Source organism: Cellulosimicrobium sp. NPDC057862 (assembly GCF_042797035.1).
GTDB lineage: Bacteria > Actinomycetota > Actinomycetes > Actinomycetales > Cellulomonadaceae > Cellulosimicrobium.
This window is the reverse complement of sequence record NZ_JBHVMH010000017.1, coordinates 1-57671: the sequence shown is the minus strand read 5'-3', so window position 1 is coordinate 57671 and position 57671 is coordinate 1. Positions and strand designations below refer to the sequence as shown.

Sequence of the window (57671 nt, the reverse complement as noted above, 5' to 3'; positions counted from 1 at the left end):
TCGGTCGGCTGGCAGATCGACGCGTACCACTTCGAGCTGCCGATCCTCGCGGCGCCCATGGACTCGGTGATGAGCCCGGCCACGGCCGTCGCGCTCGGCAACCACGGCGGCCTCGGCGTGCTCGACCTCGAGGGCCTCTGGACCCGCTACGACGACCCGACCGCCCTCCTCGAGGAGATCGCGACGCTCGAGCCGCTCGAGGCGACGCGGCGCATGCAGGAGATCTACGCCGAGCCGATCAAGCCCGACCTCATCACGCAGCGCCTCAAGGAGATCCGCGCTGCGGGCGTCACGGTCGCCGGCGCCCTGTCGCCGCAGCGCACCCAGGAGCACTACCAGACCGTCGTCGACGCGGGCGTCGACCTCTTCGTCATCCGCGGCACGACCGTCTCCGCCGAGCACGTCTCGGGCGTCGCCGAGCCGCTGAACCTCAAGCGGTTCATCTACGAGCTCGACGTCCCGGTCGTCGTCGGCGGCGCGTCCACGTACACCGCCGCGCTGCACCTCATGCGCACGGGCGCCGCGGGCGTCCTCGTGGGCTTCGGCGGCGGCGCCGCGCACACGACGCGCGTCTCGCTCGGCATCCACGCGCCCATGGCGACGGCGGTCGCGGACGTCGCGGCCGCACGCCGTGACTACCTCGACGAGTCGGGCGGCCGCTACGTCCACGTCATCGCGGACGGCGGCGTCGGCCGCTCGGGCGACCTCGTCAAGGCCGTCGCCTGCGGCGCGGACGCCGTGATGATCGGCGCGGCGCTCGCGCGCGCCGAGGAGGCGCCGGGCAGGGGCTGGCACTGGGGCTCGGAGGCCCACCACGCGCAGCTCCCGCGCGGCGAGCGCGTGCGCGTCGGCACGGCCGGCACGCTGGAGGAGATCCTCTTCGGCCCGGGCCGCCAGGCGGACGGGACGCTCAACCTCGTCGGTGCGCTGCGGCGCGCGATGGCGACGACCGGCTACTCCGACCTCAAGGAGTTCCAGCGCGTCGAGGTCGTCGTCTCGCCGTACCAGCCCCGCTGAGCCGCGCCGTGACGGGACGGGTCGCGGACGGACCCCGGCTGACCCGCGCGGGCGAGGGCGCGCCTGTCCCGCTACCTGGCGCGGTGCCGGACGAGGTGCCCGACGACGGCCGTGCCGGGACGGGCGCCGACGTCGTGTTCGCGGAGGCCGTGGACGACGACGTCGAGGCCGTCGTCGCGCTGTGGCGCACGTGCGGGCTCACCCGGCCGTGGAACGACCCGTACCGCGACCTCGCGGACGCGCGGCTGGGGGAGACCTCGACGGTGCTCGTGGGCCGGGCGACGCGCGACCTCCCGGGCGCCGCGTCCGACGACGGCGAGGCCGGCGGCGCGGTCTGCGCGGGCGAGGTCGTCGCGTCGGCGATGGCCGGCGTCGACGGGCACCGCGGCTGGCTCTACTACGTGGCCGTCGACCCGCGCCTCCAGGGCCACGGCACGGGGCGCGCCACCGTCGTCGCGGCGGAGGCGTGGCTCGCCGCGCAGGGCGCGCGGGCGGTGCGCCTCATGGTGCGCTCGACCAACGACGCCGTCCGTGGCTTCTACGAGCGCCTCGGCTACACCGACCAGGAGTGCGTCGTGCTCGGCCGGCCGCTCGGCGCGCCGGACGCGAGCGACGCCGGGCGATGACGCCCGGCCCCGCCTGGGCTCCTGACGGCGACGACCTGGCCGCCCTGGAGGCCGAGCATCGCGCGCGGGTCCGGGCGCTCGACCCGCTCGTCGCGGTCCCGGACCTGGGCGCGGCCCCGGAGGACGAGCGCCTGCTCGCCGTCCGGCTCCCCGACGGGTCGAGGGCGGCGGGCCTCGTCACGGTCGGCGACGTCGGCGCCGACTCCGCGGCCGCGCTGCTCCGCCCGCTGCGCGAGCACCGGCTGCGTGCCCGGGCGGCGGGTCCGGACGTCCCGGGCGCGGTGGCGGCGCTCCTCTCGGCATGGTCCGAGCGCGTCGCGCAGGACCCGGGCACCCCGCCCGACGGCGACGGCGTGCCCCAGGTGGGACCCGCCCCGCGCGACCACGGGAGGGTGCTCCTCTGGCCGAGCCGCGACGTCGGGGCGGTCGCGGCCCTCGCCGCGCACGGCATGCGCCCGACCGTGCACCTCGCCGCCCGCCGTGGCACGGCCCCCGGCGCCGCAGGACGTGGTCCGGCGGGCGTCGTCGTCCGCGACGCGACGCCCGACGACGTCCCGGTGCTCGTGGAGCACCAGCTCGCGGAGCTCGCGTACGACGAGCTCGTGGGCGCCGCCCGGGTGCGCCCGGGTGCCCGTGCGCTCCTCGCGACGCAGGTCGCGGGCGCGGTGGCGAACCCGGCCACGACGTTCCTCGTCGCGACGGCGGCCCGGGCGGACGAGCGCGGGGACGCTCCCGGAGGCCGGGCCGAGGAGGTCCTGGGCGTCGTCGCGGTCGAGCCGCCGGAACGGTCCGGGGCGGTCGCCGGGACGGTCACGACCCGACCGGTCGCCTACCTCGTGCTGCTGCACGTGACAGGCGCCGCGCGCGGCGCCGGGGTCGGCAGCACGCTCGTCGACGCGGCGCTCGCGCGCGTCCGGGAACGCGTCGGGGCGGACGCGGTCGTGCTCCTGCACCACGGCGTCCTCAACCCGCTCTCGGCACCCTTCTGGGCGCGGCAGGGGTTCCGCCCCGTGCTCACGACCTGGGAGCTCCCCGTCTCGGGCCCTGTCGGTCCGACGACGTAGCCTGTCCCCATGACGAGCTCATCCGGCACCCCCGGCACCGGACCCGGCGAGGGCGCCGCGCTGGACGGCCCGATCGACCCCGAGAACCCTGCGGCGACCTACGTGCTCGAGCCGGACGTCGTCGCACCGCTCGCGCAGCGCGTCGTCACCAGCAACGAGGCGGGCATGCACCGCTCGGTCCTGCCGTTCACGGGCGCGCCGCTCGCCGCCTTCCCCGTCTCCTCCGTGGACGACGTGGCGCGCGCGGTCGAGCGGGCACGCGCGGCGCAGCCGGCGTGGGCGGCGCTCCCCGTCCGGGAGCGCGCGGCCGTGCTGCGCCGGTTCGGCGAGCTCGTGCTCGCGCGGCAGTCCGACGGCCTCGACCTCATCCAGATGGAGTCCGGCAAGTCGCGCCGCAGCGCGTTCGAGGAGGTCGCGGACGTCGCGATCCTCACGCGCCACTACGCCCAGCGCGGGCCCCGCTACCTCGCCGACCGCCGCGCGCCGGGCATGCTGCCGGTGCTGACGGGCACGCGCGTGCACCGCCGCCCGGTGGGGGTCGTCGGCGTGATCGCGCCCTGGAACTACCCGCTGACGCTCGCGTTCGCGGAGGCCGTGCCCGCGCTCGTGGCGGGGAACGCCGTCGTGCTCAAGCCGGACCCGCAGACGACGCTCAGCGCGCTGTGGGGCGCCGAGCTGCTCGAGGAGGCGGGGCTGCCCGCCGACCTGTTCCTCGTCGTCGCGGGAGGCGGCGACGTCGGCGCGGCGGTGACCGACCACGTGGACCACATCGCGTTCACCGGCTCGACGGCGACGGGGCGCAAGGTCGCCGCGCGCGCGGGGGAGCGGCTCATCGGGGCGACCCTGGAGCTCGGCGGCAAGAACCCCCTCTACGTCGCGGCCGACGCCGACGTGCGCGCGGCGGCGCGCGGCGCGGTCCGCGCGTGCTTCTCCAACTCGGGGCAGCTCTGCGTCTCGATCGAGCGGATCGTGCTGCACGAGGACATCGCCGACGCCTTCCTCGACGAGTTCGTGCCGCTCGTCCGCGAGATGCGCCTCGGGGCCGGGCTCGACTACTCCGCCGACATGGGGTCGCTCACGTCGCGGGCGCAGCTCGACCGCGTCGTCGCGCACGTCGAGGACGCCATCGCGCGCGGCGCGCGTGTCCTCGCGGGCGGCGTGCACCGCGCGGACATCGGCCCGTGGTTCTACGCGCCCACGGTGCTGGACGACGTGCCCGACGACGCGGCGTGCGCTCGCGAGGAGACGTTCGGTCCGGTCGTGTCCGTGCGCCGGGTCGCGAGCGACGACGAGGCCGTGCGGATCATGAACGACTCGGAGTTCGGGCTCAACGCGAGCGTGTGGACGCGCGACGTCGCGCGGGGCCGCCGGATCGCTGCGCGCGTGGAGGCGGGCACGGTCAACGTCAACGACGGGTACTCAGCCGCGTGGGGCTCGGTCGGCGCGCCGATGGGCGGGTTCAAGGCGTCCGGTCTGGGGCGTCGGCACGGCCGCGAGGGGATCGAGGCGCTCACGGAGGCGCAGACGATCTCCGTGCAGCGCGGCGCCAACCAGGGCCTCACGCTCGACACGCTCTACGGGATCGGCGGCGAGCTCCCCAGCAAGGTGCTCACGACCGCGCTCGACGTCATGCGCCGCCTGCGCCTGCCCTGACCGCACCGCCCGTGCCCGGCGCGGTGCGGTGAGTCCTCAGCGGCGCACGGCGTCGAGCACGGCCTTCGTCGCCGCGGGGACCTCGCGCACGCGGTAGAGCACGGCCTTCCACGGCTCCACGCTCGCCGCGCTGACCCCGATCCCGACGGCGTCGAGGCCCGCGACGCGGCACGAGAAGAGGGTGCGCGGCAGGTGGTATTCCTGCGTGACGACCACTGCCGTGCCGACGCCGAACTCGGACACCGCGCGCGTGCACGTCGCGTGCGTGTCGAAACCCTCGCGGTCGAGCAGGATCGCGTCGTCCGGCACGCCCCGGTCGAGCAGCCACGCGCGCATGGACCCGGGCTCGTCGTAGTCGTCGTGCGCGTCGCCGCTCACGAGGACGACGGGCGCGACGCCCCGGCCGTAGAGCTCCGCGGCCGCGTCGAGCCGGCGCCGCAGGTACGTGGACGGCGACCCGTCCGGTCGCAGCCCCGCCCCCGGCACGACGATCGCGTCGCTCGGCGGCACGTCCGCCGGGTCGGCGACGTGAGCGCGCCCGACGCCCTGCACGACGACGAACGGCGCCAGCACGAGCACGGCCAGCCCGGCGGCGACCCAGACCGCGGTCCGGCGACGCCGCGACCACCGAGGCCGGACCCGGGGGGACGGGCTGCCGGAAGCGGGCGCCGACCCCGACGACCTCGACGACGACGTCGCTGACGACGTCGATGACGATGACGATGACGAGGGAGATGCGGCGGTCGGGTCGTCGGTCACGGCCCGACCCTAGCGCCGACCACGCGCTCCTGACCCGTCGACCATGGGGTTGTGGCTCGTCCGGCGTCTGGGACGGGCGACAACCCCATGGTCGACGGGGCGGGGTCAGGCGGGGGAGCCGAGGGCGGCGAGCTCGGCGGTGAGGTTCGCGCGGGCGCGGTCCTCCCAGAGCGTCGCGCCCTGCGGGGTGCGGAACAGCGTGCCGCCCGCGAGCAGGCCTCGCAGGACGGCGGCGCGACCGGTGCGGAAGGCGTCGCCGGGCACGTGCGCGTACTCGGCGCGCACCTGCCGCGCGTACCGCGCGTACCGGTCCGGCGCGGAGCCGAGGATCGCGAGGTCGGCGTCGGACACGAGCGCGCCCGGCCCGTCGCCCGCCGCGGGCGAATGGTCCGTCGTCACGAGCACGAGCCGGACGACCTCCGCCACGGCCGCGGCGTCGAGGTGGCCCGCGAGCCGGGCGACCGCGAGGTCGGCGGACCGTTCCTCGTCGCGGCCCGCCTCGCCGTCGTGCACGGCGTCGTGGAACCACAGCGCGAGCTGGGTCGCTGCGGCGCTCCCCGGTCCGTCTCCCGAGCCGCCGCGCGTCGGCCCGTGCGACGCCGCAGCGCCGTCCGCGCGCCCGGGCGCCGCGACGTCGACGGGAACCCCGGGCGGGCGCCCCTCCAGGAGCGCGAGCGAGTCGAGCGCGTGCACCAGGTGCTCCGGACCGTGGTAGACGCGATGCGGCTCGTGCCAGCGCTCGACCAGGTCGACGCCGACGTCGCGGGCCCCGGGCAGGAGTGCGTCCCACCGGGCGAGGAGCGCGTCGGCCTTCGCCGCGCGCCGCGCCCGGCCGGGCACGCGCAACCCCGACGCCCCGAGCCGTCGCGCGAGCTCGCGCCCGTCGACGGGCACCGCGCCGGCCGCGACCGCGACGTCGTACCGCTCGGCGGCGACGTCGTAGTGGTCGAGGTCGAAGGCGCGACGGCTCACGCCGATCGAGGTCGCGAACGCGTGCAGCTCCGCGAGCGACGTGTCGGACACGAGATGGCTGAACAGCGTCCCGTGCGCGGGCCACGCGGGCGGGTCGATGAGAACGGTCACCGCCCGAGCATCCCACCGACCGGCGAGCGGGCGCGTGCGTCGGCTCGCCGGTCGCGCGGAGGATGCTCAGCCCGCGCGCGAGGCGGCCTCGACGACCTCGACGGACTGGCGCGCGATCGCGAGCTCCTCCATCGTCGGGACCACCATGACGAGCGTGCTCGTCCAGTCCGGCGAGATGACGCGCGGCTCGCCGGAGTCGACGGCGTTGCGGTCCGGGTCGACGGCGAGGCCGAGGGGTTCGAGGCCCTCGACGACCGCGGCGCGGACCTCGGCGTCGTGCTCGCCGACGCCCGCGGTGAAGGCGACGACGTCGACGCGGCCCAGGACCGCCGCGTAGGCGCCGATGTACTTGCGCAGCCGGTGGATGTAGACGTCGAACGCCAGCCGGGCGCCCTCGTGGCCCTCGTCCATGAGCCGGTGCAGCTCCCGGAAGTCGTTGACCCCGGAGAGGCCCTTGACCCCGGACCGCTTGTTGAACAGGTCGTCGATCTCGTCGATGGTCATCCCGGCGTTGCGCGCGAGGTGGAACACCACGGCCGCGTCGATGTCGCCCGTGCGGGTGCCCATGACGAGGCCCTCGAGCGGGGTGAGGCCCATCGACGTCTCGACCGGGACCCCGCCCTTCACGGCCGAGGCCGAGGCGCCGTTCCCGAGGTGCAGCACGATCGTGTTGAGCCCCTCGATCCGCCGGCCGAGGACGCGCGCGACCTTGCCCGAGACGTACTGGTGGCTCGTCCCGTGGGCGCCGTAGCGCCGGACCGCGTACTGCTGCGCGACCTCGGCGTCCAGGGCGTACGTGGCGACGTGCTGGGGGAGGCGCTGGAAGAAGGCGGTGTCGAACACGGCCACGTGCGGGACGTCCCCGAGCAGCGACCGGGCGACTTCGATGCCCTTGACGTTCGCGGGGTTGTGCAGGGGCGCGAGCGGGGAGAGCGACCGTATCCGCTCCAGGACGCCGTCGTCGACGAGGACGGGGTCGGCGAACAACGAACCGCCCTGGACGACGCGGTGGCCGACCGCGTAGACGTCCGCCTCGGCGAGCCTCGGGCCGACCTCGTCGAAGAGGCTCAGCGCGATGCGCAGGGCGACGCCGTGGTCGGCGACCGGCTCCTCGCGCGTCGTCGTGTTCCCCGCGAACCGGTGCTTGATGATCCCGGAGTCCTCGCCGATGCGCTCGATCGTGCCCGCGGCGATGGCCTCGCCGCCGACCGGGTTGACGAGCTGGTACTTGAGCGAGGACGACCCCGAGTTCATGACGAGCACGGACCCGTGCGCCCCGTAGGCGCTGTAGGGGTTGGGGCGCTCGCCCTCGGGCAGGATCGTCATGAGGTGGCTCCCTGGGAGGCGTGGCCGGTGTCGGCGGGCGTGAGGTCGGCGGCGCCGGCCGGGGCCTGCGCCTGGATCGCGGTGATGGCGACGGTGTTGACGATGTCCTGCACGAGCGCGCCGCGCGACAGGTCGTTCACCGGCTTGTTGAGACCCTGGAGCACGGGGCCGACCGCGACGGCGCCCGCGGAGCGCTGCACGGCCTTGTAGGTGTTGTTGCCCGTGTTGAGGTCCGGGAAGATGAACACCGTCGCGCGACCTGCCACGTCCGAGCCCGGCATCTTCGACGCCGCGACGGACGCGTCCACGGCGGCGTCGTACTGGATCGGGCCCTCGACGAACAGGTCGGGGCGGCGCTCACGGACGAGCGCCGTGCCCCGGCGCACCTTGTCCACGTCGGCACCCGAGCCGGACTCGCCCGTCGAGTAGGAGAGCATCGCGACCCGCTGGTCGACGCCGAACTGCTGCGCCGTCGCCGCCGAGGAGATCGCGATGTCCGCGAGCTGCTCCGCCGTCGGGTCGGGGATGACCGCGCAGTCGCCGTACACGAGCACCCGGTCGTCGAGGCACATGAGGAACACCGACGACACCACGGACACGCCCGGCTGCGTCTTGATGATCTCGAACGACGGCTTGATGGTGTGCGCCGTCGTGTGCTTCGCGCCCGAGACCATGCCGTCCGCGAGGCCGAGGTGGACCATCAGCGTGCCGAAGTACGACACGTCCTGGACGCGCTCGCGCGCCTCTTCGAGCGTCATGCCCTTGTGCGCGCGCAGCCGCTGGTACTCCGCGGCGAACCGCTCGACGAGCTCCGGGTCGTGCGGGCTGACGACGTGCGCCGCGTCGATGTCGAGGCCGAGCTCGGCCGCGCGGGCGCGGACCTTCTGCTCCTCGCCGAGGATCGTCAGCTCCGCGACCTGGCGGCCGAGCAGCGTGGACGCGGCGCGCAGGATGCGGTCGTCGTCGCCCTCGGGAAGCACGACGTGCTTGCGGTCCGCACGGGCGCGCGAGAGCAGCTCGTACTCGAACATGAGCGGCGTGACGACCTCGGGCCGGGGCACGTCCAGTCCCGCGAGGAGCGCCGCGCCGTCGACGCTCTGCTCGAACAGCGCGAGCGCCGTGTCGACCTTGCGCTGCGACTCCTTGGTCACTCGGCCCCGGGCGCTCGCGGCGGCGCTCGCCGAGCGGAACGTCCCGAGGTCGGTGCGGATGATCGGCAGGCTCGGGTCCAGGTCGGCCACGAGGCGCGCGGTCGACTCGGGCGGGAAGAACCCGCCGTTGAGGATGACGCCGGCGAGCGACGGGAAGCCCGACGCCGAGTGCGCGGCGAGCAGCCCGATGAGGATGTCGACGCGGTCGCCGGGCGTGATGACGACCGCGCCGTCGGTCAACCGGTCGAGCAGGTGCTCGAACGACATGGCACCCACGAGCAGGTCCGTCGCCTCGCGAGCGAGGAGCTCCTCCTCGCCGAACGCGAGCGTCCCGCCGACGGCCTCCATGAGGATGCGCACCGTCGGGGCGTCGAGGAACGGGTCCTCGGGCACCGCCCAGCCGGGCAGGTTCGCGCCGGGCTCCGCCGTCGTGCCCGACGGCGCCCCCGCCCCCGCGAGCGGCTCGCCGTCCGGGCCGAGCGCTCCGAGCAGCGCGCGCACCGCGTCGAGGTCGTCCGGCTGCACGCGGTTCGCGACGACGCCGATGGGCTGCGCGTGCTGGGAGCGCAGCTCGGCGACGCTCACCTCGATGAGGTTGCCCACGGCGTCGGGCGTACGGCCCTTGCCGGAGACGACGAGGAGGACCGGTGCGCCGAGGTTCGCGGCGACGCGCGCGTTGAACGACAGCTCGGTCGGCCCCGCGACGTCGGTGTAGTCCGTCCCGACGACCACGACGAAGTCGCACTGGCGCGCGACCTCGTGGTAGCGCGCCACGATCTGCGACAGCGCGCCCTCGGGGTCGGCGTGGACGTCCTCGTACGTGACGCCGATCGCCTGCTCGGCGGTGACGTCCACGCCGTCGTGCGCGAGCAGGAGCTCGAGCACGTAGTCCTGCACGTCCGGGCCGGCGGCCCGGGTGACCGGCCGGAAGACCCCGACCCGCTGGACCTTGCGGACCAGCAGGTCGAGGACCCCCAGCGCGATCGTGGACTTGCCCGTCTCGCCCTCGGGCGAGGTGATGTAGATGCTGCGAGCGGTGTCGCTCACTCGTTGTCTCCTCCGGTGTCCTGCACGGCGCGCGCGCCGTCGTACTGCGGGCCGCCCTCGCCCGTCGCGGTGTCGCCCGCGTCCGGCCACACCCAGTCACGGACCTCGGGGATGTCCTCCCCGTGCGCGCGGGTGTACTGCCGGGCCGTCAGGCGTGCGTCGACCATCTCCTGGCGCAGGCCCGCGTAGGTCGAGCGCAGGGACGGCACGCGGTCGATGACGTCGATGACGAGGTGGAAGCGGTCGATGTCGTTGAGCATGGCCATGTCGAACGGGGTGGTGGTGGTGCCCTCCTCCTTGTAGCCGCGCACGTGGATGTTCGCGTGGTTGGTGCGGCGGTACGTGAGGCGGTGGATGAGCCACGGGTAGCCGTGGTAGTTGAAGATGACGGGCTTGTCCGACGTGAAGAGCGTGTCGAAGTCCTTGTCCGACAGCCCGTGCGGGTGCTCGTTCTCGTCCTGGAGCCGCATGAGGTCCACGACGTTGACGACCCGGACCTTGAGGTCGGGGATGCGGCGACGCAGGATGTCCGCCGCGGCGAGCACCTCGAGCGTCGGGACGTCCCCGGCGGCCCCGAGCACGACGTCCGGGTCCTCGCCCTCGACCTCGGTGCCGGCCCACTCCCAGATGCCGAGCCCGCGCGTGCAGTGCGCGATCGCCTGCTCCATGGACAGGAACTGCGGCGCCGGCTGCTTGCCCGCCACGACGACGTTCACGTACTGGCGCGAGCGCAGGCAGTGGTCGTAGGTCGAGAGCAGCGTGTTGGCGTCCGGCGGCAGGTACACGCGGACGATCTCGGCCTTCTTGTTCACGACGTGGTCGATGAAGCCCGGGTCCTGGTGGCTGAAGCCGTTGTGGTCCTGGCGCCACACGTGGCTCGACAGCAGGTAGTTGAGGCTCGCGACCGGTCGGCGCCACGGGATGTGGTTGGTGACCTTCAGCCACTTCGCGTGCTGGTTGAACATCGAGTCGACGATGTGGATGAAGGCCTCGTAGCTCGTGAACAGGCCGTGGCGCCCCGTGAGCAGGTAGCCCTCGAGCCAGCCCTGGCACTGGTGCTCCGAGAGCATCTCCATGACCCGGCCCGCGCGGGCGAGGTGCTCGTCGACGTCGGGGCCGAAGAAGTCGGCGTTCCACTGCTTGTCCGTGACCTCGTAGACCGCCTGGAGCCGGTTCGACGCGGTCTCGTCGGGACCGAAGATCCGGAAGTTGTCCGGGTTCAGCCGCACGACGTCGGTGAGCCACTGCCCGAGGACGCGCGTCGACTCGGCGACGTTGCCGCCCGGGCCCGAGACGTCGACCGCGTAGTCGCGGAAGTCCGGGAGCCGCAGGTCCTTGAGGAGGAGCCCGCCGTTGGCGTGCGGGTTGTCGCTCATGCGCAGCGTGCCCTCGGGGGCGAGCGCGGCGATGTCCTCGCGCAGGCGGCCGTCCTCGTCGAACAGCTCGTCGGCCCGGTACGACTCGAGCCAGCCCTTCAGCACGTCGAGGTGCTCCGGGGTGTCCCGCGCGCTCGCGAGCGGCACCTGGTGCGCGCGCCACGAGTCCTCGGTCTTCTTGCCGTCGATGACGGGCGGGCACGTCCAGCCCTTGGGCGTGCGGAAGACGATCATGGGCCACGCGGGCCGCTCGTCGTTCCCTGCCGCGGCGTCGGCCTTGATCTGCGCGATGTGGTTGAGCACCTCGTCGAGGAGCTTCGCGAAGCGCTGGTGCACCTCGAAGTGGTCCTCGCCGTCGAACCCGCCGGTGAAGAAGTAGGGCGTGTGGCCGTAGCCGATCATGAGGTCGCGCAGCTCGTCGTCGCTGATGCGCGCGAGCACCGTGGGGTTGGCGATCTTGTACCCGTTGAGGTGCAGGATCGGCAGCACGACGCCGTCGTTGCGCGCGTTGACGAACTTGTTCGAGTGCCAGCTCGTCGCGAGCGGGCCCGTCTCCGCCTCGCCGTCGCCGACGACCGCCGCGACCAGCAGGTCGGGGTTGTCGAACGCCGCGCCGTACGCGTGGGAGAGCGCGTAGCCGAGCTCGCCGCCCTCGTGGATCGACCCGGGGGTCTCCGGCGCGACGTGGCTCGGGATGCCGCCCGGGAAGGAGAACTGGCGGAACAGGCGGCGCAGGCCCTCGGTGTCCTGCGTGATGTCCGTGTACGTCTCGGAGTACGTGCCCTCGAGGTAGGCGTTCGCGACGAGCCCGGGGCCGCCGTGACCGGGACCCGCGACGTAGATCGTCGACTGGCGCCGCTCGGCGATCGCGCGGTTGAGGTGCGCGTAGAGGAAGTTCAGGCCGGGGGTCGTGCCCCAGTGGCCCAGCAGGCGCGGCTTGACGTCGTCGCGCACCAGCGGGGTGCGCAGCAGCGGGTTGGCCAGGAGGTAGATCTGGCCGACGGACAGGTAGTTCGCCGCACGCCACCACGCGTCGACGCGACGCAGGGTGTCGTCGTCGAGCGGTGCGACCTCGGCGGGTCGCCAGGCGGTGGACTCGGTGGCGGTGGTCGTGCTCATCTCACGCTCCTGCAGGGGGAAGGGTTCGTGAACGACTACGGCTTCATACAACCGCATCGACCGAGGCCCTGCACGGTCCGTGACGGCCCCGGGCGGTGTGACGTCCGCCCGGGACCGCAGAAAAGGTCCTAGGTCCCGGGACTCAGGTCCGGCGGCGTGCCCGGGTGCCCTGGAGCAGGAGCCCCGCACCGAGCGCGACGGCGAGCAGCGCCGCGGCGCTCGCCGCGACGAGGTCCACGCCGGTCGTCGCGAGGCCGGGCCCGGACGTACCGGGCTGCTGCGGACCGGGGCCGGGCCCCGGGCCCGGGGTGGGGACGACCGTGGTCGTCGCGGTCGCCTCGGACGGGCCGTCGCCGTCGTCGACGCAGGCCGCGCAGGGCTCGACCGTCGCGGTGTTGGTGACCGTGCCCCCCGCCGGGGGTGCGGTGCCCGTCACGACGACGGTCGCCGTCCCGCCCGCGGGGACGGTCGCCGTGGTGGACACGTCGTTCCCGGTGCCCGAGGGCGCGTCGCACGCCGACCCGTCCGAGACGCTGCACGTCCACGAGACGCTCGTGACGGCGTCGGGCACGGCGTCCTGGACGATCGTGCCGGGCGCCGCGGCCGGGCCGTCGTTGGTCACGACGACCTCCCACCGGAGCGACTCGCCCCCGGTCACCTGCGCGGGGCCGGTCTTCGTGACGGACAGCGCGACCGGGACGACGCACGGGGTCGTGACCTCGGCGACGTCGTTCGACGGGTCCGGGTCCCCGGACGTCGAGGTCACGCGGGCGCGCTGCACGACGTCACCCGCCGAGCAGGCCGCGGGGTCGGGTCCCACGGTGCCCGTGATCGTGAACGACGCTCCCGCGCCGGGGGCGAGGGGGCCGACCGGGCACACGAGGGTCGTGCCCTCCAGCGTGCAGCCGTCGGCGACGACGCTCGCCGGGTCGAGGGCGGGCGGGAGGGCGTCCGCGACGATGACGCCGCGAGCGCTCCCCGGACCCTCGTTCGTCACGTCGACGACGTACTCGACGGGCTCTCCGAGCACGAGCGGCGCCGGGCTGGTGAGCTCCTTCGTGACCGCGAGGTCGGCGGCGGGAAGGACGGTGACGTCCACCGACGAGGTGTTGTCGGTGAGGTCCTCGCGGTCGGGCGGGGCGACCACCTCGGCCGTGTTCGTCAGGACCGTCTCGGCATCGACGAACGGCGCGGTCCCGGTCACGGTGAGGACCGCCGACGCCGTGGGCGTCGCGCCGGTGAGCCGCGGCAGGTCGACGGTCGTGTCGATCGCGTTGCCCGACCCCGAGGCCGTGCCGCAGGCCGCGCCGCCCGTCGCCGTGCACGTCCACGTGACGTCGGTGAGCTCGGCCGGGACGGTGTCGACCACGCGGGCGCCGACCACGTCGTTGACGTACCCGTTCGTCACCTCGAGCTGGTAGGACACCCGGCCGCCGGACTCGACGACCGGCGTGGTCGTCGTCTTCTCGACGGTGAGGACGGTCGGGACCACGACGCGCAGGTTCCGGATCTCGTGGTAGTTCGTCGCGCCACCGGTGGACGCGCCGAAGCCGAGCTTGAACGTGGCCGGGAGCGCGGGCTGCCCCGCGGCGCCGCCGAGGTCGAACTGGCTGATGAGCGGCTCGAGCGGGGTGCCGGGTCCGCTGTCGCTCCAGACGGACAGGAGGTCGGTGCTCGGCGCCGGGGTGACGACCGCGCGGACGGTGCGGACGAACGCGCGGCTCGGGTCGCCGCCGCCCGGCGGCACGGTCTCGACGGTCCCACCGGGGCCGGGGACTCCCGTGAGGTAGCCCCACGGGGTGTCCGCGGCGTAGGAGCCGCGCACGGACACGAACCCGGGCTGCGGGCCGGGGCCGCCGACGCCGGCCGAGAAGTTGCCGAACTCGTCGAACCCGACGCCCGCGTACCCGCCCTGGAGGAACGTGTACCCGAGCGACCCGCCGTCCCCGCCGACCGCGGCGGGGAACGACCCGTCCATGAGGAAGAACGAGAACCCGTCGCCGCGGTTGCCGCCGAGCTCCTGGCCGCCCCACGTCGCGTACTCGAACTCGACCACCACGCCGAGGTCCGTCGGGAACGCGCTGTCGAGCACGTAGCCGCCGAACCCCCCGTTGGTCTGGTCGAGGTCGGTGAGCCGGAGCCACCCGTCGCCCTCGCCCGTCAGCGTCGCCTCGCCGAACGGGACCCAGGCCGGGTCGTTCGGCGTCGTGTCCCCGAAGGGCTCCTCGATCGGGAAGTCCGCCGCGGCGGCGGGCGCAGCGACCGCGCCCGCCGCGAGCACGAGGACGGCGGTCGCGGCGAACCGCAGGCGGTGGCGTCGGGCGCGGTGCGTCACAGATGCTCCTCTCGTGCGCCGGCCCCGTCGCCGACGTGTCGTCCCCGTCTCGTCCCCGGGCCTCCCCATCGGACCACACCGGTGTGAGGTTCGCCCGGTACGACGCCCGCGATGCGGGTTCTCGCGCGAGGCCCGGCTACCGTGGGGGCGTGCCCGAGCCCACCGCCCCGCGTTCGTTCTGGGCGGTCGCCCGCCAGCCCCGCGTGGTCGGCCTGCTCGTGCTCTTCCTCCTGGCCGCGGCGGTGTGCGCACGGCTCGGCGTCTGGCAGCTCGACCGCGCGCAGCAGCGCGCCGAGCTCGCCGCGCAGCAGGAGGCCGCGGAGCTCGAGGCCGCGGGACCCGAGGGCGTGGGGGTGCTGCTCCCGCCGCAGTCTTCCTTCCCGGGCGAGCTCGTCGGCCGGCAGGCGTGGGTCGAGGGGGAGTACGACCCCGAGGGCCAGCTCCTCGTGGAGAACCGTGCCCTCGACGGCCGGGTGGGCTACCTGGTCCTCACGCCGCTGCACGTGACCGACGACGGGACGCAGGGCGCGTCGTGGGCCGACCTCTCCGGCGCGCCCGTGCTGCCCGTGGTCCGCGGCTGGGTCGAGACGCCCGAGGAGAGCGCCGCGCTCGACCCGCCGGACGGCGTCGTGCGGCTCACCGGGTACCTGCAGGCCTCGGAGGCCGCGGGCCAGGGCGGGAGCGCACCCGGACTCACGGACGCGATCTCGACCGGGGCGCTCGTCAACGAGTGGGGCGGACCGATGTACTCGGGCTACCTCGTGCTGCTGTCGTCCGACCCGGAGCAGCCGTCGGCGGCCGAGGGCGGTCCGTCGCAGCTCCCGCGCCCGACGATCGAGGGTGGGACGGGCCTGAACCTGCAGAACCTCTTCTACGCGCTGCAGTGGTGGGTGTTCGGCGGCTTCGCCGTGCTGCTCTGGATCCGGCTCGTCCGCGACGAGGCGACGGGCGGCAAGCGCCGAAGCCGGAGCGACGACGCCGGCATCGCCGGCCTCCCCGGCCCCACCGAGATCGACCCGTCCGGCTCGACGTCGACCTCCTGAAGGTCGATCTCGGACGTACGGGTCGATGTCGCACCGGGCCTCGACCCGCCGACTCCGCCCCGCGCGGGAGTCGTCACCGACGAAGAGCCCGCTCGATGCGACGTGCGATCGTCGCCGGGTCGGCCAGGTCCGCCCACACCACACGCAGCACGACCCATCCCGCCTCCACGAGCGCGTCGTGCCGCGCCTTCTCCTGCACCAGTCGTGACCGAGGGTCCACGAAGTCGCCGCCCGAGTACTTGACCGCGCCGTCGAACTCGACCGCGACCCGGTGCTCCGGCCATCCGAGGTCCACCCACAGGATCCCGCGCCACGTCGGGACCTCGAGCCCGGGCACGGGAGCGGGCAGCCCGGCCTCGTGCAGGATCCAGCGCACGACAGACTCGCCCGGAGACTCCGCGCGCGCGTCCGCGAGCCCGACGACGGCCCGTGCGCCCCGGACACCGCGCCCTCCCGCCGCCTCCGCCAGCAGGACGGCGAGCACCGCCGGGTCGGCGCCCGCACGCAGGGCCGAGTCGGCGACGACCAGGCCCTGCGCGCCCGGCAGGGAGCGGGCGCAGTCCACGACCGTGCGCTCCAGCGTCGTGACCGGGAGCCCCCCGACGAGGGTGCGGTCACGGACCGGGAGCGGGGTCCAGTGTCGGCGGAGCGCCGGCTCGCGGGTCTGCGCCGCCTTGGGTGGGCGGAGCTGGGTGACGTGGACGACGTCGGCCAGCCGCCAGGTCCAGCAGCCGTGCAGCAGCGCGGCGCTCGTGTGGCTGAACCAGTACGTGCTCGACAACCGCTCGGCGACGGCGCTGACGCGGCGGAGCACGAGCTCGCTGCGGAGCTGGGCGGGACTCAGGTCGGCAGCGGCCGGAGGGAGGTACACGCCGCGCCGGACGCGGTCGAGCGTGCCGGCCCGGGTCCGGCGCGCGAGCTCCGTGCGTCGCTCCTCGGTGAAGCGGATCGCTGTCGGCGGGGCGGGGCGCTCGGTCCGCCGTTCGTCGCCGGGACGCCGGGGTGCCGCGTCGGGGGACGAGGCGGCCGCAGGGTGGTGCGACGGCGTGCGCGCCGGGACGGTGTCGCGGACGGGGGACTCTCGGGCCGGCGTCTCAGGGTGCACCGAGGTCGTACGGGGCAGGCCGGCCTGCGGAGTGAGGTCGCTGGGCATGGTGCCGATCGTGCTCGACGCGGACGTGGGTTGGAGCGCGCTGCCGAGGTCTGTGGACAACCGGCCCCGCGAGATCGACCCGAGCGTCTGAGATCGGCCCTCGGAGGGTCGACCTGCGGACGCGCGGGTCGATCTCGCGAGAGGTGGTCCGTCTCAGCAGATGACACGGGCCTTGCCGGGAGTATGTACGGACTGCAGTCTTATCGCGATCCGGGCAGTGTGTCCGGATCGTCCGCCGGTCGAGGTCGCCCGGCGGTCCGAGAGACACGGGGGTACTCCATGAAGAAGCGTCTTGCACCGCTGGCAGCAGCCGTCACGCTGGGCCTCGTCCTGGTCCCGGCGGCTGCCGCGAGCGCCGCGACCCGGACCACGCCGTACAACTGCGGGACCCGCGACGCGAAGGTCACCGCGAGCGCGCCGACGAACGTGACGCTCACCGTGAGCGGGACGACGCGGAGCGCCACCAACAGCGCGGGCGCGTCGGTCACCCTGTACGACTACGACGGCCAGGGCACCGCGTACGCGTCGTCGAGCAACGCCTCGGTGTCGATCCACGTCACGTGCTTCTGACCCTGACGCGGTCGTCCCGTCGGGTCGTCTGACCCCGCACGGCACCGGTGCCCGGTCGTCGCCTCCGCGACGGCCGGGCACCGGTGCGTCCGGCCACTACTCCTGCTGCCAGGAGTGCCAGAGGCGCGCGTAGTCGCCGCCCGCCGCGACGAGCTCGTCGTGCGGGCCGATCTCGCTGATGCGGCCGCCGTCGACCACCGCGACGCGGTCGGCGTCGTGGGCGGTGTGCAGGCGGTGCGCGATCGCGACGACGGTCCGGCCCGCGAGCACGGCGTCGAGCGAGCGCTCGAGGTGCCGGGCCGCGCGCGGGTCGAGGAGCGACGTCGCCTCGTCGAGCACGAGCGTGTGCGGGTCGAGGAGCACGAGCCGCGCGAGCGCGACCTGCTGCGCCTGCGCGGGCGTGAGCACGTGCCCGCCCGACCCGACGGTCGTCTCCAGCCTGTCCGGCAGCGACTCGGCCCAGCCGCGCGCGTCCACGGCGTCGAGGGCGTCGTGGAGCTCGGCCTCGCTCGCGTCGACCTTCGCGAGCCGCAGGTTGTCCGCGAGCGTGCCCACGAACACGTGGTGCTCCTGGGTGACGAGCGCGACCTCGCGGCGCAGGTCCTCGAGCGGCAGGTCGACGAGCCGCACCCCGCCGGAGCGGACCGACCCCGCCGTCGGCGGGTGGATGCCCGCGAGCATGCGCCCGAGCGTGGACTTGCCCGCGCCCGACGGGCCGACGACCGCGAGCCGCTCGCCCGGCTCGAGGTCGAGCGAGACGCCGTGCAGCACGGGGTGGCCCTCGCGGTAGGCGTACTCGACGTCGCGTGCGACGAGCCGGTCGCCGTCGGGCACGTCGCCCGTCGCGGTGCGGTCGCCGGGGACCTGCGCGACGCCGACGATGCGCGCGTAGCTCGCGGCGGCGACCTGGATCTCGTCGAGCCAGAAGATGAGGTTCCACACCGGCCCGGCGAGCTGGAACGCGTACGTCGTCACCGTGGCGACCGCGCCGAGCGTCGTCTGGCCCTGCGACAGCAGCCACGCGCCCCACACGAGCGCCGCGACCGGTGCGATCGCGATCGCGAGGTCGATGCCCGGGAACAGCACGGTGCGCAGCCCGAGCGTGTACTTCTCGGACTCGAACGCCTCCGTGAGGTCGGCGCGCACGCGGGCCTTGCGCCGCTCGGTGAGCGAGAGCGCGTCGACGGTGCGAGCGCCCTCGACGTTCTCCGTGATGGTCCCGTTGAGCGTCGCGTACGCGGCGGCCTCGCGCTGGTAGCCCGCCGACGCGCGCTTGAGGTACCAGCGCGAGACGACGACGAGCAGCGGGACGCCGACGAACAGCGCGATCGCGACGAGCGGCGCGACGACGACCGACGCCACGACCGTGAGGACGAGCGTCACGACCGCTACGAGGAGCTGCGGCACGCCGAAGCGCACCGCGTGCTGGATCCGGTCGACGTCGTTGGTCGTGCGCGCGACGAGGTCGCCCGTGCCCGCGCGCTCGACGGTCGACAAGGGGAGCGACGTCACCGTCTCGACGAGGTCCTCGCGGAGCTCGGCGAACACCGTCTCGCCGAACACCATGGACAGCCGCTGCGCGTAGCGGCGCAGCACGGCCTGCGCGACGACGGCCCCGGCGCCGACGGCGACGACGGTCGTCACGTAGGACGAGGTCGTGCCCTCGGTGACGGCGTCGACGAGGCGGCCGAGCAGCCACGGGCCGACGAGCCCGGCGACGGCGGCCAGGGTGTGGAGGACGGCGATGAGCACGAACGTGCCGCGGTGGCGGGCGAAGAGCCGCCCGGCGGCGGCGCGGACGGCAGGGCCGTCGGCGACGGGGAGCTTCACGACTCTCCTCCTTCAGGTGCGGTGCGGGCGAGGACGGGCGACTCGTCGAGCGAGCGCCCGACGACGCGCAGGTAGCGGGCCGCGTCGTCGTCCGGCGCGGCGCCGGAGGCGTGGGCGCGGTCGACGAGGTCGCGGTGCGTGCCGCGCGCGGTGACGCGACCGCTCTCGAGGAGCAGCACCTCGTCGACGTGCTCGAGCACGAGCGGCGACGCGGTGACGACGAGCGTCGTGCGCCCGCGGCGGGCGTCGGCGAGGCTCGCGGCGATCCGCGCCTCGGTGTGGGCGTCCACCGCGCTCGTCGGCTCGACGAGCACGAGGACCTCGGGCTCGGTGAGCAGGGCGCGCGCGAGCGCGACGCGCTGGCGCTGGCCGCCCGAGAGCGAGCGGCCCTTCTCGGGCAGCTCGCCCGCGAGGCCGTCGGGGACGGAGTCGAGCACGTCGTGGGCGTCGGCGGTCCGCACGGCGGCGAGCACGTCCGCCTCCGTCGCGGCGCCCCGCGGGTCGAGCTCGTCGCGCAGCACGCCCGAGAAGAGCTGGGGCGTCGCCTCGGCGACCACGACCCGGTGCCGGAGCGCGTGCTTGTCCAGGTCGGCGAGGAGCGTCCCGCCGAGCCGCACGGGCGTGGCGGCCTCCGCGGCGTCGTCGAACCGGCCCAGGCGGGTCGCGACGGCCGCCGACGCGTCGGGGTCCGCCGAGACGAGCGCGACGACGCGGCCCGGCTCGAGGACGAGGCCGCTCGTCTCGTCGACGAGGGGGCTGCCCTCGGGCGGCATGGGCGCGGTCGCCGGGGTCGCGCCCGCGGCGGGCTCGACCGCGAGGACGCGCACGATCTTGCGCGACGCGACGTGGGCGCGCGTGGCGATGTTGAGCATCTGCGTCGCGACCTGGAGCGGCCACCCGAGGAACGCTGCGTACCCGTAGAACGCGACGAGCTGCCCGGGCGTGATGTCGCCCGCCAGCGCCGCCGTCGCGCCGAGGTAGACGACGAGCACGACGAGGAGACCCGGCAGGAGCACCTGCAGGGCGTCGAGCGTGGCCTGCGTGTGCGCGACCTTCACGCCGGTCTCGCGCACCTTCTGCGACTGCCGCGCGTACCGGCCGACGAACACCCCCTCGCCACCGATGCCGCGCAGGATGCGCAGGCCGGAGACGGTGTCGGCGCCCAGCGTCGTGAGGCGGCCCTGCGCCTCGCGCTGCGCGGCCTGGCGCTGCTGCAGCGGCTTGACGAGGAGCGCGAGCACCGCCGCGACCACGGGCAGGCCCAGCACGACGACGAGCCCGAGCTGGAGCGACGTCGAGAGCATGATGACGGCCACCACGACGTACGCGCCGAGCGCGCCGAGGAACTGACCCATCATCGAGAAGAGCTGGCCGACGCGCATGGCGTCGCTCGCGACCGTCGACACGACCTCGCCCGTGGGCAGCTCCTCCGTGATCGCGTCGCCGGAGCGCGCGGTGACGTCGCCCACGAGCTGTGACGTGGTGAGCGCGGAGCGGAGCCAGTTCGCGATGTCGAACCGGTGCTGCGTCACGCCCGTGACGACGATCCCCAGGCCCAGCGCGAGCAAGAGCCCTGCCCAGCGCCACAGCTCCGGTCCGAACCCCTCCGCGAGCCCCTCGTCGAGCGCGCGGCCGAGCATGTACGGCTGGAACGCCTGGCACGCGAAGTTCGCCAGCCCGAGCAGCACCGAGGCGGTCAGGACGGTCCACTGGCGCCGGGCCAGCCAGAGCAGGTAGCGCGTCGGTCCGCGCAGGTCGGGGGTCCCCGGGTCGGGGAGAGGGAGGGGTCGCACGGTGTTCTACCCTAGGTTCGGCGTCCGACACGCGGCGACGCTTTAACCGCTGCGACCGCGTCGCACGCCACCGCGCGCGGCAGGGACCGCGGCGGCCGTCTCGCCCGGAACGAGGACCACTCCCATGACCACGCAGGACCCGGCCACGCCCACCCCGACCGACGCGCCCGCCGACGTGGCGACGCCGAGCACGGAGGCGGCGCGCACCGCGATCCGCAAGGCGCGCGGCGCGCTCGCCCGCTACCGGGTCCTCGCGATCATCACCGGTGTGATGCTCCTCATCCTGTGCGTCGAGATGCTCGTGAAGTACGGGGTCGGTCAGTTCGTCGACGTCGACGGGATCATGCGGTACGTCTCCTGGATCCCGTTCGCGCACGGCTGGATCTACGTCGTCTACCTCGTCACGGTCCTCGACCTGTGGACCAAGATGCGATGGGGCTGGGGCCGCCTCGCGACGATGGTGTTCGCGGGTGTGGTACCGGTCATGTCGTTCATCCTCGAGAAGAAGGTGCACGCCGAGGCCGAGGCCAAGCTCGCGGTCCTGGAGGAGCAGTACGCGTCATGACGACGCCCCCGCTCGCGCCCCTCGTCGCGCCCGGTCCCGAGCTGACCACCGCCGAGCTCGAGCGGTACGCGCGCCACCTCGCGCTGCCCGGCGTCGGGCCCGAGGGCCAGCGTCGCCTCGCGGCCGCGCGCGTGCTCGTCGTCGGCGCGGGCGGCCTCGGCAGCCCCGCGCTGCTCTACCTCGCCGCCGCGGGCGTCGGCACGATCGGCATCGTCGACGACGACGTCGTCGACACGTCCAACCTCCAGCGCCAGGTGATCCACGGGGGGCCCGACGTCGGGCGCCGCAAGGTCGACTCCGCGCGCGACGCCATCGCGGACGTCAACCCGCACGTGCGCGTCGTCGAGCACGCCCTGCGCCTCGACGCCGACACCGCGCTCGACGTGCTGCGCGGCTACGACGTCGTGCTCGACGGCTCCGACAACTTCCCTACGCGCTACCTCGTCTCCGACGCGGCCGAGGTCCTCGGCCTGCCCGTGGTCTGGGGCTCGATCTACCGCTTCCAGGGCCAGGTGAGCGTCTTCTGGGGCGCGCCGCGGTTCGCGGTGCCCGACGACGTCCCGATCCCGGGCGGCGCGGCTCCCGCCGGTCCCGGGGACGGCGAGGCGCGCGGTGTCACGTACCGCGACGTGTTCCCCGTGCCGCCGCCGCCCGGCGCCGCGCCCGACTGCGCGACCGGCGGGGTGTTCGGCGCGATGTGCGGGACCCTCGGCTCGGTCATGGCGACCGAGGCAATCAAGCTCGTCACCGGCGCCGGCACCACGCTGCTGGGCCGCCTCGCCGTCTACGACGCGCTCGACCTCTCGTGGCGCCAGCTCACCGTGCGCGCCGACCCGACGCGCGAGCCCGTCACCGCGCTCCTGCCGGGCGACGACGCCTACGCCGCGTTCTGCGGGCTCGCCCCGGCGGCGTCGGGCGCGAAGCCGGTCGCGGGGGAGCGCGACGTCACCGCGCACGACGCCGCGGCCCTGCTGGGCGACGACGACGCTGCGCCCTTCCTGCTCGACGTGCGCGAGGACTGGGAGGCGCGCGTGCGACCCCTCGCGGGCTCGACGCTCGTGCCGAGCGGCGCGTTCCTCGGAGGCGACCCCGCCGCGGCGCTCGCGGACCTCCCGACGGACCGGACGGTGCTCGTCCTGTGCGCGGTCGGCGCCCGCTCGGCCCGCGTCGCCGACGTCGCGCGCGCCGCGGGGATCGACGCCCGCTCCGTGGTCGGCGGGGTCCCCGCCCTGCTCGACGCCGTCGCGGCGACCTCCCCGGCCACCTAGGCCGCGCCCGGTGCCGTGAGGGCTCGCGCGCGCCGGCCCGCGTGCCGACCGGACGGTCGTCGCGCGTCCGGCTCGGCGGACGAGCCAGGGCGGCCCGTCCGGCCCGGGGACGGCCTGGTGGCCGGCGTCAGAGGGCGAGGTCGAGGCGCCCGTCCGGTGACGAGCTCGCGAGAGCGCCCTCGCGGCGGGGGATGCGACCGGCACCGGCGGCGAGGCGGCCCGACTCGACGGCAAGGCGCATCGCGTGCGCCATGCGGACAGGGTCGGCGGCGCGCGTGACGGCCGTGGCGAGCAGCACGCCGTCGCACCCGAGCTCCATCGCCTGCGCGGCGTCGGACGACGTCCCGATCCCCGCGTCGAGGATCACCGGCACGCGAGCGGCGGCCGCGATCGCCTCGATGTTGCGGGGGTTGAGGATGCCGAGCCCGGTGCCGATCGGCGCGCCGAGGGGCATGACGGTGGCGCACCCCACGTCCTCGAGCCGGCGCGCGAGGATCGGGTCGTCGTTCGTGTAGGGCAGGACGACGAACCCGTCCCGCACGAGCGTGTCGGCCGCCTCGACGAGGCCGACGGGGTCGGGCAGGAGCGTGACGTCGTCGGCGATCACCTCGAGCTTGACCCACTCGGTGCCGCACGCCTCCCGCGCGAGGTGCGCCGTGAGCACGGCCTCGCGCACGGAGAAGCACCCGGCCGTGTTGGGCAGCGCCCGGATGCCGAGGCGCGCGAGGAGCGCCCAGATCCCGGCGTCCGGGCTCGCGTCGCCGCCGGCGCGCACGGCGACGCGGCGCATCGCGACGGTCGTCAGCGCGGTGCCGGACGCGACGAGCGCGTCCTCGAGCGTGAGCAGGTTCGCCGCCCCGCCGGTCCCCATGACGAGGCGCGACCCGATGGTCGTCCCGGCGACGACGAGCGGGTCGTCGCCCTCCGTCGGTCGGTTCGCGGTCGCGGGGGAGCTGTCGGTCGTGGTCACGGGTCCTCCTCAGCCGCCCTGGACGGCGGTCACGATCTCGATGCGGTCGCCGGGCGCGACGACGGTCGTCGCCCAGGAGCCGCGCGGCACGACGGCGTCGTCCACGGCGACGGCGACGCCCTGCGGCGTCCCGTCGGCGACGTACGCCGGGACGAGCGCCGCGACGAGCTGCTCGAGGTGCACGGGCGCGTCGAGCGGGTACGGCTCGCCGTTGACGAGCGCGGTCGGAGGGTGTGGGGTCACGGGTCACCTCGGTGTCGTCGTGGCGAAGGCGGCCGACCGGCCGGCGTCGAACCCGGGGTTGTTCCCCGGATCTGACGCGAACCCGGGGACAACCCTGGGTTCGGCGAAGCGGTCGGTGCGGGTCGGGGAGAGGGCGGCGGCGGCGTCGGCGGGGAGCGCGGTGCCGGTGAGGCCGGCGACCACCGCGTCGGCGGTGAGCGGTGCGAGCAGGATGCCGTTGCGCCCGTGCCCGGTTGCGAGGTGCAGCCCGGGGACGGCGGTCGGACCGACGAGCGGCAGGTTGTCCGGGGTCGCGGGGCGCGCCCGGGGCGTGACGTCGACGAGCGCGGCCTCGTCGATCCCCGGCAGCAGGGCGCGCGCGTCGCGCAGCAGGGCGAAGACGCCGCCGGCGGTCGCGCGGCGGTCGTCGGGGTTCTCCTCGGTGGTCGCCCCGACGACCACCTCGCGGTGCCCCGTGCAGCCGTGACCCTGCCCGTCCGGGACGGGGTCGCGCGGCACGACGTACACCGGCCGCCCCTGCACGACCCCGCGCACCACGTGCTCGAGCGCGAGGTCCGGCCCGGCGTCGAGGCGCAGGGTCTGCCCCTTGACCGGCCGCGTGGGCACGACGACGCCCGGCACCTCGGCGAGCAGCGCGCCCGACTCCCAGCCCGCCGCGACGACGACCGCACCCGCCGCGTGGAGCCGGCCCGCGTCGTCGTGCACGCCCACGACGCGCCCGGCCGGGTCGAGCGCGAGCCGCGTCGCCGATGCCCGCACGACGACGGCGCGCACCTCGGGACCCCTGTTCGCCCCCGCGAGTGTCCCCGGCCCGGAGCCCGCACCGGTGCCGCCGAGCGCGCCGAGCAGCGCGGCGTGCGTCGCGCGCGGGTCGACCGCGTGGTCGGCCGGGGCCCAGGCGGCGCCCGCGACCCGCGGACCGAGGTAGGGCTCGCGCCGGCGCGCGTCGGCGACGGTGAGCTCGTGCGACGCGAGGCCGTGCGCCGCGTGGAGGGCGAGGACGCGCCGGAGCAGCGCGAGGTCGTCGGCGTCGTACGCGAGGGTGAGGGTGCCCGCGGTGCGCAGCCCGACGTCGGCCTCCGTCGCGGCACGCAGGTCGGCGGCGAACGCGGGCCACGCCGCGGCGGCCGCGAGGTGCAGTCGCAGCGCGTCGTCCTCGCCGAAGTCGGCCTCGGTGACCGGGGCGAGCATCCCGGCGGCGGCGTGCGTCGCGCCGTCGCCCGGCGTCGGGTCGAGCACCGTGACGGTCAGCCCGGCGCGCGCCGCGCGCCACGCGACGGCGAGCCCCACGATCCCGCCGCCCACGACGACGACGTCACGCGCGCCGTCGGGCACGACAGGACCGGCTCCCGGCGGGCGGGACCCCGGACGGACAGGGGTGTGCATGCGCGCTCCCTTCGCTGGCATGACCCAGATCAGGTTCGACGGTCGGCTCCGACGCCCTCTCAGCCCCGTGCGGGGCTCCCGTGCTGTCGGCCACAGTACCGCCTGCTCCGGGCACGCCGCGGCTAGGCTCCGGCAGGTGAGCCCCGAGACCTTCGCCACCCCCGCCGCTCCCGCGCCTGCGGCTCCGGACGTCGCGCGCGCCCGCCTCGCCGACGCGCGCCTCTACCTGTGTACCGACGCGCGCGAGGAGCGCGGCGACCTCGAGGACTTCCTGCGGGCGGCGCTCGCGGGCGGGGTCGACGTGGTCCAGCTCCGCGACAAGACGCTCGACGTGGCGCGCGAGCTCGAGCTCCAGGAGATCGTCGCGCGGGTCGCGACGGAGCACGGTGCGCTGTGGGCGGTCAACGACCGGGCGGATGTCGCACGACTGACCGCCGCGCCCGTGGTGCACATGGGCCAGGGCGACCTGCCCGTCCCCGCGGTGCGCTCCCTGCTCGGCGCGGCACCGGTGGTCGGCCGGTCCACGCACTCGGCCGACCAGGCGGCCGCCGCCGAGGCCGACCCGGACGTCGACTACTTCTGCGTCGGGCCGCTGTGGGCGACGCCGACCAAGCCGGGGCGTGCCGCCGTCGGGCTCGACCTGCTGCGCGCGGTCGCCGCGACGCGGCCCAGCACCCCGTGGTTCGCGATCGGCGGGATCGACGCGGAGCGGCTGGACGCCGTCCTCGACGCCGGGGCGACCCGCGTCGTCGTCGTGCGGGCGATCACGCAGGCGCCGGACCCGGAAGCCGCGGCCCGGTCGCTGCGCGGGCGGGTCGCCGAGCGAGCCGCTGAGCGTGCCACCGAGCGCACCGACGCCTGAGACGCGGGACGGGACCGCGCCGGGCGGCGACTATCCTGGACCGGTGACGTCACCCGCCACCGCTCCCGAAACCCCCACCACCGCCGAGGTCGCCGCGACCCCGCGGCCCGTGCTCGTCGTCGACTTCGGCGCCCAGTACGCGCAGCTCATCGCGCGCCGCGTGCGCGAGGCCAAGGTCTACTCCGAGATCGTGCCGCACACCTTCACGGTCGAGCAGATGCTCGCCAAGGACCCGGTGGCGATCATCCTCTCCGGCGGGCCGTCGTCGGTGTACGCGACCGGCGCCCCGTTCGTCGACCCGGCCCTGTTCGCGGCCGGCGTGCCCGTCATGGGCATCTGCTACGGCTTCCAGGCCATGGCCAAGGCGCTGGGTGGCGAGGTCGCCCAGACGGGCCTGCGCGAGTACGGCGGCACCGAGGTCGAGGTGTGCGCCGCGGGCGTGCTGCTCGACGGGACCCCCGAGAACCAGACCACGTGGATGAGCCACGGCGACGCGGTGCACCGTGCGCCCGAGGGCTTCGAGGTCCTCGCGACATCGGCCGGCTCACCCGTCGCCGCGTTCGAGGACACCACGCGCCGCCTCTACGGCGTGCAGTGGCACCCCGAGGTCAAGCACTCCGCGCACGGCCAGACCGTGCTGGAGCACTTCCTGTACGACGGCGCCGGGCTCGCCCCGGACTGGACGCCCGGCAACGTCATCGCGGACCAGGTCGCGGCGATCCGCGCCCAGGTCGGCGACGCGCGCGTCATCTGCGCGCTCTCCGGCGGCGTCGACTCCGCGGTCGCGGCGGCGCTCGTCCAGCGCGCGGTGGGCGACCAGCTCACGTGCGTGCACGTCGACCACGGGCTCATGCGCGCGGGCGAGGTGGAGCAGATCGAGCGCGACTTCGTCGCGGCGACGGGCGTCAAGCTCGTGATCCGGGACGAGAAGGAGCGGTTCCTCACCGCGCTCGCCGGGCACAGCGACCCCGAGACCAAGCGCAAGATCATCGGCCGCGAGTTCATCCGCGTGTTCGAGGACTCCGCGCGCCAGATCGTCGAGGACGCGGGCGAGCACGGTGCCGAGGTCAAGTTCCTCGTCCAGGGCACGCTGTACCCGGACGTCGTCGAGTCCGGCGGCGGCGAGGGCGCGGCGAACATCAAGAGCCACCACAACGTCGGCGGCCTGCCCGACGACCTGCAGTTCTCGCTCGTCGAGCCGCTGCGGACGCTGTTCAAGGACGAGGTCCGCGCCGTCGGCCGCGAGCTCGGCGTGCCCGAGGAGATCGTCGCGCGGCAGCCGTTCCCCGGCCCGGGCCTCGGCATCCGCATCGTCGGCGAGGTCACGGCGGACCGCCTGGAGACGCTGCGCGCCGCGGACGCGATCGCGCGCGAGGAGCTGACCAAGGCGGGTCTCGACAACGAGATCTGGCAGTGCCCGGTCGTGCTGCTCGCCGACGTGCGCTCGGTCGGCGTCCAGGGCGACGGCCGCACCTACGGCCACCCGATCGTGCTGCGCCCCGTATCGTCCGAGGACGCGATGACGGCCGACTGGACGCGCCTGCCCTACGACGTGCTGTCCGTCATCTCGACGCGCATCACCAACGAGGTCGCGGAGGTCAACCGGGTCGTCCTCGACGTGACGAGCAAGCCCCCGGGCACCATCGAGTGGGAGTGACCCGCTAGCGGGACGGACGGGCCCGACGATCCACGGCGATCGTCGCGGCCCGTTCGTATGCCGCCTCCACGTCGGCGAGCACGCGCGGCCAGCCGGCGGACGACGGCACGTCGCGGTTGTGCGCGACGATCTGGTCGAGCAGACCGTCCTCGGTCGCGAGCCGCACGAGCGCGTCGGTGAGCCCGTCGTCGTCGTCCGCGAGGAGCGCGTCGACGCCGTCCGTGAGGCGTTCCGCGACGCCCGACTGCGAGCGCGTCAGGACGGCGAGCCCGGCGGCCTGGCCCTCGAGCGCGGCGATCCCGAACGCCTCCTCGACGGCGGGCGCGGCGAACACGTCGGCGCGCGCGTAGAGCCGCTTGAGCCCCGTCGCGTCGAGGCGGCCGGGGAGCGACACGACCGACCCCAGCCCGTGCTCGGCGACGAAGCGCCGTGCGTCGGCCAGCTCGGGGCCGTCCCCCGCGAGCGTCACGTGGAGCGCGCCCTCGGGGAGGCGCGCGACGGCGTCGCGCACGACCTCGAGGAGCGGCAGCACGCGCTTGCGCGGCGCGAACCGCGTCGCCGCCACGACGTGGACGGCGGAGCCCTCCATGCGCTCGGCGCGCTCGGTGCGCGGCACGCGCCACGCGTCGAGGTCGAGGCCGTTGTGCAGCACCACGACCTCGCCGTGGTCGCCGACGATGCGGCGCAGGGGAGCCGCCGTCAGCTCGCTCACGGCCGACCACAGCACGGGCCAGCGCGACCACCGCACGACGCGGTCGAGCCCGGCAAACGCCTTCTCCGCCCCGCCCCAGACGCTGTGCACGGTGAGCACCGCGGGCAGCCCCGCCCGGACCACCGCGCGCAGCGACGCCTGCGTCGAGGGCGTGAGGACACCCATGTGGAGGTGCACGACGTCGGGCCGGTCCGCGCGCAGGATCCGCGCCACGTGGTGCGGCGCGCGCGGGTGCACGGGGTAGCCGCCCGGGAACCGCGCGGCGAGGCGGTGGACGGTGACGTCCCCGTCGTGCTCGGTCGAGACGCCGTGCGTTCCGGGGCGAGCCGGGGTCGTGCAGACCACCGAGACGTCGTGCCCGGCAGCCGCCTGCTGCTGCGCGAGGCGCGCGACCTGGGTCTCGATACCGCCGAGCAGGGGCAGGTAGCAGTCGGTCAGGTGGGTGATGCGCACGGACGGCATCCTCCCATCCCGGCGTGGGCGGACGGCGGCCGGTCCGATCGCGCACCTGTCCCGCGCCCGGACCCGGGTCGCGGCGCGGCGCCCTGAGGTGGGCGTTCGCCGCGCGGTCCGTCCTCGTCGTCGCTACCGTGGGTCCCGTATGGGTGGTTCGACCGCCCTGCGGCGGTCCCGCGCCCGCGGGTCACCGCCCGCGGAGCGGCAGCAGGTGGGTCCTGACGAAGGGGAGAACGCGCCATGTCGAGCACCGTCACCGTCACTCCGGCCAAGGGGGCGCGGGGCATCGGCCTCGTGTCGATCGTCGCCGGCATCGTCCTCCTCCTCGCGGGCATCGGCACCTGGATCGTGGTGGCGAACCAGCTCTCCGCCGAGGAGATCACCGTCTCGGACGACGCGTCGTTCCTGGCGGGCCGCCACGTCAACGGGCCGCTCACCGCGTACGCGCAGGCCGAGGTCATCAACAAGCACGCGCTCGAGGCGAGCGGCGGCCAGACGTACGCCGAGCTCGACCAGGACGACCCGACCCGCCAGACCGTCATGACGGCGTCGTTCCTGCGGGCGTCGCTGTTCACGTCCGTCGTCGCGTTCGGGGTGTGCGCCCTGGTCATGGGGCTCGGCATCCTGTTCATCCTCGTCGGCATCGCGCTGCGGCGGCTCGCGGGCGGTCCGAGCGTGGCCGTCGAGACGCCGGGGGCGTACACGTCGTCAGGCGACCTGTCGGACGCCGGGCGCCACGTCGCGCCCGCGCACGCGGAACCCTCGCCGACGGCTCCGCCCGTCCGTCCGGAGCCGGCACGCCCGGTCGAGGCGCCGGGTCGCACGTCCGCGCTCTCGACTCCCGGTGCGGAGGCCCGCGCGGCCGCGACGCCGGTCGAGCCGACCGGCGCGCCGGGGACGGGCACCCCGTCCGCCCCGGGCGCGTCCCCGGCCGCGTCGCCCGACACCACGACGCCCACGACCGGCCCCACGGGCACCCCGCCCGAGCGTCGGGGTGACGAGCCCACCCCCTGATCGTCCCGGCCGTCCGTCCGGACGCCGAGGACCCGTTCCCGCCGGGTCGCACCGGGGAGAGCGTGCGGGGCGGCGTCGCTCGGACACGACGAGGGGCCGTGGCACACGTGCCACGGCCCCTCGCCGTGTCTCGGCCCGCTGCGGACCTGCTCGTCGTCGCCCCCGCGGAGGAGGACCGGACCGCTCTCAGCCTCGTCGGCGCCGGGCCCCCGAGACGATGGACCCGACCACGAGCGTGAGCCCCGCCGCGGCGAGCACGACGATCGTGGCCAGCCCGAGGTCGACCCGCGCGCCGAGCGCGGCGGCGAGGACGACGACGCCGAACGCGACGATGACGAAGCCCCACACGATCGTGGAGACGCGGGGGCCGCGCCGGGCAGGCGAGGGGGGTTCGGCGGGAGCGGCAGGCGAGGTGGGCGTCGCCGGCAGGGACGGTCCCGCGGACGGGACCGCGCCGGAGGTCGGGCCGGTCGTCGTCGGGCCACCGGGGGCGGCGAGCGGGTGCGCGGGGGCTGCTGGTCCGGGCACGTCCAGGACGGAGGTCTCGCCGCCCCGCACCCGCGCGGCGGGCAGGGGCTCCGTGGGACGCGGCTCGGACACCGACGGCGCGGCGAGCGGCTCCGTGGCCGCAGGCTCGGTGGACAGCGGCACCGTCGGGTGGGCGGCCGCCTCCGCGGCGCCGACCTGCGGGGTGTCGAACAGCTCGTCGCCGAGCGGCCGCGTGTCGTCGTCGCGGCGTGCAGAGTCGTTCATCAGTCCTCCTCGATCGTGATCTGACCGGCCCCGACCTCGACCCGCAGCACGAGCAGCGGGTCGTCGCCGGACTGGACCTCGTCGTTGTCGAACGTGACCGGCCGCGTGCTGACGCCGCCGATCTCCTGCCGGTCGCCGTCGACGTGCCACCGGGCGTTCCCCGCGAGCACCTGGACCTCCGCGCGCACCGGGACGCCGTCGGGCACGACGACGGTCGCGTCCCCGGCGCCGAGCTGGACCGGGACCTCGACGGGGGAGGCGCCGGTCGCGTCGGACAGGTCGAGCCCGGAGAGGTCGATCGTCGGGTCGCCGAACGTCACGCCGAACCCCTCCTCGGCCACGTCCGGGTCGGTCACACGGTGCGTGCCGTCCGTGACGGTGCGCACCGAGTCGTCGAGGAAGAACGTGAACGGTGCGGACCGCCACGCCGACGCGGGGAGCGCGACGACCAGCAGGAGCACCGCGAGCCATCCGAGGCCGCCGCTCGTGCGCCCACGCAGGCCGCTCACGACGATCGCGAGGCCCGCGAGGATCCCGGACAGCCCCGCCCAGGTGAGGAACACGGGCCAGGGCAGCTCGCCCTGGCGCTCGACGACCAGGAGGAACGCGCCGAGCAGGAGGCTCAGGCCGACCACGATGCCCGTCGTGGTCGCCCCTGGCCCACGCGGGCGCGGGGGCTTCGGCGGCTGGGGCGCGCGCGGAGGCCTCGGGGGCTGCTGCGCGGACGGGTTCCGTGGGCCTTGGTGCGCCCGCGGCGGAGCGGCGGTCGCGCCGAGCGGTGCGCCCGGGGCGTACGGGGGGAGTGGCGCGGTGATGCCCGGCGTGGTCGAGGCGTACGGGCTCGCCTCGGCGGACCAGGTCACCCGGTCCTGGGGCCCTGACGGCGCGGCGCCCGACGGCGTCCCGGGGGAGCCCCACGGGGCGTCGGTCGGCGCGGGGCCGCCACCGGCTGCGCCCGGACCGTAACCCGTTCCGCCAGGGCCGTAGCCAGGTCCGCCGGGACCGTAGCCAGGCCCGGCAGGACCCTTGCCCGGTCCGCCGGGGCCGTACCCGGGGGTACCGGGGCCACCGGTGCCGGGAGCCGCCGGGCCGCCCGCCCACGGGGGCGCCTGCGACGGCGCGCCCTGAGGCCCCCGCGGACCGCGCTGCGTGAGCGCGGAGACCACGACGACCGCCACGGTGACGAACGCCGCGACCCAGAACAGGCCGGTCAGCCATCCCAGGTGGAGCGCGTCCCACCACGACCACCAGCCGCCGCCCCAGGAGAACCCGACGACGACGAACGCGGCCGCGCCGAGCAGCGCGACGTCCACGTTGCCGCGGAACGCCTCCTGGAGGTGGATGCGCCCGTCGCGGCGCTCCGGGAGCAGGGCCCAGGCCGCGCCGTAGAGCACGAGCCCGGCGCCCGACAGGAAGAACGTCACGAAGAGGAGCCCGCGCACGATGAGCGGGTCGATCCCGAACCGCTCGGCGACGCCCGACGCGACACCGCCGATCCACCGGTCGTCCGACCGGTAGATGCCCACGCGGCGGACGGCGTCGAAGAACCCGTCGGTGCCGTTCGGCCGGGCCGTGCCCTGACCGGTGCCGTACGGCGGGCCTTGCGGGGGGCCCTGCGGCGGGCTCTGTCCGGGGGCGGTCGGGCCGGAGGGGCCGGAGCCCGCCGGGTCGGGACCGCTCGCCCCGGGAGGGACGGTGCCCGGCTGCGCGCCGGACGCGTCGGCGGCGGCGCCGGAGGGCCCGGGCTGGGGGCCGGGTCCGGGAAGGTCGGGAGTGCTCATGACCACCATGCTGGTCCCGGAGTGCCGCCGCCGGTATCGGGTGCCACCCTGACCCGACCCTGAACCGGCCGCCGCGCGACCCTGGTTTCCCCGTCCGGGGGCGCTCCGGGCGCCCGGGACGTGTGACGATCGGGGGGTGACGACTCCTGCCCGCCCCGGCCCGCGGCCCGGCGCGCCGAACGGCGCCCGGCCGCGTGACCTGCCGCTGCGCCGCCCCGAGCGCGGCCGGTGGGTGGCCGGCGTGTGCGCGGGGCTCGCGGCGCACCTGGGCGTGAGCGTCGGGGTCGTGCGCCTCGTGATGGCGTTCCTCGGGCTCGCGGGCGGCGCCGGCGTCGCGCTCTACGTGTTCTGGTGGCTCACGGTGCCGTCCGGCGACCCGGCCGCGGCGCGCGACGAGCTGCGCCCGGCGTCCCTGTCACGCCTCGCGCCGCGGCTCCAGGGCAGCGTGCGTCGGCTCCCCGTGCGCGACGTCGCGATCGGCGTCGTCCTGCTGGGCGGCGCCGCGCTGCTCGTGGCGCTGCGCACGGGCATCGACGTCGAGGTGTCGTGGGTGATCCCGGTCCTCATCGCGCTCGCGGGCGCGGCGCTCGCGTGGAGCCAGCTCGACGCCGTCGAGCGCGGTCGGCTGCTCACGCGGGCCGGCGGGCGCACGCCCGCCGGGGTCCTCCGCATCGCGGGCGGCGTCGTGCTCGTGCTCGTGGGCATCGTCCTCCTCGTGGGGCAGGACGCGCGACCCACCCAGATCGTCCGCGCGGCGGTCGCGGCGGTCGCCGTGCTCGGCGGCGTCGCGATCGTGCTCGCCCCGTGGTGGCTCAAGCTCGTGCGCGAGCTCGGCGACGAGCGCGCCGCGCGCGCCCGCGAGGCGGAGCGCGCCGACATCGCGGCGCACCTGCACGACTCCGTGCTCCAGACGCTCGCGCTCATCCGCGCGCGGTCGTCCGACGCCGACACCGTCGCGCGCCTCGCCCGCGCCCAGGAGCGTGAGCTGCGCGAGTGGCTCTACGACGACCGGCCCTCGCCCGGGACGTCGCTCGCCGCCGAGCTGCGCGGGCTGGTCGCCGAGGTCGAGGACGGGCGCGTGGGCCGCCGCGCCGAGCCCATCGGAGCGCCCGTCGGCGCGTCCGGCGGGACGGCCGGAGAGACCGACCCCGGGCCCGTCGTGGTGGACGTCGTCGTGGTGGGCGACTGCACCCCCACCCAGGAGACCGCGGCGCTGCTCCAGGCGACGCGGGAGGCGCTCGTCAACGCCGTCGCCCACGGCGGGCCGCCCTACTCGGTCTACCTCGAGGTGAGCGACGCGGCCGTCGAGGTCTTCGTGCGCGACCGCGGGGACGGCTTCGACATGGACGACGTCGCGCCCGACCGGTTCGGCGTGCGGGAGTCGATCCTCGGACGGGTCCAGCGTCGCGGCGGGAAGGCCGAGATCATCAGCAGGCCGGGATGGGGCACGGAGGTACGGTTGCGCGTGCCGCGCGCCGTGGCGGAGCCCGAGCCCGCCCGCCCGCCGTCGGGGACCCCGGCGAGCTCACCGTCGAACTCACCGTCGAACCAGGAGACCCCGTGACGACCATCCCCAGCACACCGGCCGCCGGCGACCCCGCGACCGGTCCTGTCCCGGTGGTGCTCGTCGACGACCATCACATGTTCCGGGCGGGCGTGCGCGCGAGCCTCGACCCCGCGCTCGTCACGGTCGTGGGGGAGGCGGACGACGTCGGGTCGGCGGTCGCGCGCGTGCACGAGCTCCGTCCCCCGGTCGTGCTGCTCGACGTGCACCTGCCCGGTGGGAACGGGGGCGGCGGCGCGGAGGTCATCCAGCGCTGCGCGGACGTGCTCGGCGACGTGCGGTTCCTCGCGTTGTCCGTGTCGGACGCCGCGGAGGACGTCGTCGCGGTCATCCGCGCCGGGGCACGCGGGTACGTGACCAAGGCGATCTCCGGCCCGGACCTGTCTGCCGCCGTCGGGCAGGTCGCGGGCGGCGACGCGGTCTTCTCCCCGCGGCTCGCGGGCTTCGTGCTCGACGCGTTCGGGACGGGCGCGGGCGACGTCGCGGTGCGCGACGACGAGCTCGACCGGCTCTCGGCCCGCGAGCAGGAGGTCATGCGCCTCATCGCGCGCGGGTACACCTATCGCGAGGTCGCGTCCGAGCTGTTCATCTCGATCAAGACGGTCGAGACCCACGTCTCCGCCGTGCTGCGCAAGCTCCAGCTCTCGTCCCGCCACGAGCTCACCCGCTGGGCGGCCCAGCGCCGCCTCCTGTAGCCCCGAAGCGTTGTGGGCATGAGATGGGCCCGGTTCTCGACCGAGAACCGGGCCCATCTCATGCCCACAGCTTCAGGGGGTGGGTGGCCAGGCGGGGGAGAGGGTGACGACGTCGCCCACGACCGTGACCGCCGGGGGGCGGACGCCCGCGTCGCGGGCGCGGTCGGCGATGGTCGCGAGGGTGCCGACGGTGGTCCGCTGGCGCGGGCCGTAGCCGTCCTCGACGACCGCGACGGGCGTCTGCGGCGAGCGGCCCTGCGCGACGAGCGCGGCCGCCGTCTCCGCGAGCCGCGAGACGCCCATGAGCAGGACGACCGTGTGGTCGCTCGCGGCGGGGACCTTGCCGACGTCCTCGTGCCCGGTGAGCACGGTGAACCCGCGCGACAGGCCGCGGTGCGTCACCGGGATGCCCGCGGCGGCGGGGACGGAGACGGCGCTCGTCACGCCCGGCACGACCTCCACCGGGATGCCGTGCTCGCGGCACGCGTCGAGCTCCTCGCCGCCGCGCCCGAACACGTACGGGTCGCCGCCCTTGAGCCGCACGACCCGCCGCCCGACGAGGGCGTGGTGCACGAGGATCCGGTTGATCTCCGCCTGCGGCACCGGGTGGTGCCCCGGCGTCTTGCCGACGTCCACGACCTCGACGTCGTCGCCGAGCTCGGCGAGCAGGCCGCGTGGCCCGAGCCGGTCGACCACGACGAGGTCCGCCTCGGCGAGGAGGCGGCGTCCCCGCACCGAGATCAGTCCGGTGTCGCCGGGGCCGCCCCCGACGAGCGCGACCGTCCCGAGCGGCCGTACGAGCGGTCCGGAGACGGCGCCGGCGAGGTGGGCGTCGTCGTCGGCTGCTGAACGCACCCGCGCCGGGCGCACGGCGCGGAGCGGGAGCTCGCCCGCCTCGAGCAGCGCGGCGACGGCGTCGCGCACGCGCTGGGCGCGCCGTGGGTCCCGGCCCGCGTTGACCGACACCGTGACCTCTGCGGTCTGGCCGAGCGAGTCGTCGCGAGCCGGACCGCCCGCAACGTCACCCGGAGCCGTGCTCGGGACGCGCGTGCGCGCCACGGCGGGCACCCACGCGGTCGCGAGGTCTGCGTCACCCGCGGCGACGCAGAAGACCCGGTCGGCCTCGGCGTCGGCCGCGACCTCGGCGTCCACGTGCGGGTCGCCGGTCGCGGTGTGGACGAGCCACGCGCCGTCGAGGTCGCCCGTGAGGTAGTCGCGCCGCACCCACGACAGCCGCGCGCCGCGGTCCCGGGGCGCGGCCGCGTGCCCGTGGGCGCCCCCCGCGTCCTCGGTCCCGTGGACCGCGAGCAGTTCCGCGAGGTCCTCGCACACGAACGGCGCGACGACCGTCACGACGGCGCCCGCGTCGAGGAGGCCGCGCGTGCGGCGGGCGGCGACGGGACCGCCGCCGACCACGACGGTCCGGCGGCCGTCGAGACGCAGGCCCAGGGGGTACGTCTCGTGCTCGGGTGCGGTCACGGTCGCCAGCCTAGATCGCGTACGAGCCGGGCCGGGACGCCGGGCGGCGGGCGGCGGCGAGCGCGTCGCCGACCATGCCGGCGGCGAGCGTGCCGCCGTCCTGGCCGTCGACGAGCAGGAACGCGCCCGTGCGCCGGGCGACGACGTACTCCTCGGCGGCGACGGGCGACGCGAGCCGCAGCGTCACGCGACCGATGTCGTTGAGGTCGAGGCGCTCGGCGGGCTCGAGCTCGGCGGTGTCGAGGTCGAGCCGCCCGACGACGTCGCGCACCACGGCCTGCACCGTGCGCGTCGTGTGCTTGAGCAGCACGCGCGCGCCGGGCAGGAGCGGGCGGTCGCTGAGCCACGCGACGGTGCCCTCGACGTCCTGCGTGACCTCGGGGGCCTCCGCGGCCGACGCGATGAGGTCGCCGCGCGCGACGTCGACGTCGTCCGCGAGGCGGATCGTCACGGACTGCGGCGCGAACGCCTCCGTGAGCTCCTCGCCGGACGCGAGCGAGTCGGCCGTGTCGATCCCGACGACGGTCGTGCGGCGACCGGACGGCAGCACCACGACCTCGTCGCCGACCGTCACGACGCCCGACGCCACCTGGCCGGCGTAGCCGCGGTAGTCGCGGTAGCGCTCGTCGGCCGCGGCCTGCGGGCGGATGACGACCTGGACGGGGAAGCGGAACGCCTCGGTCTCCGGGTCGTCGCCCGTCGGGAGCTCCTCGAGCAGCTCGAGCAGGCTCGGGCCGTCGTACCAGGGCGTGTTGGCGCTCGCCCGGTCCACCACGTTGTCGCCCACCAGCGCGGACACGGGGAGCGTGTGCACGTCGCCGACGCCGAGCGACGTCGCGGCCGCGCGGATGTCCGCCGCGAGCTCCTCGTACCGGGCCTCGCTGTAGTCGACGAGGTCGATCTTGTTGACCGCGACGACCACGTGCGGCACGCGCAGGAGGCTCGCGACCGCGAGGTGGCGGCGTGTCTGCTCGAGCAGCCCCTTGCGCGCGTCGATGAGCAGCACGACGACGTCCGCGGTCGACGCGCCCGTGACGGTGTTGCGCGTGTACTGCACGTGCCCGGGGCAGTCGGCGAGGATGAACGACCGGCGCGCCGTGGCGAAGTACCGGTACGCCACGTCGATCGTGATGCCCTGCTCGCGCTCGGCGCGCAGCCCGTCGGTGAGCAGCGCGAGGTCGGCCGACTCGAGGCCGCGGTCGCGCGAGACGCGCTCGACGGCGTCGAGCTGGTCGGCGAGCACGGACTTCGAGTCGAAGAGCAGGCGGCCCACGAGCGTGGACTTGCCGTCGTCGACGGAACCCGCCGTCGCGAGGCGCAGCAGCGTCCCGCGGCGCGCGTCGTCGAGCGGCAGCGCCGCGTCGTCGGCGATGGCGCCGGTGCTGGTCTGGGTGCCCATCAGAAGTACCCCTCCTTCTTGCGGTCCTCCATGGCGGCCTCGGAGAGGCGGTCGTCGGCGCGGGTCGCGCCGCGCTCGGTGATGCGCGTCGCGGCGACCTCCGCGATGACGTCCTCGACGCCCGTCGCGTCCGAGCGCACGGCGCCGGTGCACGACATGTCGCCGACGGTCCGGTAGCGCACGGTCTCCGTCCGCAGGGACGCGGTCTCGGCGTCCGTGCGGGGCTCCGAGTACGGCCCGACGGCGAGCAGCATCCCGTCGCGGTCGAACACCTCGCGCTCGTGCGCGTAGTAGAGCTCGGGGAGCTCGATCCGCTCGCGCGCGATGTAGCGCCAGACGTCGAGCTCGGTCCAGTTCGACAACGGGAACACGCGCACGTGCTCGCCCGGCCGGTGGCGCCCGTTGTAAAGGTTCCACAGCTCCGGGCGCTGGTTGCGCGGGTCCCACTGGCCGAACTCGTCGCGCAGCGAGAACACGCGCTCCTTGGCGCGCGCCTTCTCCTCGTCGCGACGGCCGCCGCCGAACACGGCGTCGAACCGGTGGCCCGAGATCGCGTCGAGCAGCGGCTGCGTCTGGAGGGGGTTGCGCGTCCCGTCGGCGCGCTCGCGCAGGCGTCCGTCGTCGAGGTAGTCCTGCACGCTCGCGACCTCGAGGCGCAGGCCGAGGCGCTGCGCGGTCGCGTCGCGGTAGGCGAGCACCTCGGGGAAGTTGTGGCCGGTGTCCACGTGGAGCACGGGGAACGGCACCGGGCCGGGCGCGAACGCCTTGACCGCGAGGTGCAGCATCACCACCGAGTCCTTGCCGCCGCTGAACAGCAGCACGGGCCGCTCGAACTCGGCGACGACCTCGCGGATGATGTGGATGCCCTCGCTCTCGAGCGCGTCGAGCTGCGCGAGGCGGCGCCCGCCGGGCAGCGCCGTGGCGGGGACCGGCGCAGCCTCTACGGAGGCGCCGGCGGGAGCACCGGCGGGGGAGCCCGGTGCGTCGGTCGTCAGGTCGATGGTCGTCATGCCCGTCCTCATACGTGGAGTCCGCACTCTGTCTTGTCGAGCCCCGCCCAGCGGCCGGCCCTCGGGTCCTCGCCCGGCGCGACGCGCCGGGTGCACGGCTGGCAGCCGATCGACGGGTAGCCGTCGTTCAGCAGGGGGTTGAGGATCACCTGGTGCCGCGCGGCGTACGCGAGCAGGTCGTCCAACGACCAGGCCGCGAGCGGGTTGATCTTCACGAGCCCGTTCTTCTCGTCGAACGTCACGAGCGGGGTGCTCGTCCGGGTCGGCGCCTCGTCGCGGCGCACGCCCGTGACCCACACCTCGTAGCCCGCGAGCGTGCGGTGCAGCGGCTCGACCTTGCGCATCTGGCAGCACAGCGCCGGGTCTCGCCCGAACAGGTCCTTGCCGTGCGCCGCGTCCTGCTGGGCGACCGTGAGCTCGGGACGGACGTCGACGATCGTCACGTCCATCTGCTGCTCGACGGCGTCGCGCGTCCCGACCGTCTCGGCGAAGTGGTAGCCCGTGTCGAGGAACAGGACGTCGACCCAGGGGACCTGCGCCGCCACGACGTGGGGGAGCACGGCGTCGGCCATGGAGCACGCGACCGCGACGGACGTCCCGAACTCGCGTGCCGCCCAGGCGATGACCTCCTCGGCCGTCGCCTCCGGACGCGTGGCACCCTCGACGCCGGGCGTGCCCGCGCCGTGCAGCAGCTCCGCGCCCCGCCGCGCGATCTCGCGCAGCTCGTCGATCGACCGCTTGGGCCGGCCGTTGCGCTCGCGCTCCGCGTGGTGCGCCGCCTTCGCGCTCTCGCGCTGCTCGGCCTTCGCCCTCGCCGCGGCGCGCAGCGCGGCCAGCGGGTCGGCGGTGCCCGACGGCGGGGCGCCGGCGGTGGTGGTCGTCGCGCCCTGGTCCTCGCTCACTGGAGCGCCTCCTCGTCGGCTCGGTGCGCCCACTCGGCGAAGGTCTCGGTCCCGTCCTTGTCGGCCTCGTACCGCCGCACGACCCGCTCGACGTAGTCGGGCAGGTCGGTCGCGGTGACCTTGAGCCCGCGGACGGTGCGGCCCATCCCGGCGACCTCGCGGTCGTCCGACGCCAGCCCGCCGCCCAGGTGGACCTGGAAGCCCGGGACCTGCTCGCCGTCGTCGTCCATCACGAGCTGGCCCTTGAGGCCGATGTCCGCCGTCTGGATGCGCGCGCACGAGTTGGGGCAGCCGTTGACGTGCAGCGAGAGCGGCTTCATGTGCGACAGGTCGCCGAGCCGCTTCTCGAGCTCGTCGATCGTGGCGCTGGCGGTGTCCTTGGTGTCGACGATGGCGAGCTTGCAGTACTCGATGCCGGTGCACGCGATGGTGCTGCGGCGGAACGGGCTCGGGGCGGCGTCGAGCCCGTTGGCCTTGAGCGTCGAGACGACGTGCTCGACGTGCTCGTCCGGGACGTCGAGCACGAGCAGCTTCTGGTGCGGCGTGAGGCGCACGCGGTGGGACCCGACGGACTCGGCCAGGTCGGCGACGTTCGCGAGGATCGTCCCGGACACGCGCCCCACGTAGGGTGCCGCGCCGATGTAGTTGAGACCGTCCTTCTGCTTGTGCACGCCCACGTGGTCGCCGGGCACCGGCGGCTTGGGGGCGGGCGGGCCGTCGGGCAGCGCGTACCCGAGGTACTCGGTCTCGAGGACCTCGCGGAACTTCTCCGGTCCCCAGTCGGCGAGCAGGAACTTCAGCCGCGCCTTGTTGCGCAGGCGGCGGTAGCCGTAGTCGCGGAAGATCTGCACGACGCCGTGCCAGACGTCGGGCACCTGCTCCTCGGCGACGAACGCCCCGAGGCGCTCGCCGAGGCGCGGGTTCGCGGACAGACCGCCGCCGACCCACAGGTCGAACCCGATGCCGAGCTCGGGGTGGCGGAGCGCGACGAACGCGACGTCGTTGATCTCGTGCACGACGTCCTGGCTCGGGTGACCCGTGAGCGCGGTCTTGAACTTGCGGGGGAGGTTCGCCAGCTCCGGGACGCCGATGTACTTCTCGGTGATCCCCGCGACGGCCGGGCCGATGTCGATGAGCTCGTCGGCGGCGATCCCCGCGACCGGGCTGCCGAGCACGACGCGCGGGACGTCGCCGCACGCCTCCGTGGTCTGGAGGCCGACGGCCTCCAGGCGGCGCCAGATCTCCGGGACGTTCTCGACCTCGACCCAGTGGAGCTGGATGTTCTGGCGGTCGGTGATGTCGGCGCTGTCGCGGCCGAAGTCCTTCGAGATGTCCGCGATGACGCGGAGCTGCTCGGTCGTCAGGGCGCCGCCGTCGATGCGGACCCGGAGCATGAAGTACCGGTCCTCGAGCTCGTGCGGCTCGAGCGTGGCCGTCTTGCCGCCGTCGATCCCGGGCTTGCGCTGGGTGTACAGACCCCACCAGCGGAACCGCCCGTGCAGGTCGTCGCCGGTGATGGAGTCGAAGCCCTCCCGCGCGTAGATCGTCTCGATCCGCTCGCGGACGGACAGCCCGCCGTCCTCCTGCTTCCACTTCTCGTTGCCGTTGAGCGGCTCGGTGCCGTCGACCTTCCACTGCCCGTTCGGCCGGGCGGCGCGCGCCGGGCGGGCGGGCCGCTCACCGGTGCGGGCCGGGCGCTCAGGTCGGGCCGGGGTGGCGTCCGGCACCGTCGTGACCTGCGTCATCGGGGTTCCTCGTGTCCTCGTGCGGGGGCGGGGACGCGCGACGGCGAGCGCTCAGCGAGGGTGCGAGTGGCTGAGGACCGACGGCGCGCGCCGGTTCTCAGGGGTTCTCGGGGAGAGAGGCGAGCCAGGGCTCGCGCTGAGTCGGGCGCGGTTCAGCGACAACAGCTGAGACACGTGTGCGCGCACGCCGGCATCCCGTGACGCGAGGTCACGAGGAGGGTGCGGGCTGCCGTGGTCATGCCCTGAACGATAGCGGGGGTCCAGCGGCGTGGACAGCCCCGGTCCGCATGGTGGGAAACCGGAAATACTAGACCGTTCTAGTCTGGTTTGTCGAGCCCGTGGCGCTCGCCGTGGCCCGGGCGGTGCGCACCGCGCGCGACCCGGACGCATCTCACTTTGTGCAAACTTTCACGACAGGGTCGTCAGCAAATAGGATGGCGCCATGGAGTTCCTCTACAACGTCTTCGTCGCGCTGCACTTCATCGGGTGGGCCATCGTCCTCGGCGGCTACCTCGCGTCCCTGCGCTCGCCGGGCCTGTACAAGGGCGTCTTCCACGGCGCGCTCACCGCGCTCGTCGCGGGGGTCGCCATGGTGGGCATCGGCGAGGCGTCGGTCTGGAAGGACTGGGCCAGCGGCGGCCCGGACATGGCCAAGATCGGCGTCAAGCTGGTCATCGCCCTCGTCATCGCCGTGCTCGCGTTCGTCGCCAAGCGCCAGGGGGCCAAGGCGGCCGACGGCGCCGTCGCGCCGGGCGTGAAGCACGCCATCGGTGGCCTGACCCTCGTGAACATCCTCGTCGCGGTCTTCTGGAACTGACCGCAGCGACCCGGCGGGGCTCGTCGACGGATCGTCCGTCGGCGGGCCTTCGTCGTCCCCGAGGCGTTGACCTTCGAATAGGTGCATGGTCCACTAGTCGCATGGTCCTTCGATATCTCGTCCTCGGGCTCCTCACCGTCCGGCCCATGACCGGCTACGACCTCAAGCGCGCGTTCGACTCCTCCGTGCGCCACTTCTGGGCGGCCGACCGCTCGCAGCTCTACCGCACGCTCGCCGCGATCGTCGACGCCGGGCTCGCGGAGGTCGAGGTCGTGCCCCAGGAGAGCTACCCCGACCGGAAGGTCCACACGATCACCGACGCCGGCCGCGCGGCGCTGCGCGACTGGCTCGCCTCGCCGCTGGAGCCGGAGGACTCCCGCGAGCCCTTCCTCGGCCGCGTCTTCTTCGCGGACCAGCTCGACGACGACGGGGTCGCGACGCTCCTCGCGTCCCGTCGCGCGCTGGCGGAGGAGACGATCGCCGCGCTCGCCGCGGAGGAGGAGCGGGTCGCGGCGGTCCTCGCGGACGGCGGGCCGGACGCGGACCGCGTCCGCGACACCCGAGGGCTCGCGCTCCGGCTCGCGACCCTGCGCCACGGGCTCGCCCACGCCCGGACCGAGCTTACGTGGCTCGACGAGACCGAGCGGGAGGTGCTCGCGTGACCGTGCCGGACGCCGTCGTGCACCACCCGCCGAGACGCCCGGGCGCCCCGGGCAGGGACGCCGCCTCCGTCGTCCTGCTGCACGGGGGCAACGTGGCGTCATGGATGTGGGAGCCGCAGGTCGAGCACCTCGCCGACCTCGACCTGTGGACGCCCGACCTGCCGGGCTTCGGGTCCCGTGCGGCCGAGGACGTGGTGTCGCTCGACGCCACCGCCGACGACGTGGCCGCCCTCGTCGCGACGCTGCCCACGGGCCGTGCCGTCCACCTCGTCGGGCTGTCGTACGGCGGGGTCGTCGCCCTGCACGCTGCGGCCCGGCACCCCGGGCTGGTCCGCTCGGTCGTCGCGTCCGGCGCGGCGGTCGACGGCGTGCGCGGGCTCACCGGGGCGTTCGGGCGGGCGCAGCTCCGGGTGTGGGACCGGCGCTGGTACTGGGCGGCGCAAGCGCGCTCCTTCGGCCTCCCCGCGGACGCGCGCGACCTGTTCGTCAGGTCCGGCCTCGCGATCCGCCGCGACAACATGGCCCGGACGGTGCGCGAGGTCTACGACGGGTGCTGGCCGGCCGGTCTCGAGGTATCCGGTGCGCGCGTCCTCGCCGTCGCCGGCTCGCGAGACCTGCGCGCCGCCCGCTCCGCGCTCGGGACGATCGCCCGCCGGGTCCCGGACGCCGTCGTGCGCCTCGCGCCCGGGATGCACCACCAGTGGAGCGCGGAGGACCCGGACCTGTTCAGCGCGATGATCAGGTCCTGGGTGGTCGACGGCGTCGCGCACCCGCGGCTGGTGCCGCTCGCGGGGAGTGCGTAGCGCGACCGACGTGCGAGGGTTTCCCCCGTGAGCATCGGTGGAGAGGTCCTCGTCGGGCTGGCGATCCTGGTCGGCCTGATCGGGATCGTCGTGCAGATCCTGCCCGGGAACGTGCTCGTGCTCGGCGCGATCCTCGTGTGGGCGATCGTCACCGGCGGCACCGCCGCGTGGGTCGTCTTCGCGGTCGCCGCGGTGCTCGTGGTCGCCGCCGAGGTGTCGCAGTACGTGCTCGCGGGCCGCCACATGCGCCGCGCGGACGTCCCGTGGTCGACCCTCGTGTGGGGCGGGATCGCGGGCGTCGTCGGGTTCTTCGTCATCCCGGTGATCGGCCTGTTCATCGGCTTCGTGCTCGCGGTGTTCGTCGCCGAGCTGCTTCGCCGCCGCGACCGTCGCGCCGCGTGGCGCGCGACCGTCGCCGCCATGCAGGCCACCGGCATCACGATCCTCGTCCAGCTCCTGGGTGGCCTCCTCGCGGCGGCGACGTGGGGCGTCGGGCTCGCGATCACCTGACCGGTGGTGGAGTCCCTGATCAGCCGGGGATCTCCATCACGTAGAGCGTGTTCCCGTCGACGTCGCGCAGCGAGAACATGGGCGGGACACCCTCCCAGAGCAGGAGCTCGCCGGTGCTCGCCCCGGCGCCGGTGAGCGCCGCGTGGTCGGCGGCCGCGTCGGAGGTCGTGAGGCGGATGCCGGTGTCGACGCCCGCGGGGAGGCCGTCCCCGGCCGCGACGAGCGCGACGGACGTCGCGGAGCCCGGGGGAGCGACCTCGATCCAGCGGAACCCCTCCTGGAGCTCGCCGTCCATGCGGACCTCGAAGCCGAGCGTCCCGGTGTAGTAGGCGAGCGCGCGGTCCTGGTCGGTGACCGGGACCGCGACGGTGTGCACGCCCGTGAGGTGGGTCGTCGCCATGGTGGGCTCCTTCGTGTGCGGCAGGTGGTGCGGTAGGTGGTGCGGACGAACGGGGAGACCGTCGCGGACGACAGGACTCATCGGCGGGGCGGCACCGGGTGTGGGCGCGGGCGCCTAGGCTGGAGGGGCTATGGCTTCGCTCTTCGAGAACCTCCCGCTGCCCGGCCTCGACACGCTGTTCGACGGCCCGCGCGTCGACCACGGCGGCGAGTCCCGCCTCCCGCGGACCGCCCCGCGCTGGACCGACGACCCGGCCGTGCCCGACGGCGCCGGGTCGCCCGCCGGGGACGGCACCGCGGGCGGGGCAGAGACGCGAGGCGACGGCGCGCCGTCGGGCTCCGCACCGGGCGAGCGCCGCGGCCGGTACGCCCACCTCGACCCCGAGGCGCTGCTCGACGGGCTCAACCCGCAGCAGCGCGAGGCCGTCGTGCACGCGGGTGGCCCGCTGCTCATCGTGGCTGGCGCGGGGTCGGGCAAGACACGTGTGCTGACGCACCGCATCGCGTACCTGCTCGCGACGCGCCGGTCCAACGCCGGGCAGATCCTCGCTATCACGTTCACCAACAAGGCCGCGGCGGAGATGCGCGAGCGCGTCGAGACGCTCGTGGGGCCGGGTGCGCGGAACATGTGGGTTTCGACGTTCCACTCGGCGTGCGTGCGCATCCTGCGGCGCGAGGCCAAGACGCTCGGGCTGCGGTCGAGCTTCTCGATCTACGACGCCGCGGACTCGCAGCGCCTGATCACGCTCGTCACGCGCGAGCTGGACCTCGACCCCAAGAAGTACCCGGCCCGCTCGCTCGCCAACAAGATCTCGGACCTCAAGAACGAGCTCATCGACCCCGAGACGTACGCGCGCGACTCGGGCGCGCACGCGACCGACGACGGTCTCGCGGCGCGCGGCGGCCAGCACGGCGCGAGCGTGCCCGAGTTCGACCAGGTGCTCGCCGACGTCTACACGCGCTACCAGGCGCGGCTCGTCGCGGCGAGCGCGCTCGACTTCGACGACATCATCATGACGACGGTCAACCTGCTGCAGGCGTTCCCGGCCGTCGCGGAGCACTACCGCCGCCGGTTCCGGCACGTGCTCGTCGACGAGTACCAGGACACCAACCACGCGCAGTACGTGCTCGTGCGCGAGCTCGCGGGCGTCGGCGAGGACTCGGCGGCGACCGACGCCGCGACGAGCGGGACGGGCGAGGCGCAGGTCCCCGCGCTCGACCCCGCCGAGCTCACCGTCGTCGGCGACGCCGACCAGTCGATCTACGCGTTCCGCGGCGCCACGATCCGCAACATCCTCGAGTTCGAGGCCGACTACCCGGACGCCCGCACCATCCTGCTCGAGCAGAACTACCGCTCGACGCAGAACATCCTCTCGGCCGCCAACGCCGTCATCTCGCGCAACCCCGACCGCAAGCCCAAGCGCCTGTGGACGGACTCGGGCGCGGGCGCCAAGGTCATCGGCTACGTCGCGGACAACGAGCACGAGGAGGCGCGGTTCGTCGCCGAGGAGATCGACCGCCTCGGCGACTCCGACGGCGTGCGCCCCGGCGACGTCGCGGTGTTCTACCGGACCAACGCGCAGTCCCGCGCGCTGGAGGAGGTGCTCATCCGCGTCGGCCTGCCGTACAAGGTCGTCGGCGGCACGCGCTTCTACGAGCGTCGCGAGGTCAAGGACGCCGTGGCGTACCTGCGCGCGATCGACAACCTCGACGACGACGTCAACCTGCGCCGCGTGCTCAACACGCCCAAGCGCGGGCTGGGCGACCGGGCCGAGGGCGCGGTCGCGGCGCTCGCGGACCGCGAGCGCATCTCGTTCGGCGCGGCGCTGGCCCGCATCGACGAGATCCCCGGCCTCACCAACCGCACGCTCAACCCGCTGCGCGCGTTCGTCGACCTCATGACGGGGCTGCGCGAGCTCGCGGACTCCGGCGCGACGCCGTCGGACATCCTCGGCGCCGTCCTCGACCGGACCGGGTACCTCGCCGAGCTGCGCGCGAGCGACGACCCGCAGGACGCGACGCGCGTCGAGAACCTCGCCGAGCTGCACGCCGTCGCGACGGAGTTCACGGAGCTCGACCCCGAGGGCACGCTGTCCGACTTCCTCGAGCGCGTCTCGCTCGTCGCGGACGCCGACCAGATCCCCGCGGACGACGGCGCCGACGAGGACGCCGAGGGCGAGGAGAAGGAGGACCCGGGCGTCGTCACGCTCATGACGCTCCACACGGCCAAGGGCCTCGAGTTCCCCGTCGTGTTCCTCACCGGCATGGAGGACGGGACGTTCCCGCACATGCGGTCCCTGCACGACGACGCCGAGCTCGCCGAGGAGCGCCGCCTCGCCTACGTGGGCATCACCCGTGCGCGCGAGCGGCTCTACGTCTCGCGGTCCGCGGTGCGGTCGGCGTGGGGCATGGCGAACGAGTTCCCGCCGAGCCGGTTCCTCGAGGAGATCCCCGAGGAGCTGTGGGACTGGCGGCGGCGCGAGTCGTCGATGGCGACCCTGCGCGCGGGCGGGTCGGTCTGGGGTCGCGGCTCGGGCTCGGGCTCGTGGTCCGGTTCGCGGTCCGGGTTCGGGTCGGGGGCGCGGTCAGGGGCCGACGACGACGGGTCTACCGTCCGCGGCCCTCGTTCCTCGGGCCGCTCCCGCCAGACCCGCCACGACCCGTCGTCGTCGGCCCCTGCCCGCGCCGCGTTCGGCTCGCCGTCCGGAGGTGCGAAGTTCGGGTCGGCGACGCCGCGCGCCGACGGGGACGTGCCGAACCTCTCCGTGGGAGACAAGGTCACGCACGACGCGTACGGGCTCGGGACGGTCGTCGCGCTCGAGGGGGCGGGGCCGAACGCCGTCGCGAAGATCGACTTCGGCGCGGACGGGACCAAGCGGCTGCTGCTGCGGTACTCGCCCGTCACCAAGCTCTGACGAGCGCGGCGGTCGACCGGCCGGTCGCGCCCGCCGACACGTGGACGCCTTGCGCGGGTCAGCCGATCGTGCCGAGCGCGCGGTAGGCGAGGACGAACGCTGCGGCGACGACGGCGGTGCCTGCGACGGCGATCGTGACCGGCAGGCCTCCGCGGAGCCGACGTGCGAGCATGCCGCCGAGAAGGACGAGCGCGACGACGCCGATCGCGACCCAGTAGGTGGCGCCCGTCGTCTCGACGACCGTCGTGAGCCCGTACACCGACTCGCCGAGGCCGACGCCCACGAGCACCGCGGTGCCGAGGGCGGCGCGGACTCCGGTGCGCCACAGCCACGCCGCCGCGACCCCGACGAACGGGCCGACGACGAGACCGACGACCCCGAACATCGTCGGGTCGTAGAAGTACCCGCGGAGGTCGGCGGCCACGGTGTAACCCAGGGTGAGCAGCACGAAGCTCGCGGCACCGAGCGTGGCGGCGTGCCCGGTCCGGACCCGCGGGTCGCGTGCCGACCAGGCGACCAGGAGAGCGGTGAGCAGCGTCCAGCCGCTCGCCGAGTTCGCGAAGGGGGCCACGGCGTCGGGCAGGAACCCCTGGGCGTACGAGGTCAGGCCGCCGAGCAGGACGCTCGCGACGAGCACGACGGCTCCCCTCGACCAGGGCTGCCCGTCGCGCGCCGCACTCCCGGCGCGGAGGGATGGTGTGGAGGGCGAGCGGTCGTCGGGGCGGTCGTGGAGCGAGGTCACGTCAGGCACCCCTCGACGGTAGGTGCGCGGTCGTGGCCGGGCGTCACCCCGTCGTCGGGCACGTGCGCGCGGGGCGTCCTACCGTGGCAGGACGACCGAGCCCCGAGGAGCCTCCCGTGACCCAGCCGGCCGCCCGTCCCGCCCCGTGGCCCGACCTCGACGTGCGGCGCTGGGAGCCGACCCGGCGACCGCTCCACCTGTTCACGCAGGTGATCGGCAAGGTCGTGCTCGGCCTGACGCCGTTCGTCAACCACTGGTGGAACGTCGCCTTCCACGTCACGTCGCGCGGCTTCGTCACGCCCGTGATGCAGGTCGGTGACCGCGCGCTCGACGTCGAGATCGACCTGGTGGCGGAGCGCGTCGCGTTCCGCACGTCCGACGGACGCACCGAGACCATCGGACTGGGGCCGATGTCCGTCGCCGACTTCTACGCCCGCACCCTCGCGTGCCTCGACCGCCTCACCGTGCCCGTGCGCGTGTGGTCGACCCCGCGCGAGATCCCCGACCCCGTGCCCTTCGAGGAGGACACCGAGGTCGGGGAGTGGGACGGCGAGCTCACGCGCACGTGGCTCGTGACCGTCCAGCGGGTCGTCGCGGTGATGGAGCGGTTCCGCTCCGGGTTCTACGGCAAGTCGAGCGGGCCGCGCTTCTACTGGGGTGCGTTCGACCTGGGACTCACGCTGTTCAACGGGCGGCCCTTCCACCAGCCGGACGACGTCGAGCCCATCTACCGCTACGCGGAGAACGCCGAGAACCTCGCCGTCGGCTACTGGCCCGGCGACCCGACGACGCACGCCGACCAGGTCTACGCGTACGCGTACCCGCAGCCGCCGGGGGCGGCCGACCTCGACCTCACCCCGGGGTACTGGGACCCGGGCCTGCGCGAGGCGGTGCTCCCGTGCGGGGTGCTGCGCGACGCGGCCGACCCCGACGCCGTCCTGCTCGCGTTCTTCGAGCGCTCCTACCGCGAGCTGGCGACGGCCGCGGGGTGGGACCTCGACGCGTTCACCGGCCCGGTCCCGTCGGGCTGACGGGACCGGGCCTGCGGCTGACGGGAGCCGCAGGGCCGGCGGACCCTCAGGAGGCCTGGCGGTGCTGCGTGGTGAGCGCGGCGCGCAGGCCTGCGACGTCCGACCCTGCCTCCGCGAGCGCGTCGACCAGCGCGCGGTGCGCCGTCGAGCCCTTCGCGCGCGCGACCGCGGCGAGGACGTGGCCCGAGTCGATGGTTCGCGACCCCTCGTGCACCGCCTCGCGCAGCGAGAGCTCGAGCGCCTTCTTCGCCTCGGGCGTGAACGGGATGTGCGAGCGCCGGTTGCGTCGCCCGCGACGGCGCTCGTCGTCGCCCGCCCGGTCGAGCGCCCCCGGCCCGAAGGCCGCGTCCGTGCGCGCACGGATCTCGTCGAGGTCGATCCCGAGGGCGGCGAGCGCCGGACCGTCGAGCGTGTCGTGACGACTCGCGGAGTCGACGTGGCGTTCGAGGTCGTCGGTCGCGACACCGACGGCGGCGAGCGCGGTGGCGCCCGTGCCGCCGTCCTGGCCGGCGAGGGAGAGGAGCAGGTGCACGGCGTCGATGGCATCGTCGCCGCGCGAGCGTGCCACCTCCTGGGCGCCGACCACCGTCTCGCGAGCGTCGGCGGCGAAGCGTTCGAACATGTCATGACCTCCTGGTGGTGCGGGACGCCCCGTACTTCTTGTGCACGGCCTGACGGGAGACGCCGAGCCGGTCGGCGATCTCCTGCCACGACCAGCCGAGCGCACGGGCGTGCTCGACCTGCAGCGCCTCGAGGCGCTCGGCGAGCACGCGCAGCGACCGCACGGCCCGCAGCCCCGTGTCGGGGTCGGTGCTGCTCGCGGCGTCCATGTCGACGGGTTCCATGGCTGTCAATCTAGGTTGACGCAGCCATGTTGTCAACTCGCGTTGACAACGGCGGACGCCGATCCGGGGGTCGGGACCGGTCGGCTACTGTCGTGCCGCCGCGCGGCACGAGCGCGCGGGACGTCGAGCCACAGGGGAGATCTCGCGATGCAGCACCGGTACGGAACGCGGAGGGCAGCGCGTGTCGCTCCGGTCGCGGCGGTCGTCGCCCTGGCCCTCACGGGCTGCGGCGCCGATGCCCCGGACCCCGGTCCGGCGGCGAGCACGACGGAGGCGACCGCGTTCTCCACCGACCCGACACCCGTTGCGGTCCGGGGCGACGTCCTCGGGCTCGACCTCGAGGGCACCGTCGGTCCCCTCGTCGTCGACGGCGACCTCGCGGTCCTGCGCATCGAGGTCGGGGCGAGCGGCGGCGAGGGGTCGCTGCTGACCGGCGGTGTGTTCGGGAACCGGGCGATCTCGGACCAGGAGGACTCGTTCGACGGGGTGCGGCTGGTCGACCTCGACGCCGGTGTCGTCCGCGAGGCGGCGCGATCGGGCTCCGGGAAGGCGCTCGCCGCGCTCGGCGAGCAGTACATGATCGCGCCGGGCCGTGAGCCGGTCGTGGGCTTCGTCGCGTTCGACGCGCCGACCACGCCGAGCATCGCGGTCCTCGTGCCGTCCCTCGGCCTCGTCGAGGACGTCCCCGTGGTGGCCGCCGCCGACGCCGACGGTCTCACGGTGCCGGTGGCCGACCTCGCCCCGGCCGGCGTCGACGACGTCGTGGCGCCGACCGCCGTCCTCGAGACGTACAGCGCCACGGCCGACGACGCCGTCCGCACGCGCGACACGGGCGAGAAGGTGAGCGTCAACGTGAGCTCCGACGTGCTGTTCGGCGTCGACTCCGCCGACCTGGGCCCGGAGGCGGACACCGCGCTCGAGGCCGTGGCGGGCGAGCTCGCGCTCGCGGCCGACGGCGAGCTCGTGGTCGTCGGGCACACGGACGACGTGGGCGAGGACGCCGCGAACCAGGACCTGTCCGAGCGCCGGGCGCAGGCCGTGGCTGACCGGCTCGGCCAGGTCGCCGACCTCGGCCGGTTCGACGTGCGCGTCGAGGGCCGCGGCGAGCGGGAGCCGGTCACGACCGAGCTCACGGACGAGGCGCGCTCCCTGAACCGCCGGGTCACGGTCGAGTTCACCGCCGCCGACGAGCCGGTCGTCGTCGAGGGACCGACCGGCGACGTCGCCGCAGCCGAGGGGCCGACGGTCGACGGTCTGGGGGGCGTCACGCTCGAGCACCGCGACACGGTGGGTGACGTCCAGAGCCTGCACGTCGAGCTCGTCGAGGTGCGACGCGCGGGCGGCTACCTCGTCGGCACCCTCGACGTGCGCAACGACGGGGCGGACTACGCGACGTTCGTGAGCGTGCTCGGGTCCGTCCGCGACGGCCGCGGCGACCTCGGCAGCGGGCTCCTGGGCGCGAGCAACGTCACCCTGCTCGACGGCGGCGTGCGCGTCTACCCGGTCGACTACCTCGTGGAGCCCACGTTCTACGACCTCAACGAGCGCAACGTGCTCGCGGACCTGCAGGTCGGCTCCCTGAACCCGGGCGTCACGTCCCGCGTGACCGTCGTCTGGCCGGACACGGGTTCCGACTCCGTCGTCGTCGACGTGCCCGACGGCTCGACGACCGTCTCGGACGGCAGCACGCCGGTGCGGTTCGTGGGCGTGCCGGTCGCGGACTGACCGCGCACCGCCCGGGACGCCGCGTGACGAACGGAACACGCGGCGGCCACCGTCGGGTGCCACCGCGCGATAGGAGCCGACGCCTTCCCGGGCTACCCTGTACGGGGATGTCTTGATGTCGAGACATCGGTCATGCCGCACACGGCGCATCAGACGGAAGGACGCAGCAGGGTGGACCTGTTCGAATACCAGGCGCGCGACATCTTCGAGAAGCACGGCGTGCCCGTGCTGGGCGGGGTCGTCGCGACGACGCCCGAGGAGGCCCGCGCAGGCGCTGAGAAGCTCGGCGGCGGCACCGTGGTCGTCAAGGCCCAGGTGAAGACCGGCGGCCGCGGCAAGGCCGGCGGCGTCAAGCTCGCCCACTCGCCCGAGGAGACCGCCGAGAAGGCGTCGGAGATCCTCGGCATGGACATCAAGGGCCACACGGTCCACCGGGTCATGGTCGCCCAGGGCGCCAAGATCGCCGAGGAGTTCTACTTCTCGGTGCTCCTCGACCGGTCGAACCGCAACTACCTCGCCATGTGCTCCGTCGAGGGCGGCATGGAGATCGAGCAGCTCGCGGTCGAGCGCCCCGAGGCGCTCGCCAAGGTCGCGGTCGACCCGATCGTGGGCATCGACGAGGCCAAGGCGCGCGAGATCGTCGACGCCGCCGGCTTCGCCGAGGAGCTCAAGGCCCCGGTCGCGGCGGTCATCCAGAAGCTCTGGACCGTCTTCACGGCCGAGGACGCGACCCTCGTCGAGGTGAACCCGCTCGTCCGCACCGAGGACGGCTCGATCATCGCCCTCGACGGCAAGGTCACGCTCGACGACAACGCGTCGGAGGTCCGCCACCCGGACCACGAGGCGCTGGAGGACAAGGAGTCGACCGACCCGCTCGAGGCCAAGGCCAAGGCGAACGGCCTCAACTACGTCAAGCTCGACGGCGAGGTCGGCATCATCGGCAACGGCGCAGGGCTCGTCATGAGCACGCTCGACGTGGTCGCGTACGCGGGCGAGGCCCACGGCGGCGTGAAGCCGGCCAACTTCCTCGACATCGGCGGCGGCGCCAACGCGCAGGTCATGGCCAACGGCCTCGACGTGATCCTCAACGACCCGCAGGTCAAGTCGGTGTTCGTCAACGTCTTCGGCGGCATCACCGCGTGCGACGAGGTCGCCAAGGGCATCGTGGGTGCGCTCGAGATCCTCGGCGACGAGGCTTCCAAGCCGCTCGTCGTGCGCCTCGACGGCAACAACGTGGACCTCGGCCGCGCGATCCTGCGCGAGGCGAACCACCCTCTCGTGACCCTCGCCGAGACCATGGACGGCGGGGCCGACAAGGCTGCCGAGCTGGCCAACGCCTGATCGCCCGAAGACGCGGAAAGCTGAGACAGAGAACACCATGTCGATCTACCTGAACTCCGACTCCAAGATCATCGTCCAGGGCATCACCGGCGGGATGGGTGCCAAGCACACCGCCCTCATGCTCGACTCGGGCGCGCAGATCGTCGGCGGCGTCAACGCCCGCAAGGCCGGCACGACCGTCACGCACAAGGACCACGAGGGCAACGACGTCACGCTCCCCGTGTTCGGCACCGTGGCCGAGGCCATGGCCGAGACCGGTGCGAACGTGTCCGTCCTCTTCGTCCCGCCGGCGTTCACCAAGGACGCCGCGATCGAGGCCGTCGACGCCGAGATGCCGCTCATCGTCGTCATCACCGAGGGCGTCCCCGTCCAGGACACGGCCGAGGTCTGGGCCTACCTCCAGGGCAAGAAGACGCGCATGATCGGCCCCAACTGCCCCGGCATCATCACGCCGGGCGAGTCGCTCGCCGGCATCACCCCGCACACCATCACGGGCAAGGGCCCCGTCGGTCTCGTGTCGAAGTCGGGCACGCTGACCTACCAGATGATGTACGAGCTCAAGGACCTCGGGTTCTCGACCGCCATCGGCATCGGCGGCGACCCGATCGTCGGCACCACGCACATCGACGCGCTCGAGGCGTTCGAGAACGACCCCGAGACTCAGGCGATCGTCATGATCGGCGAGATCGGCGGCGACGCCGAGGAGCGTGCCGCGGCGTACATCAAGGAGCACGTGACCAAGCCGGTCGTCGGCTACGTCGCGGGCTTCACCGCTCCGGAGGGCAAGACGATGGGCCACGCCGGCGCCATCGTCTCGGGCTCCGCGGGCACCGCGCAGGCCAAGAAGGAGGCCCTCGAGGCCGTCGGCGTCAAGGTCGGCAAGACGCCGTCCGAGACCGCCGCGCTCCTGCGCGAGGTCCTCGCCTGACCCCGGCTCCACCGCAGGACCCCTGACCCGGGTCCACGCACCCGACGCCCCGCGACCGCTCCGCCGGTCGCGGGGCGTCGTGCGTCCGGGCCCGTGCCCGATGCCGGCCGGTCAGGGGGTCGGGTCGCGGTCGCCGCTCGGGACCGTCGGCGCTCCCGAGGCGGCCAGCCACGCGTCGAGACGCACCCACTGCGCGTAGAGCCACGCGGCGCGCTCCTCGTCGCCCGCCGGGAGCGCCTCGCGGGGCGTCGCCCAGATCTTGAGCGTGAGGCGCTTGTCCATCGGCAGCTCGCGCCAGATGTCGCGCACCGTGACCAGGCGCTCGAGGCCCGTGTGCGCGACGACCGCCACGCCCGTCGTCGGCGTCGCGTCGAGCGCGGCGAGGAAGCCGCCGACGTGCGGCGCCATGACGTGCGGCATCCCCTCGGCGAGCGCGGCGAGGTCGTGCTCGCCGGAGGAGCGCAGCGCCGCGATCCGGGCGTCGCGGCGACGCGGCGTGACGTTCCCGCCCTCGGGGAAGAGCAGCACGGCGGAGTCGGGCGCGAGATCGGTGGCGAGCGTGGCGACCGCCTCGCTGCCCGACGGCGCGCCGCGCGGCCGCCGCGAGCGCGGCACCACGAAGTACGCCGGGACTCGGTGGAGCAGGACGTCGATCGCGGGGTCCCACTGGAGCGTGTCCTTGAGCACGACGCGCGGCTCACGCCCCGCTGCGTTGACGATGCGGTCCATGAGGACGAACGAGTCGCCGGGCCCGGCGTGTCGGCTCACCACGAGGACCGGGGCCCCGTCGAGCCCGTCGGCCTCGCTGAGGTCGACGTCGATCCGCAGCCGCAGCGTCCAGCGCACCTGCCAGAAGAGCACCGAGAGCATCGCGCCCGCGAGGCGGACGTGCGCGCGCCGGAACGCCGGGCGGTGCAGGGCCCACCCGAACCCCGAGCCCACCCAGAGGCCGAACAGCGCGACGATCGCGGCGGCGTCCCACACGACGTAGAAGCTCGCGACCCACAGGACGCGCGGCGCGCGCAGGCGGCCGGGCAGCGCCCAGCTCACGATGCCGCCGACGAGCAGGACGAGCATGATGCTCGTCGGGACGAGCAGGACCGCGAGGACGACGACGGCCGGTGCGAGGAGCAGCCGGCGGACCCAGCGGGGCGGGGGCGCGACGTTCACGCGTCGCCCAGCTCGTCCAGGTAGCGGCGCGACGCCGCGTACGACGAGGCGGCGCGCGCTCGGGTCGTGTCGAGCCGGCGCGACGACGAGAGCCGGTCGTCGCCGGGGAGCGGCCCGCCGCTCGGGAGGACGTGGACCGTCACGTCGTCGGGGACCTCGGCGAGCTCGCGCGCGAACCGGTGCCGCCGGGAGATCTCGAACGTCACCTTCGCGACCTCGACCGCGGTCCGCGGCGGCCGCAGCGGCTCCTCGATCCGGCCGACCTGGAGCACCCAGACCGTCCGCGCGCCGCGGCGCACGGCCTCGCCCAGCGGGATCGAGGAGACCACGCCGCCGTCGACGTAGTGCTCGTCCCCGATGCGCGTGGGCGGCAGTGCACCCGGCACGGACGCCGAGGCGAGCACGGCCTCGACGAGCGGGCCGTCGCTGAACCAGCGCTCGGCCGCCCGCTCGATCGAGGCCGCGGCGACGACGAGCGGCACGGGGAGGTCGGCGAACGTCGTGCGCTCGCCGAGCACCTGGCGCAGGAGCGCGCGCAAAGGCGCCGGGCTGGCGAGGTGGGTGCGCGTCGTCGCGAGCCGGTGCACCTGCCGGTACCACGCCTCGCCGTAGACCTGCGCGGCCGCGGGCGACGACCAGGCGGACTCCAGGCGGGGGACGACGGCGGGCGTCGGGTCCGCCGCGAGGGCCGCCCCGTTGATCGCGCCGATCGACGTCCCGACCACGAGGTCGGGCGTGATGCCGCGCTCCAGCAGCGCCCGCAGCATGCCGATCTGGACCGCGCCGCGCACGCCACCGCCACCCAGGACGAACGCGGTGGGGGCGGGCGCCGTCGTCATGGACCGATCGTAGGCGCGGGTAGGCTGGCGCGCCGGGGCGAATGCCACGTACCGACCACTCGATCGACGACGATGGGCACCATGAGCACCACCAGCACGACGCGTGGTGCGCGCACGCGCACCGTGGACGGCAGCCCGGCCCCTGCACCGGTCGTGGTCCGGCGCGGGCCGTCGGGCGTGCTCGCCGCGCTCCAGGCGCTCGCGCTGTCCCTCGCGGTCGTCGTCCTGCCGGGCGTCGTGGCCTTCCTCGCGTCCTCCACCGGGTCCTCCGAGGGCACGGGGTGGGGCCAGTCCGTGACGATCGCCGCGGGCTTCTGGCTCCTCGGCCACGGGGTCCCCCTCGTCGCGAGCGGGACGACCGTCACGCTGGTCCCGCTCGGGCTCACCGCGCTCGCGCTGTTCTGCTGCTTCGCGTCCGCGCGGCGCTCCGCGCACACGACGACGTCCGCGTGGGTCACGGGCACCGTGACCTACGCGCTCGCGACGCTGGGCGTCGCGCTCCTCGCGGGGTCGACACCGCCCTGGGGTCTCGCGGTCGCCGTCGTCGGGGGAGCGCTCGTCGGCGGGCTCGGCCTCGGGGCCGGGATCCTCGCACGGCCGGACGCTCCCTTCGTCGGCGACCTCACGCAGCGGCTCGACGGGTGGCTCCCGCCGTCGGTGCGGCTGGGCCTGCGCGGCGGCCTGCTCGGCACGAGCCTGCTGGCCGGCGTCTCCGCCGTGGTCGTCGGGGCGTGGCTCGTCGCCGGTCGCGCGACGTCGGGCGACATCGTCGCCGGGCTCGTGCCCGGGACCGTCGGTGGGATCGTCCTCGCGCTCGCGCAGCTCGCGGTCCTGCCGAACGTCGTCGCCTGGGCGGGTGCCTGGCTCGTCGGGCCGGGCTTCGCCGTGGGCGAGGGCAGCACGTTCGCCCCGACCGGCTCCGAGCCCGGCGCGCTGCCGGCGATCCCCCTGCTCGGCGCGTTGCCCGGCGACGACTGGACCAACGCGGTGACGCCCTGGGTGCCGGCCGTCGTCGTCGCGCTCGGCGTCGTGGCCGGGGCCTTCGTGTGGCGCCGCCTGCGCGACGTGACCGGCACCCACCCGGACGACGACGTCCGGTGGCTCGACGTCGGCCTCGCCCTGGGCGGGGTCGCGCTCGGCGCAGGCCTCCTCGTCGGGCTCGTGAGCTGGCTCGCGGGCGGAGCGGTCGGGCCCGGTCGGCTCGAGGTCGTCGGCGCCGACGCGCTCGTCGTCGGCGCGCTCGCCGCGGCCGAGATCGGTGGCGGCGCCGCGCTCGCGATCCTCTGGGCGCGGCTCGACGTCCTGGGCCGCCGCCACGGCGACCCCCTCGACGACGAGGCCTGACCTGCCGAGGCAGAACCTCGGTCCGCCGAGGAAGAACCGTGGTCGCGCGAGGTAGAACCGTGGTGCAGCATCGGGCCCGCTGGGTTGGGTCCGCGGTGGGGGTGGCCTCGGTGCTCGGGGCTGCGGCGCCGTCACCCCGGCCCTTCGGCCGTGGGTTCTAGGAGCGCCGCTCTGACGCCCCTTCGCATCCGAGC

At 74.9% G+C, this 57671-nt stretch carries 49 protein-coding genes and 1 riboswitch (1 of these 50 running past the window's edge); of the genes, 23 read left to right on the top strand and 26 right to left on the bottom strand.

Annotated features, from left to right (window positions below):
- The 4 genes in view from ACFVN3_RS17390 to ACFVN3_RS17375 are tightly spaced (at most 9 nt apart) and all read left to right on the top strand, a layout consistent with a single transcriptional unit that may run on beyond the window.
- On the top strand, positions 1–1017 hold the 3' portion of the coding sequence (locus ACFVN3_RS17390; protein ID WP_053369640.1) for a GuaB3 family IMP dehydrogenase-related protein. The gene continues 108 nt to the left of window position 1, outside the view; 1017 of the gene's 1125 nt are visible here — the last part of the coding sequence; the start codon falls outside the window, past its left edge; the stop codon is at positions 1015–1017.
- Between the two features lie 8 nt (positions 1018–1025).
- Entirely contained in the window at positions 1026–1643 is a 618-nt protein-coding gene (locus ACFVN3_RS17385) for a GNAT family acetyltransferase (protein WP_378234195.1), read from the top strand.
- On the top strand, positions 1640–2707 hold the full coding sequence (locus ACFVN3_RS17380) for a GNAT family N-acetyltransferase (protein ID WP_378234194.1): 1068 nt from the start codon (positions 1640–1642) through the stop codon (positions 2705–2707). Before ACFVN3_RS17385 ends, ACFVN3_RS17380 begins: the two co-directional genes overlap by 4 nt.
- A gap of 9 nt (positions 2708–2716) precedes the next feature.
- Positions 2717–4360, top strand: coding sequence for a succinic semialdehyde dehydrogenase (locus tag ACFVN3_RS17375; RefSeq protein WP_378234193.1), 1644 nt, complete (start codon positions 2717–2719; stop codon positions 4358–4360).
- A gap of 36 nt (positions 4361–4396) precedes the next feature.
- Here the strand turns inward: ACFVN3_RS17375 and ACFVN3_RS17370 are convergent, their stop codons facing one another.
- The 6 genes from ACFVN3_RS17370 to ACFVN3_RS17345 all read right to left on the bottom strand — a co-directional run bounded on the left by ACFVN3_RS17370 (position 4397) and on the right by ACFVN3_RS17345 (position 14556).
- Entirely contained in the window at positions 4397–4939 is a 543-nt protein-coding gene (locus ACFVN3_RS17370) for a vancomycin high temperature exclusion protein (protein ID WP_378234192.1), read from the bottom strand.
- Positions 4940–5224: 285 nt separating this feature from the next.
- Positions 5225–6202, bottom strand: a complete 978-nt coding sequence (locus ACFVN3_RS17365) for a DUF4031 domain-containing protein (RefSeq protein ID WP_378234191.1) — start codon at positions 6200–6202, stop codon at positions 5225–5227.
- Between the two features lie 66 nt (positions 6203–6268).
- Positions 6269–7528 (bottom strand): acetate/propionate family kinase, encoded by a 1260-nt coding sequence (locus ACFVN3_RS17360; protein WP_378234189.1) that lies wholly within the window; start codon positions 7526–7528, stop codon positions 6269–6271.
- Complete coding sequence (pta, locus tag ACFVN3_RS17355; RefSeq protein ID WP_378234187.1) at positions 7525–9726, bottom strand: phosphate acetyltransferase; 2202 nt, start codon at positions 9724–9726, stop codon at positions 7525–7527. Before pta ends, ACFVN3_RS17360 begins: the two co-directional genes overlap by 4 nt.
- Positions 9723–12221 (bottom strand): phosphoketolase, encoded by a 2499-nt coding sequence (locus ACFVN3_RS17350; RefSeq protein WP_378234186.1) that lies wholly within the window; start codon positions 12219–12221, stop codon positions 9723–9725. Before ACFVN3_RS17350 ends, pta begins: the two co-directional genes overlap by 4 nt.
- Positions 12222–12363: 142 nt before the next feature.
- On the bottom strand, positions 12364–14556 hold the full coding sequence (locus ACFVN3_RS17345; protein WP_378234185.1) for a hypothetical protein: 2193 nt from the start codon (positions 14554–14556) through the stop codon (positions 12364–12366).
- A gap of 149 nt (positions 14557–14705) precedes the next feature.
- Here ACFVN3_RS17345 and ACFVN3_RS17340 point away from each other — a divergent pair, with 149 nt between their 5' ends.
- A complete protein-coding gene (locus tag ACFVN3_RS17340) occupies positions 14706–15599 on the top strand; it encodes an SURF1 family protein (RefSeq protein WP_378234184.1) in 894 nt (297 codons plus the stop codon).
- Positions 15600–15672: 73 nt separating this feature from the next.
- On the opposite strand, the gene ACFVN3_RS17335 is transcribed toward ACFVN3_RS17340, so the two are convergent.
- On the bottom strand, positions 15673–16752 hold the full coding sequence (locus ACFVN3_RS17335) for a hypothetical protein (protein WP_378234183.1): 1080 nt from the start codon (positions 16750–16752) through the stop codon (positions 15673–15675).
- 279 nt (positions 16753–17031) lie between these two features.
- Between ACFVN3_RS17335 and ACFVN3_RS17330 the strand changes: the two genes are divergently transcribed.
- Complete coding sequence (locus ACFVN3_RS17330; protein WP_378234182.1) at positions 17032–17322, top strand: hypothetical protein; 291 nt, start codon at positions 17032–17034, stop codon at positions 17320–17322.
- A gap of 96 nt (positions 17323–17418) precedes the next feature.
- On the opposite strand, the gene ACFVN3_RS17325 is transcribed toward ACFVN3_RS17330, so the two are convergent.
- Positions 17419–19152 carry an ABC transporter ATP-binding protein gene (locus tag ACFVN3_RS17325; protein WP_378234181.1) on the bottom strand — a complete coding sequence of 578 codons (1734 nt, stop codon included), beginning with the start codon at positions 19150–19152 and terminating at the stop codon, positions 17419–17421.
- Positions 19149–20945 carry an ABC transporter transmembrane domain-containing protein gene (locus ACFVN3_RS17320; protein ID WP_378234180.1) on the bottom strand — a complete coding sequence of 599 codons (1797 nt, stop codon included), beginning with the start codon at positions 20943–20945 and terminating at the stop codon, positions 19149–19151. Before ACFVN3_RS17320 ends, ACFVN3_RS17325 begins: the two co-directional genes overlap by 4 nt.
- Positions 20946–21069: 124 nt before the next feature.
- Between ACFVN3_RS17320 and ACFVN3_RS17315 the strand changes: the two genes are divergently transcribed.
- Together ACFVN3_RS17315 and ACFVN3_RS17310 are read left to right on the top strand one after the other, a co-directional pair.
- The gene (locus ACFVN3_RS17315) at positions 21070–21510 is read left to right on the top strand and encodes a DUF3817 domain-containing protein (RefSeq protein WP_141388527.1); all 441 of its coding nucleotides are present in this window, start codon (positions 21070–21072) and stop codon (positions 21508–21510) included.
- Positions 21507–22778 carry a ThiF family adenylyltransferase gene (locus tag ACFVN3_RS17310; RefSeq protein WP_378234179.1) on the top strand — a complete coding sequence of 424 codons (1272 nt, stop codon included), beginning with the start codon at positions 21507–21509 and terminating at the stop codon, positions 22776–22778. Before ACFVN3_RS17315 ends, ACFVN3_RS17310 begins: the two co-directional genes overlap by 4 nt.
- A gap of 127 nt (positions 22779–22905) precedes the next feature.
- Here ACFVN3_RS17310 and ACFVN3_RS17305 read toward each other — a convergent pair whose 3' ends face one another.
- From ACFVN3_RS17305 to thiO, 3 genes are all read right to left on the bottom strand, one after another.
- Positions 22906–23649 carry a thiazole synthase gene (locus ACFVN3_RS17305; protein WP_378234221.1) on the bottom strand — a complete coding sequence of 248 codons (744 nt, stop codon included), beginning with the start codon at positions 23647–23649 and terminating at the stop codon, positions 22906–22908.
- Positions 23650–23757: 108 nt separating this feature from the next.
- Positions 23758–23991, bottom strand: a complete 234-nt coding sequence (gene thiS, locus ACFVN3_RS17300) for a sulfur carrier protein ThiS (protein WP_378234178.1) — start codon at positions 23989–23991, stop codon at positions 23758–23760.
- A 3-nt stretch (positions 23992–23994) separates the two neighbouring features.
- Positions 23995–25377, bottom strand: a complete 1383-nt coding sequence (thiO, locus tag ACFVN3_RS17295) for a glycine oxidase ThiO (RefSeq protein ID WP_378234177.1) — start codon at positions 25375–25377, stop codon at positions 23995–23997.
- Between the two features lie 4 nt (positions 25378–25381).
- A riboswitch (TPP riboswitch) is annotated at positions 25382–25461 on the bottom strand.
- Between the two features lie 52 nt (positions 25462–25513).
- Here thiO and thiE point away from each other — a divergent pair.
- Positions 25514–26239, top strand: a complete 726-nt coding sequence (gene thiE / locus ACFVN3_RS17290; RefSeq protein ID WP_378234176.1) for a thiamine phosphate synthase — start codon at positions 25514–25516, stop codon at positions 26237–26239.
- 43 nt (positions 26240–26282) lie between these two features.
- The gene (gene guaA, locus ACFVN3_RS17285) at positions 26283–27896 is read left to right on the top strand and encodes a glutamine-hydrolyzing GMP synthase (protein WP_378234175.1); all 1614 of its coding nucleotides are present in this window, start codon (positions 26283–26285) and stop codon (positions 27894–27896) included.
- 4 nt (positions 27897–27900) lie between these two features.
- Here guaA and ACFVN3_RS17280 read toward each other — a convergent pair whose 3' ends face one another.
- Positions 27901–29061 (bottom strand): glycosyltransferase family 4 protein, encoded by a 1161-nt coding sequence (locus ACFVN3_RS17280; protein ID WP_378234174.1) that lies wholly within the window; start codon positions 29059–29061, stop codon positions 27901–27903.
- A 243-nt stretch (positions 29062–29304) separates the two neighbouring features.
- On the opposite strand from ACFVN3_RS17280, the gene ACFVN3_RS17275 reads away from it, so the two are divergent.
- Positions 29305–30078, top strand: a complete 774-nt coding sequence (locus ACFVN3_RS17275) for a hypothetical protein (RefSeq protein ID WP_378234173.1) — start codon at positions 29305–29307, stop codon at positions 30076–30078.
- 186 nt (positions 30079–30264) lie between these two features.
- Here ACFVN3_RS17275 and ACFVN3_RS17270 read toward each other — a convergent pair whose 3' ends face one another.
- A complete protein-coding gene (locus ACFVN3_RS17270) occupies positions 30265–30831 on the bottom strand; it encodes a hypothetical protein (protein WP_378234172.1) in 567 nt (188 codons plus the stop codon).
- Positions 30831–32612 carry a PspC domain-containing protein gene (locus tag ACFVN3_RS17265; RefSeq protein WP_378234171.1) on the bottom strand — a complete coding sequence of 594 codons (1782 nt, stop codon included), beginning with the start codon at positions 32610–32612 and terminating at the stop codon, positions 30831–30833. The genes ACFVN3_RS17270 and ACFVN3_RS17265 overlap by 1 nt, the downstream gene beginning before the upstream one ends.
- Positions 32613–32748: 136 nt before the next feature.
- Between ACFVN3_RS17265 and ACFVN3_RS17260 the strand changes: the two genes are divergently transcribed.
- Positions 32749–34176: a PspC domain-containing protein gene (locus ACFVN3_RS17260; protein WP_378234170.1), complete on the top strand. Its 1428-nt coding sequence runs from the start codon at positions 32749–32751 to the stop codon at positions 34174–34176.
- Positions 34173–34871: a LuxR C-terminal-related transcriptional regulator gene (locus ACFVN3_RS17255; RefSeq protein ID WP_378234169.1), complete on the top strand. Its 699-nt coding sequence runs from the start codon at positions 34173–34175 to the stop codon at positions 34869–34871. The genes ACFVN3_RS17260 and ACFVN3_RS17255 overlap by 4 nt, the downstream gene beginning before the upstream one ends.
- Before the next feature lie 72 nt (positions 34872–34943).
- Here ACFVN3_RS17255 and cobA read toward each other — a convergent pair whose 3' ends face one another.
- From cobA to ACFVN3_RS17230, 5 genes are all read right to left on the bottom strand, one after another.
- Positions 34944–36350 carry a uroporphyrinogen-III C-methyltransferase gene (cobA, locus tag ACFVN3_RS17250; protein ID WP_378234168.1) on the bottom strand — a complete coding sequence of 469 codons (1407 nt, stop codon included), beginning with the start codon at positions 36348–36350 and terminating at the stop codon, positions 34944–34946.
- Between the two features lie 10 nt (positions 36351–36360).
- Entirely contained in the window at positions 36361–37749 is a 1389-nt protein-coding gene (locus tag ACFVN3_RS17245; RefSeq protein WP_378234167.1) for a sulfate adenylyltransferase subunit 1, read from the bottom strand.
- Positions 37749–38759: a sulfate adenylyltransferase subunit CysD gene (gene cysD, locus ACFVN3_RS17240; protein WP_378234166.1), complete on the bottom strand. Its 1011-nt coding sequence runs from the start codon at positions 38757–38759 to the stop codon at positions 37749–37751. Before cysD ends, ACFVN3_RS17245 begins: the two co-directional genes overlap by 1 nt.
- Positions 38760–38767: 8 nt before the next feature.
- The gene (locus tag ACFVN3_RS17235; protein ID WP_378234220.1) at positions 38768–39490 is read right to left on the bottom strand and encodes a phosphoadenylyl-sulfate reductase; all 723 of its coding nucleotides are present in this window, start codon (positions 39488–39490) and stop codon (positions 38768–38770) included.
- 167 nt (positions 39491–39657) lie between these two features.
- Positions 39658–41406, bottom strand: a complete 1749-nt coding sequence (locus ACFVN3_RS17230) for a nitrite/sulfite reductase (protein ID WP_378234165.1) — start codon at positions 41404–41406, stop codon at positions 39658–39660.
- A 442-nt stretch (positions 41407–41848) separates the two neighbouring features.
- Here ACFVN3_RS17230 and ACFVN3_RS17225 point away from each other — a divergent pair, with 442 nt between their 5' ends.
- From ACFVN3_RS17225 to ACFVN3_RS17210, 4 genes are all read left to right on the top strand, one after another.
- Positions 41849–42223: a hypothetical protein gene (locus ACFVN3_RS17225; protein ID WP_378234164.1), complete on the top strand. Its 375-nt coding sequence runs from the start codon at positions 41849–41851 to the stop codon at positions 42221–42223.
- Positions 42224–42324: 101 nt separating this feature from the next.
- Positions 42325–42885 carry a PadR family transcriptional regulator gene (locus tag ACFVN3_RS17220; protein WP_378234163.1) on the top strand — a complete coding sequence of 187 codons (561 nt, stop codon included), beginning with the start codon at positions 42325–42327 and terminating at the stop codon, positions 42883–42885.
- Positions 42882–43688 carry an alpha/beta fold hydrolase gene (locus tag ACFVN3_RS17215; protein WP_378234162.1) on the top strand — a complete coding sequence of 269 codons (807 nt, stop codon included), beginning with the start codon at positions 42882–42884 and terminating at the stop codon, positions 43686–43688. The genes ACFVN3_RS17220 and ACFVN3_RS17215 overlap by 4 nt, the downstream gene beginning before the upstream one ends.
- A 27-nt stretch (positions 43689–43715) precedes the next feature.
- The gene (locus ACFVN3_RS17210) at positions 43716–44198 is read left to right on the top strand and encodes a DUF456 domain-containing protein (protein ID WP_378234160.1); all 483 of its coding nucleotides are present in this window, start codon (positions 43716–43718) and stop codon (positions 44196–44198) included.
- A 19-nt stretch (positions 44199–44217) separates the two neighbouring features.
- Here the strand turns inward: ACFVN3_RS17210 and ACFVN3_RS17205 are convergent, their stop codons facing one another.
- The gene (locus tag ACFVN3_RS17205) at positions 44218–44598 is read right to left on the bottom strand and encodes a VOC family protein (RefSeq protein WP_378234158.1); all 381 of its coding nucleotides are present in this window, start codon (positions 44596–44598) and stop codon (positions 44218–44220) included.
- A 130-nt stretch (positions 44599–44728) separates the two neighbouring features.
- On the opposite strand from ACFVN3_RS17205, the gene pcrA reads away from it, so the two are divergent.
- Complete coding sequence (gene pcrA, locus ACFVN3_RS17200; protein WP_378234157.1) at positions 44729–47512, top strand: DNA helicase PcrA; 2784 nt, start codon at positions 44729–44731, stop codon at positions 47510–47512.
- A 58-nt stretch (positions 47513–47570) separates the two neighbouring features.
- Here pcrA and ACFVN3_RS17195 read toward each other — a convergent pair whose 3' ends face one another.
- Complete coding sequence (locus ACFVN3_RS17195; RefSeq protein WP_378234156.1) at positions 47571–48263, bottom strand: DUF6518 family protein; 693 nt, start codon at positions 48261–48263, stop codon at positions 47571–47573.
- A 107-nt stretch (positions 48264–48370) separates the two neighbouring features.
- Here ACFVN3_RS17195 and ACFVN3_RS17190 point away from each other — a divergent pair, with 107 nt between their 5' ends.
- Positions 48371–49285 (top strand): DUF5996 family protein, encoded by a 915-nt coding sequence (locus tag ACFVN3_RS17190; protein ID WP_378234155.1) that lies wholly within the window; start codon positions 48371–48373, stop codon positions 49283–49285.
- Between the two features lie 46 nt (positions 49286–49331).
- On the opposite strand, the gene ACFVN3_RS17185 is transcribed toward ACFVN3_RS17190, so the two are convergent.
- Positions 49332–49907 carry a Clp protease N-terminal domain-containing protein gene (locus ACFVN3_RS17185; protein WP_378234154.1) on the bottom strand — a complete coding sequence of 192 codons (576 nt, stop codon included), beginning with the start codon at positions 49905–49907 and terminating at the stop codon, positions 49332–49334.
- A 1-nt stretch (position 49908) separates the two neighbouring features.
- Positions 49909–50130: a helix-turn-helix domain-containing protein gene (locus ACFVN3_RS17180; protein ID WP_378234153.1), complete on the bottom strand. Its 222-nt coding sequence runs from the start codon at positions 50128–50130 to the stop codon at positions 49909–49911.
- Between the two features lie 147 nt (positions 50131–50277).
- Here ACFVN3_RS17180 and ACFVN3_RS17175 point away from each other — a divergent pair, with 147 nt between their 5' ends.
- From ACFVN3_RS17175 to sucD, 3 genes are all read left to right on the top strand, one after another.
- Positions 50278–51855, top strand: coding sequence for an OmpA family protein (locus ACFVN3_RS17175; RefSeq protein ID WP_378234152.1), 1578 nt, complete (start codon positions 50278–50280; stop codon positions 51853–51855).
- 171 nt (positions 51856–52026) lie between these two features.
- A complete protein-coding gene (gene sucC, locus ACFVN3_RS17170; RefSeq protein ID WP_087471387.1) occupies positions 52027–53196 on the top strand; it encodes an ADP-forming succinate--CoA ligase subunit beta in 1170 nt (389 codons plus the stop codon).
- A 37-nt stretch (positions 53197–53233) separates the two neighbouring features.
- Positions 53234–54124 (top strand): succinate--CoA ligase subunit alpha, encoded by an 891-nt coding sequence (sucD, locus tag ACFVN3_RS17165; RefSeq protein WP_378234151.1) that lies wholly within the window; start codon positions 53234–53236, stop codon positions 54122–54124.
- Positions 54125–54235: 111 nt separating this feature from the next.
- Here the strand turns inward: sucD and ACFVN3_RS17160 are convergent, their stop codons facing one another.
- A complete protein-coding gene (locus tag ACFVN3_RS17160) occupies positions 54236–55294 on the bottom strand; it encodes a 1-acyl-sn-glycerol-3-phosphate acyltransferase (RefSeq protein WP_378234150.1) in 1059 nt (352 codons plus the stop codon).
- Complete coding sequence (locus ACFVN3_RS17155) at positions 55291–56133, bottom strand: patatin-like phospholipase family protein (RefSeq protein ID WP_378234149.1); 843 nt, start codon at positions 56131–56133, stop codon at positions 55291–55293. The genes ACFVN3_RS17160 and ACFVN3_RS17155 overlap by 4 nt, the downstream gene beginning before the upstream one ends.
- 81 nt (positions 56134–56214) lie before the next feature.
- Here ACFVN3_RS17155 and ACFVN3_RS17150 point away from each other — a divergent pair, with 81 nt between their 5' ends.
- Entirely contained in the window at positions 56215–57477 is a 1263-nt protein-coding gene (locus tag ACFVN3_RS17150; RefSeq protein WP_378234147.1) for a DUF6350 family protein, read from the top strand.
- Positions 57478–57671 lie beyond the last annotated feature (194 nt).

Coding starts and splice junctions, on each gene's coding strand:
- ACFVN3_RS17380 (WP_378234194.1), top strand. CDS start 1,640: ATGACGCCCGGCCCCGCCTGGGCTCCTGACGGCGACGACCTGGCCGCC.
- ACFVN3_RS17375 (WP_378234193.1), top strand. CDS start 2,717: ATGACGAGCTCATCCGGCACCCCCGGCACCGGACCCGGCGAGGGCGCC.
- ACFVN3_RS17360 (WP_378234189.1), bottom strand. CDS start 7,528: ATGACGATCCTGCCCGAGGGCGAGCGCCCCAACCCCTACAGCGCCTAC.
- ACFVN3_RS17350 (WP_378234186.1), bottom strand. CDS start 12,221: ATGAGCACGACCACCGCCACCGAGTCCACCGCCTGGCGACCCGCCGAG.
- ACFVN3_RS17335 (WP_378234183.1), bottom strand. CDS start 16,752: ATGCCCAGCGACCTCACTCCGCAGGCCGGCCTGCCCCGTACGACCTCG.
- ACFVN3_RS17330 (WP_378234182.1), top strand. CDS start 17,032: ATGAAGAAGCGTCTTGCACCGCTGGCAGCAGCCGTCACGCTGGGCCTC.
- ACFVN3_RS17315 (WP_141388527.1), top strand. CDS start 21,070: ATGACCACGCAGGACCCGGCCACGCCCACCCCGACCGACGCGCCCGCC.
- ACFVN3_RS17310 (WP_378234179.1), top strand. CDS start 21,507: ATGACGACGCCCCCGCTCGCGCCCCTCGTCGCGCCCGGTCCCGAGCTG.
- ACFVN3_RS17305 (WP_378234221.1), bottom strand. CDS start 23,649: ATGGGGACCGGCGGGGCGGCGAACCTGCTCACGCTCGAGGACGCGCTC.
- thiO (WP_378234177.1), bottom strand. CDS start 25,377: ATGCACACCCCTGTCCGTCCGGGGTCCCGCCCGCCGGGAGCCGGTCCT.
- ACFVN3_RS17275 (WP_378234173.1), top strand. CDS start 29,305: ATGTCGAGCACCGTCACCGTCACTCCGGCCAAGGGGGCGCGGGGCATC.
- ACFVN3_RS17270 (WP_378234172.1), bottom strand. CDS start 30,831: ATGAACGACTCTGCACGCCGCGACGACGACACGCGGCCGCTCGGCGAC.
- ACFVN3_RS17265 (WP_378234171.1), bottom strand. CDS start 32,612: ATGAGCACTCCCGACCTTCCCGGACCCGGCCCCCAGCCCGGGCCCTCC.
- ACFVN3_RS17245 (WP_378234167.1), bottom strand. CDS start 37,749: ATGGGCACCCAGACCAGCACCGGCGCCATCGCCGACGACGCGGCGCTG.
- cysD (WP_378234166.1), bottom strand. CDS start 38,759: ATGACGACCATCGACCTGACGACCGACGCACCGGGCTCCCCCGCCGGT.
- ACFVN3_RS17230 (WP_378234165.1), bottom strand. CDS start 41,406: ATGACGCAGGTCACGACGGTGCCGGACGCCACCCCGGCCCGACCTGAG.
- ACFVN3_RS17225 (WP_378234164.1), top strand. CDS start 41,849: ATGGAGTTCCTCTACAACGTCTTCGTCGCGCTGCACTTCATCGGGTGG.
- ACFVN3_RS17220 (WP_378234163.1), top strand. CDS start 42,325: ATGGTCCTTCGATATCTCGTCCTCGGGCTCCTCACCGTCCGGCCCATG.
- ACFVN3_RS17205 (WP_378234158.1), bottom strand. CDS start 44,598: ATGGCGACGACCCACCTCACGGGCGTGCACACCGTCGCGGTCCCGGTC.
- pcrA (WP_378234157.1), top strand. CDS start 44,729: ATGGCTTCGCTCTTCGAGAACCTCCCGCTGCCCGGCCTCGACACGCTG.
- ACFVN3_RS17185 (WP_378234154.1), bottom strand. CDS start 49,907: ATGTTCGAACGCTTCGCCGCCGACGCTCGCGAGACGGTGGTCGGCGCC.
- ACFVN3_RS17180 (WP_378234153.1), bottom strand. CDS start 50,130: ATGGAACCCGTCGACATGGACGCCGCGAGCAGCACCGACCCCGACACG.
- ACFVN3_RS17175 (WP_378234152.1), top strand. CDS start 50,278: ATGCAGCACCGGTACGGAACGCGGAGGGCAGCGCGTGTCGCTCCGGTC.
- sucD (WP_378234151.1), top strand. CDS start 53,234: ATGTCGATCTACCTGAACTCCGACTCCAAGATCATCGTCCAGGGCATC.
- ACFVN3_RS17155 (WP_378234149.1), bottom strand. CDS start 56,133: ATGACGACGGCGCCCGCCCCCACCGCGTTCGTCCTGGGTGGCGGTGGC.
- ACFVN3_RS17150 (WP_378234147.1), top strand. CDS start 56,215: ATGAGCACCACCAGCACGACGCGTGGTGCGCGCACGCGCACCGTGGAC.